The sequence below is a fragment of the Candidatus Amarolinea dominans genome (genome assembly GCF_016704685.1).
GTDB classification, from domain to species: Bacteria; Chloroflexota; Anaerolineae; order SSC4; family Amarolineaceae; genus Amarolinea; species Amarolinea dominans.
On sequence record NZ_JADIZS010000034.1, the window covers coordinates 1 to 48,244 of the forward strand.

A 48,244-nucleotide genomic window follows, 5' to 3' on the forward strand; every position below is an offset into this window, starting at 1 on the left:
TCCAACCCCAACTGCCGCCGTTCCGCGTCCGTCAGCAGATGCGCCGGGCGCTGGATGCGCGCCTCGGCCAGCGCTAACAACTCCTCGATCGTCGAAACCCAAATGCGCACGCTCTGATCGGCACTGGCCGAGACGATGCGTTTGCCATCCGGGCTGTACGCCGCGGACAAGACCCTGTCCGTGTGGCCCTCCAGCGTGCGCAGCAGCGCACCCGTCTCGCCATCCCAAATGCGCACGCTCTGGTCGTCGCTGGCCGAGACGATGCGTGTGCCATCCGGGCTGTACGCCGCAGACCTGACAATATCCGTGTGGCCCTCAAGCGTACGCAGCAGCGCACCCGTCTCGCCATCCCAAATGCGCACGCTCCCATCGTCACCGGCCGAGACGATGCGTTTGCCATCCGGGCTGTACGCCGCGGACCTGACCCCGTCCGTGTGGCCCTCCAGCGTGCGCAGCAGCGCACCCGTCTCGCCATCCCAAATGCGCACGCTGCCGTCGGCGTCGGCACTGGCCGAGACGATGCGGCTGCCATCCGGGCTGTACGCCGCGGACCAGACCCCGGACGTGGGGCCCGCCAGCGTAGCCAGCAGCGCACCCGTCTCGCCATCCCAAATGCGCACGGTACCATCGTAACTGGCCGAGACGATGCGACCGCCATCCGGGCTGTACGCCGCGGAACTGACCCAGCCCGTGTGGCCCGCCAGCGTGCGCAGCAGGTCACCCGTCTCGCCATCCCAAATGCGCACGCTGCCGGTCGTCACTGGCCGAGACGATGCGGCTGCCATCCGGGCTGTACGCCGCGGAACTGACCCCGGCCGTGTGGCCCTCCAGCGTAGCCAGCGGCGCACCCGTCTCGCCATCCCAAATGCGCACGCTGCCGTCGTCACTGGCCGAGACGATGCGTTTGCCATCCGGGCTGTACGCCGCGGACAAGACCCCGGCCGTGTGGCCCTCCAGCGTGCGCAGCAGCGCACCCGTCTCGCCATCCCAAATGCGCACGCTCTGATCGTCACTGGCCGAGACGATGCGACCGCCATCCGGGCTGTACGCCGCGGACAAGACCCCGGCCGTGTGGCCCTCCAGCGTAGCCAGCAGCGCACCCGTCTCGCCATCCCAAATGCGCACGCTCTGATCGTCACTGGCCGAGACGATGCGTTTGCCATCCGGGCTGTACGCCGCGGACCTGACCCAGGCCGTGTGGCCCTCCAGCGTAGCCAGCAGCGCACCCGTCTCGCCATCCCAAATGCGCACGCTGCCGTCGTCACTGGCCGAGACGATGCGACCGCCATCCGGGCTGTACGCCGCGGAGCCCTGGCCGTGTGGCCCTCCAGCGTGCGCAGCCGCGCACCCGTCTCGCCATCCCAAATGCGCACGGTGCCGTCGTCACTGGCCGAGACGATGCGTTTGCCATCCGGGCTGTACGCCGCGGACCAGACCCTGTCCGTGTGGCCCTCCAGCGTAGCCAGCAGCGCACCCGTCTCGCCATCCCAAATGCGCACGCTGCCGTCGTCACTGGCCGAGACGATGCGACCGCCATCCGGGCTGTACGCCGCGGACCAGACCCAGTCCGTGTGGCCCGCCAGCGTGCGCAGCCGCGCACCCGTCTTGCCATCCCAAATGCGCACGCTCCGATCCCAACTGGCCGAGACGATGCGTTTGCCATCCGGGCTGTACGCCGCGGACCAGACCCTGGCCATGTGGCCCTCCGGCGTAGCCAGCAACGCACCCGTCTCGCCATCCCAAATGCGCACGCTCCGATCGGCACTGGCCGAGACGATGCGTTTGCCATCCGGGCTGTACGCCGCGGACCTGACCCTGGCCGTGTGGCCCGCCAGCGTAGCCAGCAGCGCACCCGTCTCGCCATCCCAAATGCGCACGCTCTGGTCGTAACTGGCCGAGACGATGCGTTGCCATCCGGGCTGTACGCCGCGGACCTGACCCCGGCCGTGTGGCCCGCCAGCGTAGCCAGCAGCGCACCCGTCTCGCCATCCCAAATGCGCACGCTCCCATCGTCACTGGCCGAGACGATGCGTTGGCCATCCGGGCTGTACGCCGCGGAACTGACCATGTCCGTGTGGCCCGCCAGCGTAGCCAGCAGCGCACCCGTCTCGCCATCCCAAATGCGCACGCTGCCGTCGTTACTGGCCGAGACGATGCGTTTGCCATCCGGGCTGTACGCCGCGGACAAGACCCCGGCCGTGTGGCCCGCCAGCGTAGCCAGCAGCGCACCCGTCTCGCCATCCCAAATGCGCACGCTCTGATCGGCACTGGCCGAGACGATGCGTTTGCCATCCGGGCTGTACGCCGCGGACCAGACCCCGGCCGTGTGGCCCGCCAGCGTGCGCAGCAGCGCACCCGTCTCGCCATCCCAAATGCGCACGCTCTGATCGTCACTGGCCGAGACGATGCGTTTGCCATCCGGGCTGTACGCCGCGGACCAGACCCCGTCCGTGTGGCCGACAAGCATTTTCAATGGCGCCAGGTCGCTGGCGCGCCAGACGCGCACGGTGCCATCGTCGCCGGCCGAGACAATCGTCTGACCATCCGGGCTGAAGTGGGCGCTGTTGACCGCACCCTGATGGCGCTGCTGCGCCGACGGCAGCGTCATACGCCAGGTGGCATTGTCCACCGCCGTGCGCAGGGCGGCGTCAATCAGCGGCGGCACAGTGACGGTCATCTGCAAGGTGGTCCGCACGGCATCGCGTGCCAGCAAGAGGGCCTGGTCGCCGGCGTGGTGGTCTTGGGCAATCAAGAGCTGCGCACGCGCGGCCATCTCACCAGCGCGGGAACGCAGTCGCTGTCGTTCGGCGTTGGCTTTTTCTTGCTTTCTTCTCGCGGGCTGCTGTTTTGGCGCTTTGGCGGGCTGCGCCTGGGCGTCGTTGCGGGCATCGAGGGCAAGCATGGTCAGGCCAATCGCCGCGACCAGCAGCAGGCCGATCGCGCCCACCAGCCAGCGCAGGCGGTTGGCGCTGCGCTGTTCGACCCGGCGCGCGCGTTCTTCCAGTTGGGCGCGTGCCGCGGCCTCGTTGGCGCGTTGCTCCGCTTCGGCGCGGGCCGCCTGCTCCTCGGCCAGCCGTGCGGCCTCCTCCTGCACCCGGCGATAGCGCGCCTGCCAGTCCAACATCGCCTGGCCCAGCACATCGTGGAAGATCTCGTATTGGGTCACGCCGCCGGGCGACTGCACCCCGCGCAGCAGGCGGCGGCCCTGCAGCCGGTTGAGCAAGTCTTCCACCGTCCCCCGGTCGCGGCCGGTATATTGGGCGATTTCGTCCAGCGAGAGTGCGATCTTGGTGCCTGACGGCGTCACCAGGCGGTCGAAGAAACTGGCCGCCAGCGCCTGGTCGGCCGGGTCGAGCGCGGCCAGCGTGTCGTCCAGATAGTTGCGCACAATCGTCTCGGCCCCACCCAGGCTGTCGAGCGTGGCCGAGCGCAAGGCGGCCGACCGGTTGGCCTGTTCCAGCTCCCACAGCCGGGTCAACACCAACTGCAGATAGGGCGCTTCGATCTGTTCGCGACCATCCTGGGGCTGGGCACTGTCGCGCACGCCGGCGCCTTGTTTGCTCAAGGTCACGCGCCCGCTGCCCACCTGGTCGAGCACCGCCTCCACCAGCGCCGGTTCAAGCGTGATCGCGGCGCCCTGGTCTCGGTTGTACTGCGCCAGCGGCTTGCGGATCGCCTCCTCGCCCGCGGCGCGCCCCAAATGGCCGATGCTCAGGCGGTTGTCGAGCAAGAAGGGAATCTGCCCTTTGAAGCGGTCCAGACGCGCCAGCGCATCCTCGCGCAGCGCCAGCAGCACATTGACGCGCAGATCGGGCGTGGTCAAAATGGCCACCAGCTCATGCGCAAAGCTCCCCGGCCCCGCCTCGTCCGCGTGGTAAAGGAAATACTCCTCGAACTGATCCAGCACGAGGAGGAGGTCGCTGGCGGTGCGTTGGCTTTGGTCGCGCAGGTAAGTGGTGAAAGAAAGATCGGAGATTGGAGATTGGAGATTGGAGATCGGGGATCGCGTGTCCAGCGTCTCCCGGTTCGTCTGGTCCCCCGGGTCTCCGGTCTCCGGTCTCCCGGTCTCCGGTCTCCCGGTCTCCGGTCTCTGGTCTCTGGTCTCCGCTCTCCTCAATCCCCTCCGCCACGGCTTGCACGAGGCCGGCCATCGGGTCGGATTGCCAGCGGTTGAAGTAGATGGGGATGATCTCGGCGGCGCCGCCGGTCAGAACGTTTTGGCGCGCGCGCTCGCGCAACTGGTGGATCACGCCGGCGCGCAGCACGGAGCTTTTGCCCACGCCGCTGGGGCCATAGAAGATCGTCAACCGTGAGACTTCCAGGTTGGCGGCCACCGTGGCGCTCTCGGCCGTGCGGCCAAAGAAGTAGGCGGCGTCGGCCTCGGTGTAGGGGGTCAAGCCCCGGTAGGGAGAGGTCATCGCGTCGGTGGTCATAGGGTATCCAACCACTCGTTCAGCGTCGCCGCCACGGCTTCAGGCGCGGCGGTCATGGGTTCGATCCCCAGGCTTTGCCAGAATTTTTGCTCGATCGCGGACGGGTTGGCAAGGACGGCCCAACTCTTGCCATGCAGGCTGGTTTTCTGCGTCTTCATGCGCTGCCAGATCAGGCGGAAGTGCCATTCGTAGAGGCTGAAACCAAAGAAGACAAAGCTGCGTTTGCGCACCTGCTGCAGCAGCGTCGGCGGCAGCAGGCTGCCGATCTCCTGTGCGGGCAGGTAGTCCAGGAACTGATCTTCGGTCACCACGACGCTGTCCACGTCCGCGGTCACGCGCTGGCCGCACAGCTTGACGATGATCGGCCGGCGGTCGGGTTGGCCGTCGGGGCCGCTGTCATGCGCGTTGTAGGTGTTGGGGGTGAGCAGCTCCCGCGGCTCACTGCCCGGGTCGGCGCCCGGTGGGATGTGCACGAAGCGGCCCTCCTGCACGCGACCGCTGCTGTCGGCAAAACGGTGGCGGTAGGCGAAGAGGTGGTAGGGCTGCCCGGCCTGCGCGAAGGCCTGTTCGAGCAGGGTGTCGAAGGCGGTGGAAAAATAGACATAGCGGTGGTCGGGCTTGTTGTGCGGGTAGCCTTTGGCGGCCAAGCGGCGGGGCAGCTCGGCCAGCAGCCGGTGCAGGATCGTGGGCGGGTAGTCCGCGGCGTAGATCTCGTGCAGCCGCTCGTAGAGCGCCTCCGGCCCGTCGGTCAGGCTGGTGACCTGGGAAATCTGCAGCAGCGATTGGCCGCTGGCCGGCGCGCCGCCCAGCTTCTGGGTCAGAAAGCTGGCGATCTCATCCGCGCCGGGCAGATAGCGGCCTTTGACCCAGCCATCCTGCGGCGGGCGGCCCACGTGGCCCAACTCCCAGCCGAGGAAGGGCACCAGCCGTCCTTCGAGCAGGGCGTTGAGGATCGGCTGGTAGCGTTGGGCCGCGTCGCGGCCCGCGGCTGCGGTGGGGGCTGCGCCCAATTTGCCCAGCAGTTCGGCCAGCCGGGAGCGCGTGTCGCGATAGTTGGGCGCCAGGTCCTCGACCTGTTCCAGCGTGCGGTACGCGTCGCGCCATGCACCCAGGGCGACCAACGGCAACGCCGTGTCGTAAAGCCGCGCAGCCTCGGCGCTGTTTTGGATCTGCTGCCGCGGCTTGGGCGCCCGCGTGCTTGGTATCCAGCGCCAGGATGCGCTCGAGCAGCGCGCGCCGTCGCGCCGGCTCGCTGACCTGCGGCGCCTTCTCCCACAGCCGCGCCGCCTTCTGCGCGTCGCTCAAGACCGGGATGGCGAAGGGTTCGCTGCCTTGAAAATAGAGGGTTGGGATGCCCCAACTGGCGGCGACTTCGTTGACCCGTTTGCGCCCTTCGCCCACGGCCGCTTCGATGCCGTAGCCATCGGCCAGGCCGCGGTAGAACTCCTGCGCAAAGCGGATGGCGTGGTCATCCACGATCGGCGCTTGCATGGCGATCACCGCGGGCGTGCCTTGCTGGATCAGCTTCTGCGCCACGCCGGCAAAGGCCGAGGCCGCGGTGGGCGCGGCGCCCTGGCAGGCATTGAGCAGGGCCAGGCGCAGGCTTTTGCAGTCGCTGAGCAGCGTGGCCAGGTCGCTGGCGTAGACGGGCTGGGAGCAGCCGGCGTGGTCGCAAAAAACCAGCAGCCCGGCCTGGCTCGCCTCATCCAGCGCGCCGTGGCCGACAAAGTGAAAGACGTGGGGCGCCTGGCGCAGGGCCGCCTGCAAGGCCTCGTAGGTGGGAGCGCAGGGGATCAGCTCGATGGCCGCGCTGTCGGCCACGGCCTGCAGGTTGTTCCACTCGCGTGTGCTGTCCAGCGCCGGCAGATCCGTGGGTGCGGAGATCAGCACCAGCACGCGCAGCGCGCCCTCGACCGGAAGCGCCGGCCGCGCGGCGACGGGCAAGCTGCGCACGAGCGAAAGCCGCCCGTCCAACGCCAGCCAGCGTGCGAGGTCACGGTCGTAGAGATATTCCCAGGGCACGGCGACCAGCGCGGGGATGTCGGTGTTGAGCAGCAGGCGCAGGATGTGTCCGCGTTCCTGGGCCAACGCGCTGGCTGTGGTGTAGGTGCGAAAGAGAGGCCCGGCAAACAGCGCAGCGAAGAGCGCGGCCCCGGCGCCGCACAGATCGTCGCGGACGGGGTCGCTCCGTTGCAGAGCCAGCTTCAACGCGTCCACCTGCGCCGCGACCGCGGCCAGGCTGAAGGCGCCCGTCGTGGTAGCGTTCGCGTACGACACCGTGACGTTGGCGCCCTGCGCGGGTGGTTCTGTGGCTGTGATGGTGATCGTCAGGTCGTCGAACACAGGGAGCATGGGCGGAACCTCATCTCGTTAGCAAAGCCGGGGCGGCGAACAAACAGTATTATACCTGAAACCAGACCGGCGGCCAATCTGCCAGGGTCAAGGGGCGTATACGCCCTGTTTGCCGGCGCCGGGTTAAGGTGGGGAAGACCCTTCGTCGTGACGACTTCGGTCGCTTCCCGGGGCTCGAAAGACTGAAATCGTTATTACACGTCGAAAACCGCCTCTTCCGGCGGTTCGAAGGCGCGAAAACTGCGATAGAGGAGCAAGTCGTAGGCGATCTTCAGGCCGCCGGCGAGGAGAAAGGGCGCAGCAAAATAGCCGCGGGCCAGTAGCAGTCCGCTGAGCCAGGGCGAGATGGACGCGCCCAGCGAGCGAGCGATGGCGGTCACGCCGGAGGCGGCCGAGCGTTCATCGGGGCTGACCACGGCCATGGTGTAGCTTTGGCGCGCCGGCACGTCCATCTGCGAGATGCTGAAGCGCAGGAGCAGCACCGCGATCGCCAGCGGCAGCGTCGGCATCAACGGCACCAGGCAGAGCAGCACGTTCGAGGGCAGATGCGTCATCACCATGGTGTTGATCAGTCCGAAGCGGGCCGCCAGCCGCGCGGCCAGCAGCGCGGAAGCGCCGGCGAGGAGATTGGCGGCAAAGAAGATCGCGCCCAGCGCAGCGGGACTCAAGCCGAACCGGGTGTAGAACCAATAGGCGACGATGCTCTGAATCACAAAGCCGCCGGCAAAGGCATCCAGGGCAAAGAGGCCGCTCAGTCGCAGGACGATCGGGCCTGAGCGATGCAGGCCGAAGCGGCGGCGCACGGATGCAATCCCGGCCGAGGGGGAAGGCTCGACGGCCGGCGACAGGTAGAAGAACCAGGCGATCAGCAGCAGGCCGCACAGGGCATAGCCCAGCAGGACCGCCTGGTAAGCGTTCACGGAGGAAAATCCGTCGCTTTGCAGCGCCTGCACCAGCAGCCCGCCGCAAAGGGCGCCGGCGGCCGTGGCCAGCGAGCCGACCAGGTTGTACCAGGCAAAGACCTGGGTGCGCCGCGCATCCGGCAGAATCTGCGCCAGCCCGGCCTGTTCGATCGCCAGAAAGGGGCCGATCTCGTTGCCGCTGGGGCTGATGACCCCGATGATGGCAGCGAGCAGCAGCAGGGTGGGCTGTCGGGTCAGCAGGAAGGCCGCGCCGGCCAGCGCCATCAGCGCGGCGCCCAGCATCAGGCTGCGCCGGCGGCCCAAGCGGTCGGCCGTGGTGGTGATGGTCAGGGTGACCGCGGCGTCGCCCGCCAGCGTCAGCGAGAACAGCAGGCCGATCCGTCCCTCGTCCAGGCCGATCGCGGCCAGATAGAGCGCCAGGACGACCGACAGCGCGCCATAGGCGAACAGCCGCGTGATGCGCGTGGCAAAGAGCAGCCTGACGTCAATCCTTGAACGCGCCATGGGGCCGGCCTTGTTTCACCATTTCCTGGCAGTAGGCGTACAGCGCATCGTAGACGATCCACTCCGCGGCATTGATGGCGTGATCGTCCGCGTAGCCCAGGTGGCGGAAGCCCTCGGCAATCGCCTGCAGGCCCGGCCCCTCGGGTTGGTTCCACTGTGTGTTGTCGGTATCCGCGCCGTTGACGATCTTGCCCAGCAACAGCAGGGCCGGGTTGCCGGTCAGGTCGTACTTGTCCAGAATCGCCTCGAACGAACAGGCCTGACCGTGATGGCCCAGCTCAACGCCCTTGACGTCGTAGGGAATCGCACCCAGGCGCGCGGCCTCGGCCATGACCTGGTCAGCGGGGACGAAGAAAAATGTGGCGTCCGGGTCAACGAACTTCTTGATCAACCAGGGACAGGCCACGCGGTCCACTTTGACGCGTGCTCGTGTAATCCAATTCATCGGTATAACCTCCTCATGCACTGGCCAGCCATACGCCGCGCAGGAAGAAGGGGATGGCGCCGCGGGTGTGGATGGTTGTGCCTTGCACGCATCACATGCCCCACACGGTGATCGGCCGGCCCTGGATGGCTTCCTCTCGCCGGAAGATCTTCTCCTCCCAGGGTTTGTCCGGCGTGCGGTCGAAGATGACCAGGTGTGCCTCTGCGGCGCCGCAGCGGTCGGCGTACTCCCAGGTCTGCACCACGCCCTCGGCCAGGGTTGCCTCCAGCGATTTGTGCAGCACTTTCAACTCGATGACGCCGCGCTGGACGTGCTCTTTGCCCTCGACGCCTGGCTCAGCAACCGGCCAGAGTACCAACAGGTCGGTGCGCTTGCGCCCCAGACCATACTCCCGCTCGACGCGGCCACCGCCGTTGACGATGCGCTGCAGAAACGCCTGTAGGAGCAGTTGCGGCCCTGCCTCCTTGTAGTCGAAACGCTCGACCCAGCTCTCGGAGTGCTCGCGGAAGAACTGCTGAAAGGCAGCCAACAGCTTCGGCAGGTCGAGCTGGCCATCGGACCGGATGTACCAGGCCAGTTCCTGGACGATAAAATCCTGCGTGACGCTGGTCAAGGCGCGGAGAAAACACCCGGGGGGGGGGGGGGGGGCACCCACCACGTGGGGTGCGCGCCGGCGCAGGCGGCGGCCACCCGCCGGCGGGGGGGGCCGGGCGGGGGGGGGGGGGGCGGGCCCCCCCCCCCGCCCCCCGGGCGGGGGGCGGCCCGGGGCGCGGCCGCGCGGGGGGGCGGGGCGGGCGGGGGGGGGGGCCGGGGGGGGGGGGGGGGGCGCCCCCCCGGGCCCCCCCCCCCCGGGGGGGGGGGGGGGGGGGGGGGGGGGGGGGGGGGGGGGGGGGGGGGGGGGGGGGGGCGGGGGGGGGGGGCGCGCCCCGGGGGGGGGGGCGGCGCCGCCCCCGCGGCCGGGGGGGGGGGGGGGGGGCCCCGCCGGGCCCGGGGGGGGGGCGGCCGGAGGCCGCCCCCCCCCCCGCCCCGGCCGGGGGGGGGGGGGGCGGGCGGGGGGCCGGCGGGGGGCCGGGGGGCGCCCCCCCCCCCCGGGGGGGGGCGGGCGGGGGGGGGGGGGGGGGGGGGGGGGGGGGGCGCCCGCCCCCCACCCCGGGGGGGGGGGGGGGGGGGGGGGGGGGGGCGGGGGGGGGGGGGGGGGGGGGGGGGGGGGGGACCAGGGGGGGGGGGTGTCCCCCAAGGCGTCCACCTCATCCAGCAACAACACCAGGGGCTGCATACTGCGTTCAGCCCAACGGGTCAAGATCTCTCCCAATGCGCTGTGTGGCCCGCTTTCTTGCAGGACTTCCTGGGCAATCGTCTTAAGAAATGGCTCATCCAGGAAGTCGCGCGCGCGAGAGGCGATTTCGTTGACGATGGCGCGCATCGCAGCCGCGATATCCTCACGCGCCGACTGCCCTACTTCCAGGTTGGCATACAACGCCCGGTAGGGGCCGCGGCGGTTGAGATGTTCCATGAGCGCCAACAGCGCAGATGTCTTGCCGGTCTGTCGCGGGGCATGGAGCACGAAGTACTTCTTCTGCTCGATCAAGCTCAGGATGTCGGCCAGGTCGAACCGCTCCAGCGGCGGCAGGCAGTAATGATCCTCGCAGTTGACCGGCCCGGCCGTGTTGAAGAAACGCATAGACCTCTCCCTGTGCTCCAATCCGCCAAGAGACCACCCAGACAGCCGCGCTCGACGCGCAGCGATGTCGGCACCAGCGTGGGTTTCAGTCAGCACTCCGTTGCTCTGTTGGCGGTAACGAGTATAGCACAAAATTGTAATGGGTACCAGCAGCCTCCGTTCTTGGGGCAACCTGGCAATCTACATTGGAAACGGCACGTTTCGTCGCGGAGATGATGGGGGCCTGGAGCATTCAGGATCCAACGTTCTGCCGCTGGTTGGCAGAGGAAGCCAGCTTGTATGACACGCCGTTCTCAGCGTCCTCGGCCCGGCTCCAGGGCGGATCGCCATCGTAATACAGCACGTCAGGGTCAATATCGGCCCCGTTCGGCCAGGTCAGCGTTTCTGTTTCAGGGTCAACGACCACCTGCGCAAAAAGCTGAGGGTCCAGGCGGATTGGGTCGAACAATGGTCCGTGCAGATACGGCTCCAGATCAATGTCCCTGGTCGAGCCGTCGCTGAACGTGACATAGACAACCGAGCTGTCGCGGACGCACACCGAACGAACCGACACCAGATCTGGGTATTCCTCGTTGGCAACGATCTCTTCTATCATGATAGACCCTCGACTGCATTTGTTTCAGCGCGACTGGCGCACTGCTGCAACCATCTTACTTGTGGAGTGCGCTATTGGCGTCTTGCGCGCCGGTAGTTCGAGGTTGTCTTGTTCCGTAGGGTAAGATCGGATCAGAACCGAGCCAGGAATTCCCGTGACCTGTTCAAGACGGCGAATCATTGGCAACGTCAGGGGCCGTTTGCGGCCCAGAATTTCTGAAACACGTCCTCGGCTGCCGAGGTACGGTTCCAACTGCTTGCGTGTCCAGCCGCGGCTCTCCATGAAATACTCCAGCGCGGCGATAGGATCGGGCGACGGCAAGTCGTAACGATCCCTTTCGTAGGCTTCGACCAGCGTTACCAAAATATCGAGCGTATCGCTTTCCGGCGTGCCCGGCTCAGCGTCCCAAAGCTGCTCGATCTCCTGCAGCGCGGCATGGTTGTCTTCGTCATTCCGAATGGGTTTTAGCGCCATAGTTCATCTTATACTTCATGAGTGAGAATTCGACAAACCCTGTGGCTGCCTCGTTCGATCCAATAAACGCCTGGCAGCCAATTATCTACGCTTGCAGGCCGACTCCTGCCCGCGCCAGGTTGAGCGCCAGCAGCCGCGCCAGGATGTCCTCGTCTGTGAGGCCGGTCGGCCAGCCGTACGCTGCCAGCACGGCCGCGTCCAACTTGCGATGCGCGTGGTCCAGCCAGGTGGGCCGCGCGTTGTACAGGTTGGTCAGCGTGCGCTTCTTCGACTCCGCCTCGCTTGCGCCCGGCGGATTGAGCCACGCGTCGCGCAGGCGCACCAGCTCCTGCGCCGCCGCCGCAATCGCCTGCACGCGGCCATCGTCCACCGGCTCCTGCCCCGGCGGCCACGGTAAGGGAAAGGTCTCGAAGCAGGTAGTGGGGGTGTAGCGGGAACCGCTTTCGGCCTCACGCAGTTGGGTGCCCATCGCAGCGCCCACAGTTCGTGCAGTCGGAATGCAAAACGCAAAAAAGTAGTCATCATCGCAAGCAAGACAATCGAGCAGGCATTGGCGGCAGGACAGTCTGATGGAGCCAGGCAAAGAAGCAATGCTTTGGACACGTGAAAGTGCCGATACCGCGTCTTGGCTGCAAAGCGCGCATGCCGCATCGGCGCGTCTAGCATGTAGCCACCATTGTTCACGATAGGCCTGACGGTTATTCTTCTCGGTCCGGGTTGCACATGCCGCACATACTCAAACGGGCTTCATACAGGGCTGCCTCTGTCGAGGTTCATCAGACCAAAATCAATAATCCACATGCCGCGGTCGTCGAACGAGATCAATACCATTGACATAAGGTCGCAGCACATCGGTTTGGGCGCCCGTTTGGGGTTCAATGGCAGTCAGATCCATTGTTGAGCCTGGGACTTCTGCATATCAAAACCGACCCTTTTTGGCGGCCCCGAACGAAACCAAGGTTTTCTGGGAGCCGCTTGCAGCGGTCAGATCAGACGTTGCCGTCAGATCGGGGTTGATATCCTGACACCGCTTGCCATCAAGAACTCGGAGGTCTTCGCCATCATCAAAACCAATCATCGAAACGTGAACGGCTGCGCCTTCAAGAACCCAGTCCCGGTCAGACTGCGCCCAGAAAATATCGCCCGAGCTTTGATCCGCTCCAGCACTTTGCGATTGGCGCCGCCTCGAATCGCCTTGGTCGCCAAAAGACCCGCCCGCTTTGCCCTCCTTCTTCGATCTGTGCCCTTGCCTTCTCAAACCAGTAGCAGACCAAATCGGCTTCACGCGGAACTCGACCGCCATACAGGTCGAATAGTTTGTTCACGTAGACGTCACCCAACTCGCTGCGCAGCCGTTTGCCGCCCAAAAACGGCGGGTTGCCGATGATGACATCGGCCGGCGGCCACGCCGGCTCCACGGGCCGGCCGGCCGCATCATAAGCCAGGATGGCGTCCATGCGACGCACGGTTTGGATGGGCTTGAGGATCGGTTCGGGCGGCGCGCCGAAGCCGTTGGCGCGCAGCCACTGGATGTAGCCGATCCAGATCGTGGCCTGCGCCAGTTCGTGCGCATACTCGTTGACCTCGATGCCGTAGAGCTGCCCCGGCGACGGCGCAATGCCCTCCAGCGGCGACACCGCCGTCAGCCCCAACGCCAGCATCCGGTCATAGACCTCTTTCCACAGGTCGAGCAGCGAGAGCAGCGCCAGGTAGAGAAAGTTGCCGCTGCCGGCCGCGGGGTCGAGCACGCTGACGCGCGCCAGCTCCGAGGCAAAGTCCACCAGCAGGTCTTGCAGCTTCTTGTGCAGGCCGCTGCGCTTGGGTCCTTTGGCCTGATCGCGCTGGCCGGCCAGCCCCTGGGCCTGTTCCTGCACCGTGGCCCAGCGCCGGCGCAGGGGCGCCATCAGCACCGGCTCCACGATCAGCAGGATGTCCTCGCGGCTGGTGTAGTGCGCGCCCAACTGGCTGCGCTTGGCCGGGTCCAGCCCGCGTTCGAACAACGTGCCGAAGATCGTGGCATCAATGACCGACCAGTCCGCGCCCACGACGCGGGCGAGCACGTCCAGCCCGGCCGCGCTCAGCGGCAGGACCGCGGCGTTGTCGAAGAGGCCGCCGTCGAAGTGGGGAATTTGCTCTGTGCCGAACCAGCCACCGCTCGCCATCGCGGCGAAGAGCTGGCTCAACTGCCCGGCAAACGCGGCCGGCTGCGACTGTGTGCGCATCACCAGGCGGGCAAAGAGTCCCTCCGGCAGCAGCCCCACATCCTCGGCGAAGAGGCAGAAGAGCAGGCGGATCAGAAAATGGGCAATCGCCAGCGGCTCATGGCCGTCCGCGGCCAGCACATCGGCCAGGCGGGCGAATTCCGCGGCCACGCGCTGCGTGACCATCTCCGGCGTCTCGGCCGTCTCGAACAAGGCGGGGTGATAGAAGATGGCGCGCAGCCGCTCCAGGCCGGCCGGCGTCAGCAGATCATCCAGGGTGAGGGTGGTGGGCGTGTTGGCGCGGTTGACGAAGTTGGGGTGAATGACGATCGTTTCGATGTCGCTGACCACCAGCAGCGGCGGATTGTGCAGCGCGGCGCGGTATTGCAGCAACTGCAGGTAGGCCTTGTCCAGGTTGGCGTGCTTGCCTTTGTACTCCCAGCCGAAGAAGCCGCGCTTGAAGACATCGGCAAAGCCCTGGCCGCCGCCCAACTTGGCCGCGCCGTACTCGAAGGTGAAGTGCGTGCCCTCAGCATCGGCCGCGGCCGGCGTGGGATGTCCCACCAGGCCGCACAGGTCGAGAAAATGCTCCTTCGTGGCCGCGCTCTCCTTGAGCGTGACCTTTCGCCATTTCGCGACGAAGGCTTGTGGGGTGAGGGTGAATGGCATGATTATTATCACCTGGCATGGATCGGACGCCTGACAAGATCGGCCTGGCCCGGCCGACATCTGGGGTTATTGTACCATACGCCGTACTCACTGCAAGATCGTTGGTAAGACCGCAAGACCTGGTCTCGCGTGGTCTGGAGTTGTTATTATACGAATCACGATTATAATAATCGCGATTCGTATTGTTCCCCGCGGCTCGCCAAGAAGGAAAACGATGTTCATCAACCGCCATGCCGAACTGATTAACCTGGAAACGCATTACCGTTCCGGACGCGCCGAGTTGTTCGTTCTCTACGGCCGGCGACGGGTGGGCAAGACCGAGCTTGTGCGCCATTTCTGCGCAGACAAGCCCCATATTTTCTTCATTGCCACCCTCAGCGCCGATAACGATCAGCTCGCTTCCTTCTCCCAGGAGATTTGGCGTTTCACGCACGCCAATATCTCCGATGGCTTTACCTTTCCATCGTGGGAGGCGGCTTTCCGCGCCCTGGCGGACCTGCCCGGTCGCCCTGTGGTCGTGCTGGACGAGTTCACTTATCTGATTAGCGGCAACAAGACCATTCCCTCGATTTTGCAGAAGGTGTGGGATGAGCTGTTGCGCAACACCCAGGTTTTTTTGATCCTGTGCGGCTCTTACGTGGGCATGATGGAACGGGAGATTCTGGGCTACCAGGCGCCGCTGTACGGTCGTCGAACTGGCAGTTATCTTCTGCCAGCACTGGAATTACCGGCCGCGGCCGTTTTTCTCCCCGCCTACACCCCCATCCAGCAGATCGAGGCTTGGGCGGTCTTGGGCGGCATGCCCTATTACCTGGCCACCTTCTCGGATCAGGCAGACATCTTCGCCAATATCCGCGCTCGCATCCTCGATAGCCAGGGGATGCTGCGTCGCGAACCGCAGATGCTGCTCATGGAGGAACTGCGGGAGCCCCGCAATTACTTTTCGATCCTGCGCGCGCTGGCACAAGGATCCACGCGACTGAACGAGATCAGCCAGGGGGCGCGCGTGGGCGACGCAACCACGACAGCGCGTTACCTGAATATCCTGCAAGATCTGCGTGTGGTAAACCGCAATGTGCCTGCCACCGAGAGTCGGCCCGACAAGAACAAACGCGGCCTTTACCAGATCACCGATGCCTTCCTACGCTTTTGGTTTCGCTACGTGCATCCCAACCAGGGATCGCTTGACCTGGGCCTGGCGGACGCGGTGCTGGCGCAGCGCGTGCGGCCGACATTCGATCAGTTCGTCAGTTATGCCTTCGAAGAAGCGGCGCGGGCTTACGTCGCGCGCCTGGCGCGCGCAGGGCAGCTCGCCTTCTTGCCTGAACGGGTCGGCTCCTGGTGGGACAGCACGGGCGAGGTGGACGTTGTCGCGGTCAGCGAGGCAGATGGCGCGCTGCTGCTGGGCGAGTGCAAGTGGTCGGTCAACCCCGTGGGGACGGACATCCTGGACGATCTCCAACGCAAGGCGCGCCTGGTTGATCCCCAGGGCCGCTGGCCGGCCGTTTCCTATGCGCTGTTTGCCAAGTCCGGTTTCACGCCCGCCCTGCTCGCCCGCGCCGCGGACGAGAATGTGCGCCTGGTTGCGGCGGAGGCGCTGGTAACGGATGATCCTGGAAGCTGAATCTGTGGCCTGACAGTGTGATCTTTGCCTGGCTGAGCAGTTACAATGCACCTGTGGTTCCTTAGCCCAATCCCAGGTCTGCTGCAATGCCTTGCAGCGCGCTGAGCACGGTCTGGATGTGTTCATCCAGCGGCTCGCCCAGCTCGGCGGTGTAGTGCTCGATCTCCTGGCGGCTGATGGCCGCGGTAAAGGCTTTGTCCTTCCACTTCTTCCTGACCGACCGCACCTCGACATCGGCCAGGCTCTTGCTGGGGCGCACGTAGCCCACCGCCATGATGAGGCCGGTCAGCTCGTCTACGGCCAGCAAGGCTTTGTCCAGGCGGCTGACGGACGGGACGCCCAGGTAGGTGGCATGCGCTTCCACGGCATGGATCAGCTCCGGCGGCCAGTCCAGGGCGCGAAACAGGCGCAGTTCGGTGCGCGGATGCCCAGCGGTCTGGTCATCCATGTTGGGGAAGCGCTCGAAGTCCAGGTCATGCACCAGGCCGGTGATGCCCCACAAGTCCTCGTCTTCGCCGTATTTGGCCGCGTACGCACGCAGCGCCGCTTCCACCGCCAGCATGTGCTTGCGCAGGCTGTCGGCCTTCACCCATTCGCACACCAGCGCCCAGGCTTCGGATCGGGTCGGTAATGACATCGTTGATTTCTCTCCTTCTACGAATGACAATTTTCTTCATTTGAACAGGCGTCCATCGGAGACGCGCGTGGTGAGCACCGGAATGGCCCAGTCGAACTGACCGGCGCCACTTGCAGCCACCCCGCGGCGGCCATCCACAACGCAGTCGTCGAGCGTCAGCCCCTGCGCGACCCCGCTGTAGAAATGCCTGGCGAACAGGACCGCGTAATCGTCGCGCACGGCCGTTTGCATGGCCACCACGGCCGGCACGCCCACCTTGACCAGCACGTCGGCCACGCCGTAAGCGTCGGTGCTGCTGGCGGTCTGGCTGGTCTCACAGGCGTTGAGGAACACCAGGCGGACGGTGCTGCCCGCCAGCAGTTGACCGAAGCGTCTGGCGTCGAGCGGATCGCTCAGGTGACCTTCGGTCTCGAAGATGAGATGGCCGGTGTTGGTGAACGTATCGAAGAGGCCATGACCGATGAAATGCAGGATGTGGAAGGTCTCGCGCAGGCGGGGCAGCAGATCGCTGACCTGCACGTGATCCATCTCGACCAGTTCGATGCGGTTGCCCAACGGCGCCAGCGCGCTGCGCACGCGCGCAATCTCGTCGGCCGTCTTGAGCGTGCGCTGGTCGGTCGGCCCGGCCACGGCCAGTAGAATGCGCAGCGGTGTGGGCGCAGCCACCGGCGTAACGGGCTTGCTGGCAGGGATGAAGCGCACGAGTGAGCGTTTGAGGTCGAGCCCCCAAAACTCAGGAACGGTGCCAGGGCCGGGCGCGGTGTCGGTGAGTAGTTCCCAGGGCAGCACCGCCAGCTCGGGCGGGTCGAGGCGCAGGCGGATGCGCAGGCTGTCATTGTCGCCCAATGTGCCGTATGCAGTCGCCAGGCGATGGTAGACGGCCGGCGGGAAGGCCAACTGCTGCAAACGGTAGCCGAGCAGCGCCAGGTCCCTCTCGGCCGGCGGCTGGCTGGGGCGCACCGGGCCGGGCGTGCGGCCGGTTGGCGTCTCTGCGGCTGCGTCGTCAGCGAAGCCGCGCAGCACGCCGAAGCGGTTGAGCAGGCGCTTGAAATCGGTCTCGCCGGGATCGAAGGTGGCTTCGGCCTCGGCCTGGCCGCCCAGTACGCTGGTGGTTTCAACGCTGTACTGGCCGGCGGCAACGCCGCGGCGGATGCGCAGGTCGAAGTCGTGATAGGTGATGCGGCGGACGGACGCGGGGTGGGAGGAGGCGGGGGGGTCGGGCCGGGTGACGCATTGCCGCCTTGCCCGGAGGATGACGTCGAGCCGGTGGAACGCCCTGGCGGCGGGACGCCCATGATTTCAAGATAGCCGGTCGAGTTCAGGTCATAGATCAGTTCGAGGAGGCGAGGCACTTTCACGCGCTTTTCGGCGAATTCGATCAATTTGAGGCGCAGGCTATGCAAGTTCGGCCCTGCGCTGTCGCGCACACCCTGGAAGTCCTGTTCCAACAGGATGATGTCAATATCCTGCGCCGTCAGTTTTTGCAGCAGTCTGTTCAAGGTGATTGAATTGGGCAGCGTAGGCATGGGTGTTGGCTCCTTTGCGGGTGTGGGGGATGGGCCGGGGATTGGAGACCGGAGATCAGAGACCGGAGATTGGGGATCGGGGATTGGAGACCGGAGATCGGAGACCGGAGACCGGGGATTGGGGGTTGGGGGTTGGAGATTGGAGATCGGAGGCCGGAGGGAGGGGCAGGTCGAGGAGGCTGCTGAGGACGGCGAGGGGGTCGGCGTCAATCAGTTCAACGTTGCGCTGCTGCCAGGTCAGGCGCTGGTAGGGGTCCAGGCCGGGCTGCACGGCAAAGGCGCGGCGCATCAACGGCCCGGCGGTCGTCAGCACGTGGGTGTAGAGCAGTTCGAAATCCACGTCTGACAGGTCGTAGCCGATGAAGAGCAGGGTATTGACGCGCATGATCGTGCGCACGTAGTTGAGCAGGCCGGCGTTGGCCGGATCGTTCACCAGGCGCAGATGGGCGTCACGCGTCAGCACCAGGCTCTGCTGTTCGCGCACGCGACCGTACAGCCAGATCAGCGTGGGCAGATTGCCGTTGAGCAGGTCCAGATTGCCCACGCTGACGCCGGCAATGATCGGGTAGTTGTACGGGCGCCGCTGGTCACGCAGGGCGTCCTCGAGCAGGCCGTCGTACGCGGTAACAATGTAGTGGCTGGCCGGCAACTGCGCGGCGAGCCGGTGAACAAGCTGCGGTTGGTGGCGCTGCTCGTCCAGTTCACGGATGATGATCCGGTTCAGTTCATTGGTAAAACCGTGCTGGCCGGCCGCGAAGGCCTGCGCGACCGCTTCCAGGGAGTTGTCACGGCCCTGGTAGTTGATACGGGCCGCCAGGCGCTGCGCCAGGTCCTGCCGGCTGGGCAGGCCGGTCAAGGCCTGCGGCAGATCGCCGCCCCAAAAAATAACCAGGTTGCGGTGCGCCAGCGCATCGCTCAAATCAGGTGACAGTTGCAGGTTTGCCATCTCGAACCTCGTCAGGGTTGGATCAGATCATCGAACAAGGGCAGGCGTCGCTGCTGCAAGGCCTCGTAGGCATATAGATACATGCCGGCCGACCAGGCCTGGAGCGGATAGCCCATGGGGTTGCCGGTTTCGCCGTGCAGCCATTCGTTGAATTCCCACGGCTCATAGGCGCCGCGCTGATTGGCCGCGGCCAGATCGCGCAACAGATGCTCCGCATCATCCATCCAGCCCTGGCGCACCAGCGCGGCCACGTGAAATCCGCCGATGAAGGGCCAGATACCGCCGTTGTGATACTGGTGCGGCAGGTTCAGGTTGCGGCTGCGGTAGTATTCGCGCCACTCCGTCTGGCCCGGATAGATGACGGGGTGAATGGCCTTGCTCGGATAGGGCCTGCCCGCGCCCACCTGGTAGAGGTGGCGCAAGATCAGCTCGCGGCGCCCGCTGTCGGCCACGCCGGTCAGGATGGCCAGGGTGTTACCCAGCACGTCGCAGTAATCGCCAAACTCGCGGAAGGCGACCCAGGGCAGGTAGAACGGACGGCTGGAGATGGTGCCCACGTTGTGATAGAGCATGTACCATTCCAGGCGCATGGCCTTGAGACGGGCCAACTGTTCGGCCCAAAGCTCTGGCTCCCAGCAGCGATTGACCCAGAGCAGCAGGTTAAGCCGTTCCTGCACCCCATCCGCCCCCGCCCGCGCCCCGCCCGCCTCAGCGCCGCAGGCTGCGGCCATCTGCGCAAAGGCATGCAAGCTGGCGAAGTAGAGGACGTTGTCATAGAGGACATTATAACGGACCGAGAGCAAATCCATCCAATCGCCGGCCTCGGGCACTTCGAGCAGGCCGCATTCATTCATGTCCTGATAACGCAGCCAGACCAACGCGCGCTGCAGACGGGCAAAGTTGTCGCGCAAATAGGCATCATCGTGCGACAGCAGCCAGTAATAGTAGTGCCCCAGAATGAACCACAGGTTGGCGTCTACCGCGCCGGCATTTTCGGTGGAAACGGTGCGGCTGGCCACGTCCACGTTGAGGGGGATCAAGCCCAGCGGTGATTGAAAGGCGCCCAGGGTATCGAGCGAAGCGCGGAAGGGCGGCAGGAAAAGCGTCGGCTCAGCCCAGGCCGCGCCCAGCGCGGTGATGATGCTATCGCGCGCCCAAACATGCGGATAGCCACGCGTCAAGCCAGACGCTTTGAAGCCAATCGGGGAACTACAGCGCTGCAGCACCTCAACAGCCCGTTCGCGGGCCTCGATCAACAGGTCCATCGCTTCTCCCTTCGACCATGAGCCGCCGAATGAATTCGGGGCGAAAGAGCGTTCCGCCGGGCGTCCACCTGCGTGGACGCAACCCTGGTCGGCGCAGGCCGACCTTGCGGCGGAACGCCCATTAGGTGCGATTTCAATCGCTTCACTCCGATTTCGGATCGAACGCGTCGCGCAGCCCATCACCAGCAAAGGAGAAGGTGAGCACCATGACCATCAAGGCCAGGCTGGGGAAAAGGGCTTGCAGCCAGTTCGTCTCCAGGTACGGGATGGACTGCACGATCATGCCGCCGATGCTGGGCGCGGGCGGCTGTACGCCCAGGCCCAGCAGGCTCAACACCGCTTCGTTGACCACCACGCCGGCCACGTCCAGGGTGGCGCTGACGATGACCATGCCCATCACGTTGGGGAGCAGATGGCGCCAGAGGATGGTCCGATCGCGGGCGCCGACGGCGCGCGCGGCTTCGATGAACTCCCGCTCGCGCAGCGCCAGGGTGATACTGCGCACGGTGCGCGCCATCAGCGGCCAGCTCACCAGGCTCAGCGCGCCGGCCACGAGGAGCAGACGGCCAATCCCGCCAAAGGTTTGCGTGATGGCAGGGCCGAACACGCCGGCCACCAGGATCGCCAGCAGCAGGCCGGGAAAGGCAAAGAGCATATCCGCCAGGCGGCTGAGCAGTTGATCGAGCCAGCCGCCGAAATAGCCGGCCAACAGGCCCAGGGTGGCGCCGAGCACGATGTTGAGCGTTTCGACGTACACGGCAACCAACAGGGAGACGCGCAGGCCGCGCAGCAGGCGGGCCAGGGTGTCGCGCCCCAGGTTGTCGGCGCCCAGCGGGTGCGCCGGCGTCGGCCAGGCGTTGATGGCGTCATAGTCCTGATCGGTGGCGCTGAGCGGCCACAGATCAGGGCCGACCGCGGCCAGCAGCAGCAGCAGGACGATCACCGCCAGGCTGAACAGCGCCAGGCGATTGGCGGCAAAGCGTGCGCTCAGCGTGCGTGAGCGGTCGCCCGCGGTCAGAGTTTCAGTGATGGCGTTGCTCACGTCATCCGAATCCGTGGGTCGAGAAACAGGTAGGTCAGGTCGGTGGCCAGGTTCATCACCACGACGGCCGCGGCCAGGATGATCGTCGTTCCCTGCAACACCGGATAGTCACGCTGACCGATCGCCTGGATCGCCAGGAAGCCGATGCCGGGCACGGCGAAGAGGTTTTCGACCACGAACGCGCCGGTGACCAGGAAGGCGAGCGAGGGGCCAAGCACGGTGACAATCGGCAGCAGCGCGTTGCGAAAAGCATGGCGCCAGGTGATCTGACGCGGGAAGAGGCCCTTGGCCGCGGCCGTGCGCATGAAGTCCTGGCGCAGCACTTCCAACATGGATGCGCGCGTCAGACGCGCCAGGTAGCCTGTGGTGCCCGCGGCCAGCACGATCACCGGCAGCACCCAGTGGGCCGGGGTTCCCCAGCCGGCCACCGGCAGAAAAGGCAGCCCGCTGCGGTAGAGCCAGGTATCGGCCACGCGCAGGATGGGAATCAGCACGAAGCTCGGAATGGCGTAGAGGGCCAGCATGAACGCCAGCAGGCCACGGTCGAGCCAGGAATTCTGCCGCAGCGCGGCCAGCACCCCAGCCGGGATGCCGATGACCAGGCTGAGCAGAAGCGCGACGCCGCCCAGCGCCATCGAAATCGGCAGGCCGTGACGCAACAGATCAAGCACCGGGCGTCCCTGGTATTTGTAGGACAAGCCCAGGTCGCCCTGCAGCAGCCCGCCGACATAGCGCAGATACTGCTGCCACCAGGGCAGATCAAGTCCATACTGGTGCAGCAGCCGTTGATAGATCACAGGGTCACGACGCGAGCCCATCATCACCAGGATGGGGTCTCCTGGCGCCAGGTAGCCGATGATGAATGTCAGCAGGGTAATGCTGAACACCACAAAAATCAGACTGAGGATACGACGCAGAACGATGGATACCATAAGATGAATGCTATAGGAATGGGCGGTTCGTTTCGTGCCGCCGAACAGGTCCGGTGGGTGGCGGCGCAAGTTGTCGGGCAGTTCGTAGTTCGTAGTGACGGCTTTAGCCGTTTCTGCTATCACGGAGCGACTGAAGTCGCCACTACGAACCATCTGAACTCGTTCGGCGCTCACAGTCCGGCGTTCGGGGTCACAGGGAACGCCGAACGGAGAGTCGGGGAACTCCCCGTTCGGCGCCCCCGCGGGGCCGGTCTACTGCGTCTTACCGCGGACAGCCGACCAGTCGGGCACCGTGATGCCCTGGCCGGTAAAGACAAAGCCAGAGACATAGGGTCGCATCAGAACATTGAGCGTCGGATTGAAGAGCGGCAGCCAGCCCACTTCATCCACGGCCAACTGCTCAGCCTGGTTGTAGAGCGTCATCCGTTTGCTATCATTCCCGACGATGACATCGGCCTCATCCACCAGTTTATCAAAGGCTGCGTTCGACCAATGGCCGTTGTTGTTGCCCACATCGGTACGCAGTTGCTGCGAGATGAAATTTTGCGGGTCGGGGTAGTCGGCGCCCCAGATGCTAAAGTACATCTGAATGCCCTGCTCCGGGTGTTGGTAGGTGGTGTTCAGGCGCTCGCTGAAGGTCGCCAGTTCGAGCGGTTCCAGGGTGATCTGAACGCCCAGGTTTTGCTTCCACTGCTCCTGCAAGAAAGTCACCACCCGCTCATTGTCGCCTTCGACGCCGTAGCTGAAGGCAATGGGCGGCAGTCCCTTGCCGTTGGCAAACCCCGCGTCCGCCAGCAGTTGCTTGGCTGCGGCCGCGTCGAAGGTCAACCCCTTGATGGGCAGTTCGGAGCCGGGCAAGCCGCCGGGCAGGATGCGGTCGGAGGGGCGCACACTGCCGCCCAGCACCTTGGTGGCCAGCGCCTGCTTGTCAATGGCGCGGGCGAAGGCCTGGCGCACCTTCACATTATCGAAGGGTGGCAGCATATTGTTGAAACCGATATAGCGGACGGCAAAGGAGGAAGCCGCACGGAAGTCCGGCAGGTCGCTCACCTCGGCCAGGCGCGCCGCCGGCACGCCGTTCTGCTGGCTGCCCATGATGTCCAGGCCGCCGGTGCGGTACAGTTGGAACGCGGTCTCGCTGTCCTGGAAGAAGGGCATCTGCAGTTCCGTCACCTGGATGGGGCCATTCCAGTAGTAGGGGTTCGGCTCCAGGATCAGGGCCTGGTTGTGCTTCCATTCCTTCAGCTTGAAAGGCCCGGTGCCGATCGGGCTATCGGTCCAGTTGGCCGGGTTGGCCGTCACCTTCGCCTCGGGCACAATGAAACCGCCGGCAAAGGTCAACTGCTTGAGGAAAAAGGCAGACGGCTGCTTGATCTTGATTTCGACGGTAGAGGCATCCACCGCCTTGACCCCAGTCAGGGTGGAACTGGCGCCGCTCGTCACATCGTCAGAGCCGACGATGTTACTCAGATAGAAGGGGCCAGTCCAGCCGCCGGTCGCCGGATTGAGCGCCCGCGTCAGCGAGAAGACCACGTCGTCGGCCGTCGCCGGTGTGCCGTCGCTGAAGGCCAGGCCGGAGCGCAGCTTGAAGGTGTAGGTCAGGCCATCCGGCGAGACCGTCCAACTGGTCGCGCCGTCCGGGGTCACGCGCAGTTCCCCGTCCAGGCGCACAAGGCCGGCGAAGAGCATGTTCACCGCCAGGATACCCTGGGAGTCACTGGCCTTGGGCGGGTCAATCGAAACCAGTTCGTTGATGCCCTCGATGGACCAGCGCAAGACCTGGGGTCTCATCGTCACCGGCGTGGGCGTGACGACAACCTCTTTGGTCACCTCTTTGGTCACTTCTTTGACCACTTCGACGGTCTCTTTGACCACGACCGTCTCTTTTTCGATAACCGTCACCGGCGTGGGTGTGGCTACACACGCCGCCAACATCAACGCCAGCGCCGCTGCGCACAGGGTGATCATGACAAATCGCCGCAACATAGAATGTTCTCCTCCGTTTCTCATCTTTTTTTCATCTTTTCATCAGGGGCATGGACATCAGCCCGCCATAATCAAAGACACGGAGACCGCAGCACCGATGGCGGTCTCCGTGTCTGGATTGCGTCTACCAGGGGAGGGGTAACTAGCCCTTCAAGAATTCGTCCAGCGCCGCCCGGCCGACGCGATACTGAGCGCCGATCTTGCGCGCCTTGAGATCGCCCTCTGCGATCAGAGCCAGGACATCGGCTTCGGACACCTTGAGATACGCCGCGGCCTCGGCCGTGGTCATCACATCGGGCGCCGCGGCGGCCGCGGCCGGGGCCGCGCCCGGCTGCTGCTGCCCGCGGCCATGGCCTGGGTCATCGCTTGCGCCATGACGCCGCCCAGACCCATGCCCGCGCCCAAGCCCAGCCCGGCGCCGGTCAGGCTGCCCGCGCCGCCGTCGCCTGCCTGCGCGGCATCGCCCAAGGCCCGCGCCGCCTTGTACTGCATGTAGGCCTGCATGTTGCCGATGGCGCCCATCGAGGCGCGCTCGTCAATGGCCTTCTGCGTTTCTTCGGTCGGGCTGACCGACTGGATGAACATCTGCTTGAGCGCGATGCCCAGGGCGGCAAAATCGTCGGCCAACCTGGCCTTGATTCCCGCGCTCAGTTCATCGAACAGGGCCGGCATGTCCAGGAAACTGGCGCCGGAAGAGGCCAGCACATCGGTCATGCGGCTGATGATGACCCCGCGCAGATACGCGTCAATCTGCGCCGTCTGATACAGCCCCTGCGTTCCCACGATCTTGGTGACGAACAACTGCGGGTCGCTCACCTGCATCGAGTAGTTGCCAAAAGCCCGCAAGCGCACCATGCCGAGGTCCTTGTCGCGCAGGGTGATCGGTTCCGGCGTGCCCCATTTCTGCTCCAGAAACTCGCGCCGGTTGACGAAATAGACCTCAGCCGTAAAAATGTTCTTGCCGCTGGAGAAAATGCGCTCCAGCAGGTTGGTGATGAGTGGGATATTGGCCGTGGTAATCGTATGGCGGCCCGCGCCGAACGAGTCCAGGGCCTTACCGTCACGGAAAAAGACAGCCGTCTGGCTTTCGCGCACAATGACCTGCGAGCCGATCTGGAAATCGCCAGAACCGGACTGCGGTATGCGCACCACCATGTCGGCCGGCCCCTGGTCGGGGGCTTCAATCACATCAATAATTCGTGCCATTTTCTCCTCCTGCGTAGAGTTGGCAACTCTGCTTGTCAGGAACGAGAATTAAATAAGTGTCCGAACATAGCCACCCCGTGGGCCGCTAAACCAGACAATTAAAAAATTCTCGTTCCTTAGCTATTCAGAATTGCATCCTGGCGATGGCCCCACACGGTGTTGAGCATCGCCACATGATCGGCCAACGCATTGGCAGCGTCGCCAATGCCCTCGCGCGCGCTGACGGCCGCGGCCAACTTGTCCACTTCGGCTTGCAGGGCGCCCACGCGCTCCACCATCTGCTCGTCGAACTGCGCCAGGGCATCGAGCTGCGCCTCCTTGACCTTGACATCATCGAAGAGCGGCGCATAGCCATAGCTGGCGGTCTTGATCCGATCCCCCAGGGTCTGCAGCTTCGTGACCGCGCGCTCCACATCATCTACCCACTGCAAGCCGCCCGCGCCGAGCAGGTCAACCTGCAGGCCCTGCAGGCGTTGGCGCTGCTCGTCCAAGTCGCGCGCCAAAAGATCGCGCACCGTCTTGTCCGCCTCGCGGCGCAGCTCTTTTTCCTTGTAGCCCTTGACACCGGGTAATCCGGCGAAGGTACGCTCCAGTGCGCCCCGGGCAGCTTTTGCCTTCTCGATCAAATCCATAGTTTGTTCCTTTCTCTGCCAGAATACATCATTCGCCCCTCTGCACTGATCCTGCGCCGGCCGGTCGCCTGACCGGCGGCGACGGAGCTACTGCGCAAGGAAAATCTCGCTGCCACAGAACGGGCAACTGATCACGCCCTTGCCAGTGAGTTCCAGTTGGCCGCCACAGTTGGGGCATTTACCGCCCTCTCGCATCTGTGACGCCTGCCGGGAATAAAGAATACCATCCTTCCAATTGACATAGCCGCTAAACAGGCCTTTGCCCACCAGGTCATAGATCCACGCCTTGACCTGCTCGGCGTCAGTGCCCATCTCCAGGACGATATCAGAGATACTCGCCTTACCCCGTGTCATGATGATATTGAGGATTTTCTTCTGCTTAGTCACTTCGGCCATCTGTGCGGCTTCAGCACGCCCGCGCGTGAACAGATAGCCGCCGACGCCAACGAAGAGCAGAGCAGGCAGCGCGCTGAAGGCGATGCCCAGCACCATGCCGCCCGTATTGCCCTGCTCACCCGCGGCCTGCACCGACGTGATCGCAAGCGCGCTGCCGATCAGGCAGGTCAGGATTCCGATCACGATGAGAATCAAGCCCACCACGCGGCCAGAACCGATCATGTATGCCTCCTTGTGTGTATCAAAACCAGGGGAAGTTAGCGATTGCGCCAGATCAACCGAACCCACCGCCGCCGCCGCCGCCGCCACCACCACCGCCACCACCACCGCCACTCCAACCACCGCCGCCGCCCGACCAGCCCGAACTGCTGGATCCGGAGGAAGGCTGCGGCGCCGGCCGACTGGTCAGCGCGGATGCGGAGGATGACAGCATGGTGCCCAGGCCGGCGCTCATACCGCTCAACCCACTGCCCATGTCGCGTGACATATCGCTCAACGTCGGCGCCGAACGTTCCGCGCTACTGATCTTCCCTGCGCCCGGCAGGCCGACATCACCGCCGCCCACCGTCGCGGGGTAATGTCCGCGCGAATGACCGTAACCTGAGTACGGCGTCCACCAGGTGGGCACCGGTGCGTCCACCTGGGCGAACTTATTGATCCAGGTGCGGTCAAGACCAAACGCCACCGCATAAGGCAGGTAGGTCTCGAAGATCGCCTTGCTCTCTTCCAGGTTCGTGTACTTCTCGATCTCCTGCAAATAGCGCTTGAAGGCCCGCCAGCGCGCTGCGGCATCGGCGCCCTTGTCAGTCTTGCGCGGCATGAAGCGCGCAATGGACATGAATATCAGCGCCGTAAGTCCCATGCCCACGACAGGCAACCACGCGGTGTCGGTGTACACCATCGCGAAGGGAAGGACAAAGCAGCCCAGGATGCCGGTCATAGCCAATACGGCGACACCGCTGGCGCCATAGGCGTTGCGCGTGCGTTCGGGGCTGCGCATGAAGAATCCTTCAGCCACCACCTCGTCGTACAGTTGGCTCTTGATCTTGGGAATCGTCGTGTAGAACTTATTCTTCAACTCCGACAATTGGCGCTCCGTCGTGTCGCCCTTGAACATGCGATCCACCAATGTCTGTTCGAAGGATCGCAGGCCCGCGGTCTTACCCACCAGCCTGTAGGTAAAATCCTTGCCTTTCTCCTCGCGAATGGTAATCACCTTGCGCCGGGCCAGATCAATCAGGGTCGCCATGATGTCCTGCAGATCAGCCGTTTCATCCACCAGCGTGCCGGCGATGCCCGGTGGCAACGCGGGGTCGGGCGGCTCGGCCAGATAGTCGGTTGGCAACATCACCGGCAGGTCGCGTCCCTTCTGATACCAGAGCAGGTAGACCAGCAGCGGCCCGCCGATGAGCAGCAGCAGCCCCAAGGCGAACACCCCGGTATTGATGAGCGGTCGCGTCTGGCGATCATACGCGGCGCGCTGCTCAGTGGCCGCCGCGTCTGCATCGGCCTCTGCCTGCCAGCTTGAGGGGCTGCCGGCCACCACACCGTGAGTGAACTGCACGCGCACCTCGATCTGCTCGCCCGGGTTGATGGCCTCGCTGGAGGTAAATTCCATCGTCTGGGCATCGAGCTGAGTGGCGGTGGCGCGCACGCCGTAGTTATCGAAGTTGGACACCGTCGCCGGCGCGGGTACGCGCACCGTCACCGTGGACGAGCGCACCGGGAAGCTGCGCTCAGGCCCCACCACGCTCCACCAAAACTGATCGCCGCCATCATAGTAGCGCAGCGCGCCATCCACCGTGTAGCTGAGCACATAGACGTGACGGCTGTCAGAGACTGACCTGGGAAAAAACCACTTGACAATAAAATCTCCGCTGCCATCGGACGTGACAACGAAGGTGCCCGCCGTTTCACCGCTCGACGCGCGGCGCAGCGCCTGGCCGTCGGCCGTCACCTGCACCCCGGTGATATCACGCAGACGATCTGTCTTGATATTACGGGTGCCAAAGCGGAAGGAGCCGGACGTGAACACAATCTCCTGGGTTTCGATCACCTTGAACGAACCATCCGCATCAATGGTGATTTCGGCATCCCATCGCTGCCAGTAGAGTTGTTTACTCTCTTGGGCCAACGAGGGTGCGGCCGTTACCCACAGGATGAGAAACCACAACCCAACTGCCGCTCGCATCGTTCTGGAACGCATGGATCCTCCAACACAGATAATGGTTGACAACGGGGCGACGTCGTGACATGCTGCAAATTATCCCGATTATAGCGCAAATGCCCGAATTTTCCCAACGCGCACAAATCGCTGACCGGCGCCGCGCGGGGTGTGGCTATCAACGGCCGCTAACGCACTACCAGCGTCGTAATCGGGCTTTTCTGCACCAAGCGATCGCACAGGTCATCGAGCAAGAGACGATTGACACCGGACGCCGCATTGGCTCCGAGCACCAGGAGGTCAATGCTCTCTGTCTCCAGCGCAGCCAGCACACGTTCCTCGAGCAAGCCCTCGCGCAACAGTAGACGATCGAAGGCATCGGCCTGCTGTAGAATGCTCACCGCTTCCTGCAGAACTTCGCGGGACTCCGGTTCGATGGCCAACAGCTCATCAGTGGTGTGATGCCCTTCCCCGGCCGTCAGCCCCTGGAAAAACAGCGGCAATTGCGAGACCACGTGCAGGATCGTGGCCCTGGCGCCTAGCGCCTGCGCCCAATGCGCGGCCACCTCGACCATCTCCAGGCTCTGGCGCGTGCCGCCCACGCTGACCATCATGCGACGAATGTCGGTCAACGGTGCGCGCGCCACCAACACCGAAGTATTGCTCTGACGCACCACCTGGGCCACACGCGAGCCGTGCAGCAGACGACTCAGGCCGCGGCGTCCGGCCGGCGCCAGTAGGATCAGGTCGTACGTTTGGGCAGCTGATTCAGCCAGAATGGCCTCTTCGGCCGACCCGGGCTGCGTTACATCGCGCAAGGTGCCCACCGTGGCCGTCAACAGTTGTTCACGCGCACGCGTCAGCCACTCGTGATCGGCGCCCTTGCCGCCCTCGGCCACCAGGAGTGTCAACTCCGTCTCGAAGTGCCTGCTGACCACCAGCGCCACCTGCAGCGCCCATTGACTATTGTGTGAACCATCCACATACAACAAAATTCGCATCATAGACTGCTTGACTCCATCATGAGGAGGGCTTGCTCAGAGACTCTCAGATCAACAATAGAAACACGGGGACAATAAAAATAATGGCCAAAAAAACCATCAGGCGCCGATTATCACGCATAATCCACTCCAGGCACCACTCAATGCTACGCCGATAACCGTTGTAGTTGATGAACAGGGCCAGCAGCGACAACAGGGCCACACTCGTCATTTCAGTGAACACAATCGTAAAGGCGCGTGGTGTGTTGAGAAGGAGCGCAGCCAACAGGGTGTCAATGAAGGTGGTGATGTTGGCGCCCATCATGTAGGGTATCAGATTTTCACGGCGCACATAACCCCGCGCCGACAGGGGCACCAGGATCGTCAAAGAGACAGAGACGGAGAGCGTGACCGCTGTCACCGCCATGCCAATGATGAACATGACCCAGGGCCGATAGACCAGGTCCGACACACGCTGGAAACCACTGCTCTCCGGTGATATTTCGGGCAGCGCACGGTCGAAGATATTGAAGGCGAGCAGCAGGATGCCCAAACCCGCAAAGAAGAGAAGCCAGCCAGGGAGCAGCGACACCAGCAGATGCACGATGGGGTCATACACCACGTCAATGGCCGAAGCCAACGCCGTGGGCGCTCCAAAGCGTACATCGTCGAACCAGCCGTTGACCAAGATCAGGTAGCCCAGGGCCATCGCGGGCAAGTAGATGGTGGCTGTGGTGAGCAGGGCCAAAACCCCGATCGAGATACTGGCCACGCGTTGGCGTCCGCGTAGGTACGACACAAAACCGACCAGTAAGACGATGAACGAGGCGCCCAGTCGCGAGCCGGTGATCATGGCAAAGGCCTGGATATCCGAAATCAAATTACTGCTGAACAGGGTGAGGGAGACCGCAGCCACGGGCGATCCGCTGAGGACCATGTAGGCCATGAGCCATCCCATGCCCAGGGTGTTGGTCATGGAGTCAACGGACAGCGTCTTGAACAGCGGCTGCAGTTCACGCGCCCCGGTCTTGAGGAGTTCCAACGCGAGGATGAAAACGGCTACGCCGGCCACCGCCAGCAGGACTTTCTTGATTCGATTCAGCAAAGGCATCCTTCCTCATTCCCTTATTCTTGTGGAGCATGGCCGTAGAACACAAGCAGGGTGCTGCCGTACGTGCGTTCATCGAAACGGCGCAGGGAGGTCAATGACAGGGAGCGATCTTCCTTCGGGTGAATCTGGACAACAACCTGCCCAGCAGCGGTCAGCAACTGCGGGCATGCATCTACCAGCAGCAGCGCCTTTTCCCACAACTGGCGGTATTGCGGCGGGGCGATGTAGATCAGATCGAACGCCGCGGCATCCGCACGTTGCAGAAAGGCGAAGGCATCACCGGCCACCACGCGTGCCTGGGCGGCCAGCCCGGTGTGCAGCAAGTTTCTCTGTATCGTGGCGAGCGCCCGGCGATCCTTCTCGCAAAAGACAGCCTCGGCCGCGCCGCGACTGAGGGCTTCGATACCGACGGCGCCGGTGCCGCCGAACAGGTCCAGGAAACGGGCATCCTCCACCGCGCCCTGGGATTCAAGGATCGAAAAAAGCGCCTCTTTCACGCGATCGGTCACGGGCCGCGTCGAATCGCCGGGGACAGGGAACAGGGTTCGGCCTTTGGCCGATCCGGTAATGACGCGCATGGCTGCTTACTCACCCTGATAGCAAGGATTCGGAAACGCGGGCTGAATGTATCACAGCCCGGCAGCTTTGGCAACTACGGACTTGCAGGCACAGTTTTGCTATTTGTTCGATCTTTGTGTACACTTCACTCCAGGTTCCGGACGCACCTCAACACAGGTTCGTGTCTTGCTTCTTGGAGGTTCAATGTACTTGTTGCGTTTATGCCGTTCTCCCCATGGTATTCGAAGCCTGATGGCGCTGTGCCTGGCCATTGCTGCCCTGTTCATGATGACGTCTCACTCTCAAGCCGCCATTCCCGATGACGAACTGCTGGTCAATGGCGATTTCGAGCTTTATCACGTTGGTTGGACCGAAACCGGCACCGTCATCATCCGCCCCACGGGTTCTCTGCCACGCCCCCCATACAGCGGTGTTTACGCAGCCTGGCTCGGCGGCTACAACGACGCCGATGACGAGATGTTTCAGAACGTTGATGTGCCCGCGAACATCAACTTCGCCAAACTCCATTTGTGGTATTGGTCGTTCACCCCCGAGACAGCCTACACCGTGGACTACTTCACGCTGCAACTGGTGAACCCCGTCAACGGCTCCCATTACGTGGATGCAATCACGCTTGATGCCGTGCCCCCCACCAATCAGTATCAGCCCCACACCTACATCCTCAACTCAGCCGATCTGGACGCCATTCGCGGCAAGACGGTGCGCGTCCTCTTTCGCGTCTACACCGACGCACGGCTCACGTCGAGCTTCGTTGTGGATGATGTGAGCTTCGATTTCGGCAGCGACCTCTCACGCCATCTGTACCTGCCGACCACGCCCAGAACCGCACACTAGCGCAGCCCTGCGCCGAAACAGAAGGAGCCAGACGGAAAATCTGCATGACCCACGTAACGGCCCGGCACTTTCCGGCTGGCTTCCTCTGGGGAACGGCTACCGCCGCCCACCAGGTGGAGGGCAACAATCGCAACAACCAGTGGTGGGCCTGGGAGCAAATCCCCGGCCACATCCACCAAAATCAGCGCTCCGGTCTGGCCTGCAACTGGTGGACGCCAGGCGGCGCCGAGGCTGATCTCGATCGCGCCCAGGCCCTGGGCCAGAACGCCCATCGCCTATCGGTTGAATGGAGTCGTCTGGAGCCAAGCGCCGGCGTCTTCGATCCGGCCGCCTTTGCCCGCTATCGCGAGATATTGACTGCGCTGCGCGCCCGCGGCCTCAGCGCCATGGTCACCCTGCACCATTTCACCAACCCGCTCTGGTTCGAGGCGCAGGGCGCCTGGCTCAACCCGCGCAGCGTGGCGCTCTTCCAGCGCTTCGTGGAGCGCGTGGCCGGTGAACTGGGTGACCTGGTTGACCTCTGGTGTACCATCAACGAACCCAATGTGGTCGCGACCCTGGGCTACCTGGTGGGCGAATTTCCACCAGGCCAACGCAGCCCGCTGGCGCCCTTTCGGGTAACGCGCAACCTGTTGCTGGCGCACGCGGCCGCCTATCACGCCATCCATCGTCAAGACAGCCAGGCGCAGGTGGGCCTGGCGCTGCAACTGCGCCCCTTTGTCCCGGCCAGACCCACGGCCCGCCTCGACCGTTGGGTCGCCAGGATGCAGGACTATCTGTTCAACCAAAGCCTGTTGACTGCCATCCGCGACGGCGTCCTGCGCCCGCCTCTGGGCCTGGGCGAAACCGTCCCCGCGCTGGTTGACTCCAGCGACTTCCTGGGCATCAACTTCTACACGCGTGAGCTGGTGCATTTCGACCTGCGCGTGCCGGGCGATCTGTTTGGCCGGCGCTCCTTCTCTCCAACCGGCGAGATGAGCGACCTCACCAGCAGCGGCGCGCCCTACAGCGAGTGCGTACCCGACAGCCTGGAGCAACTACTGCGGCAACTAACACCCTGCGGCAAGCCGATCTACATCACCGAATGCGGCCTGCCTGATGCCGATGATAACCAACGCCCTCGCTTCCTCATCACCCACCTGGCCGCGGTACAGCGCGCCATCCAAGCCGGCGCGCCCGTCGAAGGCTTCTTTCACTGGACCCTGGTAGACAACTTCGAATGGGCCGAGGGCTGGCATCTGCGCTTCGGCCTGATCGAACTGGACACCGCCACGCAGGCACGCCAGCCGCGAGCCAGCGCGCAGACGTATGCCGACATCTGCCGCACCAACGCCATCACCCCCGCGGTGGTGCAGCGCGACGCGCCGGAAGTCTTCCGGCAGACGTTCGGCGAAGCGTAGAGCCGATCCATGCGCCCACCTTCCTTCCAGGCCCAAATGCGCCTCTTCCTGGCGCCCTTCCTCATCGGCATGGCGGTGCTCGTTGTCCTGCCGGCCCTGGCTACGCTCGTTCTGGCCTTCACGCGCTACAACGCCCTGCAGCCGCCGGTCTGGATCGGCCTGCAAAACTTCAGCAAACTGCTGGCGTCGCCGCTCGTCGGCCTGTCGTTGCGCAACACACTGCTCTTCATCGGCCTGGCGGTGCCCCTACGTTTGATGGCCGCGTTGGGGCTGGCGCTGCTCCTGCGGCCGTCCGGCCGCCGCTTTGCCATCCACCGCGCCGTGGCCTACCTGCCAACCCTGATCCCCGAAGCAGCCTACGCCTTGATCTGGCTGTGGATCTTCAACCCGCTGTATGGGCCGCTCAACCATCTGCTGGCCCTGGTGGGGTTGCCCTTACCCACCTGGTTGACCGACCCCACCTCGGCGCGCCTGGCCATCATCATCATGCTCGTTTTTCAGATGGGTGAAGGCTTCCTGGTCCTGCTGGCCGGGTTACACAACACGCCGCAGGTCTATTATGAAGCGGCGCGCATGGACGGCGCCTCAGCCTGGCAAATCCTGTGGCGCATCACCCTCCCCCTGTTGCTGCCCTGGATTCTGCTGCTGACCTGCCGCGACATCCTGGCCAGCCTGCAAGCCACCTTTACCCCCACCTACATCCTGACCTACGGCGGCCCTTACTACGCCACCATGTTCTTTCCCCTGCTGATCTACGAATTGTCCTTTGATTTCGTTGACTACGGCCTGGCCTCTGCCCTCCTGGTGATGATGTACGCGCTCATGGCGCTTCTCATCGTGGCTATCCTGCGCCTGGCGCGCGCCGGAGGGGTTGATGTCTGAGCGCCTGGCCCGCTTTTTGCGCCACGCGCTGGCCGTACTGCTGAGCGCGCTCTTCCTGCTCCCGCTCTGGTGGGTCATCGTGGCATCGCTGCGCGAACCGGGTCTGCCCCCGCCCAACACGGTGCAATGGTGGCCCGCGGCCCCCTTCTGGGACAACTACCCCGCCATCTTCCGCGTGGTGTCCTTTGCCCGCTATGCGCTGAATTCCGCCATCGTGGTCGCGGTGGCGGTGCCGCTCACCCTCATCACCGCCTCCCTGGCCGGCCTGGGCCTGGCGCAGTTGGAGGGCGCCTGGCGCCGGCGCGTGCTGATGATCACCATCGGCCTGCTGATCGTGCCCTCCGCGTCCGGCTGGATGTTCCGCTTCCAGTTACTGCGCTGGCTGCATCTGCTCGATTCGTTGTGGGCCTTGATCGTGCCGGCCCTGGGCGCCAGCAGCCCGTTGTTCGTCCTACTCTTCACCTGGGCCTTTCGTCACACCCCCGCCGAGGTATACGAAGCTGCCCGCCTGGACGGAGCAGATGGCCCGACCCTCTGGTGGCATATCGCACTCCCGCTGGCGCGCCCCACCGTGGCCGCGGTCACCGTGCTCAGTTTCGCCCTGTACTGGAGCGATTTCGTCAGCCCGGTCCTTTACATTTTCGACCCCGAATGGTACACCCTGCCTGTGGCGCTGCAGCTCCTGCGTCAGGTGGATGCTACCAATTGGCCCTGGTTCCTGGCCGGCGCCGTCCTGCAGATCGCGCCGGTTGTCATCATCTTTGCCCTGCTGCAACGCTCCTTCCTGCGCAGCGCCCTGCTCGATGTCGAGCGTTGACCACCGCACCCCCACTTTTCAGCGAGGTGCCTGTATGCAAAGAGTGTTCGCGCTACTTCTCAGCCTGTTCGTTCTGCTCAACCTGCCCGGCTGCGCCAGCACGCCAGCTCCCGGCGGCGCCGTGTCGTTCATGGTGTTCGGTGATCCGATCGAGCTTGCCGCCTACCGAAAGCTCGTAGATGCTTTCCACGCACGCTACGCCTCCATTCGGGTCGAGCTGCGCCATGTACCGAATGAGAGTGACTATCGCCGCCAGTTGACGGCCGGCTTTGCCGCGGGTGCGCCGCCGGATATCATGCTGCTCAATTTCCGTCGCTTTGCCGCCTTTACCGCGCCGGGTGGCTTGCAGCCGCTCGGCCCCTACCTGGCACGCAGCAGCGTCGTTCACGAAGCCGATTTCTATCCCCAGGCGTTGGAGGGCTTCCGGCTTGACAATCAACTGTGGTGCATCCCGCAGAACATCTCCAGCCTGGTCGTCTACTACAACCGTGATCTGTTCGACGCGGCCGGCCTTTCCTACCCGGCCTCCGATTGGACCTGGGACGACTTTCTGGCCGCGGCCAAGATCTTGACCCGCGACAACACCGGCGACGGTCGGCCTGAGCAGTACGGCGCGGGCATGGCGCCCAGCCTGATCCGCCTGGCGCCGTTCATCTGGGCCAACGGCGGCGACATCGTGGATGACGTCAACCATCCCACCCGCATCACGCTGGACACGCCGGAGGCGCAGGCCGCGTTCCAGTGGTTCGTCAATTTGCAGGTAAAAGAGGGAGTCGTGCCCGACGCCGTGGCCGAACAGGGCGAAAGCAGCGAAAATCGGTTCCTCAATGGACGCCTGGCCATGTTCTTCAACAGCCGCCGCGGCGTGCCTACCTATCGCACCATCAAGACCTTCACGTGGGATGTGGCGCCGATGCCGCAGGGGCAGCAGGCGGCCACCATCCTCCACGCCGACGCCTATTGCCTGGCAGCCGCAGCACCCGACAAGGACGCCGCCTGGCAGTTCATCGAATTTGCCAACTCCGTGGACGGCCAGAAGATCATTGCCGAAACCGGTCGCACCGTGCCCTCGCTGCGCCAGGTGGCTGAATCGGCCGCTTTCCTCGATCCCGCGCAAGCACCGGCCAGCAGCCGCGTCTTTCTCAGTGTCATCCCCACCATCCGCCGCCTGCCGCTGCTGCCCAATTGGGTGGGCATCGAAGAGACGGTCAATCGCGAAATCGAACGGGCCTTCTATGGCCAGGCCACGGTTGAGGAGGCAACCAACGCAGCAGTTTCACAAACATTGTCCTATTTCCAACTTGCCGTACCCGAAAAACCGAAGTAAAATCAGAGTCACAACGAACTTCGTCGCGCCGAACTCGTTCGGCGCATTTCCAAGTCACTTTCCCATGCGCCCAGCGCGCAACCGTGAATGAAAATGTCTTTCGCCTCTGCGCCTTTGCGTAAAGACAGTTCAGTTCAGGCAATTCGAAGGAGGATTAGCCTATCATGCATCGCTATCTCAAGTTGCTCGGTACGTTCAGTGTCTTGCTGCTCGCCGTGGTACTGCTGTTTTCTACCCGGCTGGCTCGCGTCGCCACATCCACCACGCTCCGTCCGCAAGAAGGCGGGGTCACTCTCTACGTCAGCGAAGAGGTCAAACCGGGTCTCAGCCGCCCTGTCAGCGAGCTGCCAACCGTGGAGCCAGCGCCGTTGAAGCTCGATCGTGAGATCAACCCACGCCAGAACAAGTCCACCTTCCTGCAAGGGCCGGTTGATCTGCCCAACGGCGGGCCAGACCCCTTGCTCGATCGCTCCAACAACAACGGCGCAAACACCCCCGGCCTAATCCTCAGCTTCGACGGCATCAGCTATGCCACGGGTGGCTCCGGCTCCCCGCCGGACACCAACGGCGATGTCGGCCCCAACCACTACGTGCAGATGGTCAACAGCACGTTTTCCATCTTCAACAAGAGCGGCGCCCTGCTGGCCGGCCCAACCGCCATCAACCAACTGTGGGGCGGCGCGGGCACCCGCTGCGGCACCCGCAATGACGGCGACCCGGTTGTGGTTTACGATCAGATGGCCGACCGCTGGCTGCTGAGCCAGTTCGTCTCGGCCAGCCCCTACTACATCTGCGTCGCCATCTCGCAAACGGCCAATCCCCAGGGCGCCTACTACACCTACGACTTCTCGGTGACCGAGCTACCTGACTACTTCAAGTTCGGCGCCTGGCCTGACGCCTACTACATGTCATCGAACGAGTCCACCTACGGCGCGTATGCGTTCAACCGCACGCGCATGTTGCAAGGTCTGTCCGCCACTTATGTCAAGTTTACTGGCCAGACCAATTTCCTGATGCCAGCCGATGTGGATGGCCCCACGGCGCCGCCCGCGAACGCGGCTGGCACCTTCTACACCTTCAAGGATAACAGTTACAGCGGGCATGGTGGCGGCGTGGACCGGCTGGAAGTGTTCCAGTTGGTGCCCGATTTCACCACGCCGGCCAATTCCACCTTCACCCTGGTGTCCACCATCCCCGTCTCCAGCTACACCTATACCGTCTGCGGCTTCTTCGTCATGAACTGCATCCCGCAGCAGGGCACCACCGCCAAGCTCGACCCGCTGTCCGAATGGCCCATGTTCCGCCTGGCCTACCGCAACTTCGGCAGCTATGAAGCGTTGGCAGGCAACTTCACCGTGGATGTCGGTTCGGATCGCGCCGGCATCCGCTGGTTCGAACTGCGCCGCTCTGGCGGCGCCTGGTCACTGTACCAGGAAGGCACGCAGGCGCCCGGCGCCGAACATCGCTGGGTCGGCAGCATCGCCATGGATCGCAACGGCAACATCGCCCTGGGCTACAGCGTTTCCAGCAGCACCATGTACCCGGCCATCCGCTACGCCACGCGCCTGGGCACCGACACGTTGGGCACCCTGCAAACGGAAGCCACCCTGCTGGCCGGCACCGGTTCGCAGACCGCCACGCACAACCGCTGGGGCGACTACGCTGATATGACGGTTGACCCCACCGACGACTGCACCTTCTGGTTCACCACCGAATACTTCTCGACCTCCGGCTCATCATGGAAGACCCGCATCGGCAGCTTCAAGATGGCCGAGTGTACATCCGGGCCGACGCCCACCCCCGGGCCAACCTCGACAGCCACGCCGACCGCGACGGTGACGCCGACCCCGCTGCCCACCACCTGCACCACGTTTGCCAGCAGCGACGTGCCCAAGACGATCTCCGCCAGCGGCACGCCCACGGTCAGCTCAGTGCTGGCCGTCAGCGGCAGCGGCGCCATCAGTGACATCAACGTGCTGGGCCTCAACGGCACGCACACCTGGATCAACGACCTGGACTTCAACCTGCAAAGCCCACTCGGCACCCTGGTGCAGATCATGGCGCGCTCGTGCAGTTCTGAGGACAACTTCAACCTCAACCTGGATGACGAAGCCGCCGCCGGCAGTTGGCCCTGTCCGCCGATCGGTGGTGGCACCTATCGTCCGAGCAACGCCCTCTCCGCGTTCGACGGACAAAACGCCAACGGCGCCTGGACCCTCATCATTCACGATAACGCCAACCTGGACGGCGGCAGTCTGAGCGGCTGGAGCCTGCAAATCTGCGTGCCGATGAGCCAGACGCCCACTGCCACGCCCACATCGGCGCCGCCCACGGCCACGCCAACGACAGCGCCGCCGACTGCCACGCCAACGACAGCACCGGCCACGGCCACGCCAACGACAGCACCGCCGACCGCCACCTGGACGCCAACGACAGCACCGCCGACCGCCACCCCCACCACGCCTCCGGGCAGCACCGGCTTCCTCAGCCCGGCCTCCAACGCGGCTGAGACCGGCGGTGACAACAACGGCTTCGAGGTCAGTCCCACCAACGCGTATGCCGATGACGGTCTCTTTGCCGTAGATAACAACAGCGGCACCGGCACGGCCACCTCCTGCGGCAACGGCAAGAAGGATCGCCAGCGCTTCTACACCTACGGCGTCAGTCTCCCCGGCGGCGCGACGGTCAAGGGCATCGAAGTACGGCTGGATGCCAAGGTGGACAGCACCTCCGGCTCGCCAAAGTTCTGCGTACAACTGTCATGGGACGGCGGCGTCAGTTGGACGGCGGCCAAATCAACCACCACGCTGACCACGGCTGAGGCCAGCTACGTGCTCGGCGGCGCCACCGACACCTGGGGGCACACCTGGACCACGACGCAACTGAACGACACCAACCTGCGCGTGCGCATCATCTCGGTCGCCGCCTCCACCGTGCGCGACTTCTCGCTCGATTGGGCTGCGCTGCGCGTCTCGTACTGACATCCAAGACAGGTCTGTAACCGAGCACCCGGCGGTTACAGACTCGAACCGCCTGAAAACAGAGGGGCCGGTCATCCCATGATGACCGGCCCCTCGCCGTGTCTACCCCCGTAGGTCACGCCTCCGGCGTGACAACGCCCTCTGCCCCAGATCACGCCCCCCTGCACCCAGCGCCGCCCGGCCCGTAGGTCACGCCTCCGGCGTGACAACGCTCTCTTCCCCCCTTCTCCTCTCCGCCGCGCGGAGAGGAGAAGGGGTCGGGGGTTGAGGTGAGGCCACCCGCATTTACATCCGCGATTGCGCCCCCAGGCAAGGAGACTCACGCCGGAAGGGCATCATAGCCGAGCTGTTTGGCCGCGGCGATGATCCTGGCCTCCGTCAGCCGGCGTTCGTCGTACTCCACTTCCATCGTCTGCTTGTGGTAGCTGGCATTGACGGCCTTCACGCCGTCCAGCTCATCCTCAAGCCCCTCCAGCGCCATAGCACAGCCGCTGCAGCGCATATTCGGCACCCGAAAAACCTTCTTCACCATCTCGTCAATCCCCTCGCCGGTCACAAAGCGGTCTATTCGAAGCGGATTTGCCCGCCGTACATGCCCATCGAACAGGTGAAACGCAGGACGCTGCCGGCCTTCTGCGGCGGCAGATCAATACTGGTCACACCTGAAGGGGGCAACAGGCGTTCGATGCGCAGGGCGGGAATCACAAACGCCTGCGCGCAGCTATAGGTCTTGTCGGTCACCAGATCGAGCCGCACCGGCTGCCCCGCCTTAGCCCGCGTCGAAGCCGGGAAATAACCATCGTTGAGCGCACGCACGGTGATGGTATTCTCGGTGTCGGCCTGTCCCGACTCAGTGCTGGCTCCCCCATTCGCCGCGCACGAGGTCAGCTTCGGATCGCATTCGATGGCGCTCAGATCGGTGACGGAGCCGGTGGTTGCGGGTGCGGCCGCAGCGGGGAGCAGGGCGCGGGCGACATTGTTCAACGAGAGCGGCGAACCGAGCAGATTGAGGCCGGTGTTGACCGAAATCAACCCAAGCACCAGGACGGCGATGGCCGCGACCTTGAGAACACGCGCCTCCAGCGCGCCGCCCAGGCGCGTTGCCAGGTAGGCCAACGTGAAGAAGGTTGGGCTGGTGCCCAGGGTGAACGCGGCCATGATCGCCGCGCCGGCCAACGGATTGCCGCTGCCAACCGCCAGCGCCATCATCGCCTGGGTCACACCGCAGGGAATCAGCACCGTGAGCAGCCCCAGAAAGAGCGGGGTGATCACCTCGCTGCTGCTGTTCTTGGCGGTGCGGCGGATGAAACGGGTCAGGCTGCGCGGCGGCTCGAAGACGAAGTAGCGGAAAATCGGATGCACCTCAAACATGCGCAGGGCGTTGCCCACCATGTAGACGCCGATCGCGATCTGCAGAATGCCGCGCACGGTGGGCGTCAATTGCAGAACCGATCCCAGCCAGCCCAGGAGCGCACCGAGCAGCGTGTAAGCCACCAGTTTGGCGCCCAGGAAGAGGGCAATCGGTCGCGCCACGTGCTTGGGCCGCGCCGGCGCGATTGGCGTCGCTTGAGCCAGCGCCTGGCGCCGTTTCTTGCCTTTGGGCAGCGCCGCTGGTTTGGCGACCAGCGTAGCCTGCACATCCTCCTCCACCTGGCGCGCAATCGAACTGGCGAGCAAGCCGCCCTGCACCGCCAGACAGCTCAGGCCGCCGGTGGTCAACCCGGTCACGAAAACAACCACAAGATCAGTCATCATGCCACCCCGATCGTCATGCTGGACGCTATTGTAGCACAGGCAGGGGCTGGGCGCGCAATAAAGCCGCCAATACGCTAATACCGCCTACTGTTCCGCGGAAATGGAGAGATAAACATCGCTGATGGAAGCGGGATCGGCCGTGTAGAGCCGCCCACCGGTCACGCTGGCCATGCGACCCAGCACCTCCTTGTCCGCATCGCTCCCAAACGCGATAGAAAACAGCTTGATGCCGTCCGTCTCCGCGTTGGCCGGCAGGCAGGTTGCAAACATCTGATTCTCCGTCACTTTGCCGGCGGTGTCCCTGCCATCGGACAGCAGGATCACGCCGTACAAGCGCGCATCGCCCGCGGCGCGATCCGCGCGGCGCTGATCCTCCAACGCCCTGCTGGCCTGGCAGACCGCTTCGTACAACGCCGTGCTGCCGCCGCTGGTCAGGCTCAGCACGCGCTGCGACAGGCCTTCGCCCACATCGCCCGTGCGCTGCGGGTCCTGCAGTTCAGTCACGCGGTCGCCAAAGATCAAGGCGCCCACCCGATCCTCTGGATCAAGCCGGCGCAGGAATTCGGCCGTTGCCGTGCGAGCAGACTGGATCTTGGCGCCGGACATGCTGCCGGAAACATCAATCGCCACATAAATCGTGGCCTTGCGCTTGGTGATCTTGAACAGGTCAATCACGGCCGCGCTGATGTCGGCGTTGGGGCTGGGCAGCGCGGGAACTGTGGCCGAACTGACGCGCGGGTCCGTGCCGTGCGCCAGATCGAGCGGCGCGTGGAGAGGAATGGAGCGATCCAGCGGCCGCAGGTAACTGTCAATCGCCATCTCCTGCTGCTCGCGCGCAAGTAAATAGCTGCGGAAGATGCCCGCCGCTTCGGCCTGCTCAGGCGTGACCCAGGGCGCGTTGTCCAGAACACAGTAGGGATGGTCGGCCCAGATGGTGCCCGCGGCCGGGAAGATGAAAGCCAGTGGAAAGCTCAACTCGGCGCCGCGCTCCACATTGAAGCGCACCGCCTCCGCCTCCGGCACGGCCGCCGCGTGCAGGTAGCTGGTGCCCTGGCGTGCCATCAGGTCGAGGATAGCCGGCGCCTCACGGCCGTACTTGGCCGTGTTCTGTTCCAGCAACTGCATGGCCTCCTTGACCTGCGGCGCATAGACATCGGCCACGGTCAGGGTGTCCTGCTTGCCGGCAATACCGTACACGAAGGTGGTCATGGAGAGCAGACCAGAATTGGCATAGGCGGGGTGAGTATGACCAAAGGTAAAGCGGCCCCACTCAGGACGGCCGCGGCTGGCCCAGCCGTCAGGGTCGGCGGCCAGCGCGACCATCGTATCCCAGCCGATCGGCTTGTCCGGCCAACCGAGCGCTTCGGCCATCGGCCGCCACATGGCAAAGCCAAGCGGCGCAAAGATGGTGGCCGGGCAGGTCTGACTGGCGAGGGGGCGATTGCCATGCTCGCGCGCCCACGCCGTGTTGGCCTGCTCCACCCAGGATGGGTCGCCGGGACTCCAGGCCACCGGCTGCAGCGTGCCACCCAGGATCGCGTTCAGCGAGGCGCCCGAGGTCACGTGGCTGACCTCCACCACGATCGCATTGCCGGCGGCCGTCTTCTGCCGCGCGGCGTTGAACCCCTTGACCACCTGATCCAGCCAGACCTTCTTGGTGTTGGACGACGCCAGCGTGACCCTGACCGTGCCTTTGGGCAACGGCGCGGCCGTAGCCGTCGCCTCCCCCGGCCCGGCGCCCCCGTTGTTGCGCGTGATCGCCGCCGCAATCACGATCAGGAGAGCGATGCCCACAATGGCGAGAAAGAGTACGCGTGTTCGGTTCATGGTTTTCATTCGTCCTGATTGTCATGTCGGCGCCTACACGGTGGGGATCGTGATTATGCCGCTGGCTGCTTTTCGGCGCACACATACCAATTGTGCGGCATGTCGGGCATCAGCGTGGGGATGATGTTGAGCCCATCGTTCACCTCGGCGGGTTGGATCAATCACTCATTCGTCTATCGAAGGACCATCAGGAGTAAGCCGGGAGATCCGACAACAGGTTCGCGAACCCGGCCTGACCGAAGTGCCGGTCGGTCGTCAACACTTGCATCATGTTTCGCTCCTGCATCACGACGAAGGATAGGCAGTCGGTCAAACCCCATTCCTTGTCCATGCGATCGCCGTACAACGTAAGGGCACGTTCGAATAGGGCGGCATCCACAGGCACGACTTCAATGTGGGGATCGGCGCGCAAATCCTGGATCGTCGCGTAACCTAAGGCGCGCCAGCGAGCGCGGCTCAGGGCATTGCCGATCTCCGTCAGCACAGCCTCAGTGGTGAGGAATGGCGGCTTGATCTGGCGCGCAGCCGCAGCTGCGCGGCCGTGGTGCTCATCGGCGGTGTTGATCAATGCCAGGATGTAACCGGTGTCAATGAAGATCGGAGGCTTCATTGCTTCTCGGTGCCGTAGAGATAGTGGTCGTGTTGTTCAGCAAGATCGCTCACGCCCAGGTCGGTGGCCCGGTCAAGAATGCGCTGGAACGCGGTGGTGGATGGCTCAGCCTGCGTCCGCGGCGCCGTCGCCAAAGCAGCCAGGCGGCTCAGGAGCACCACCACGTCAGTGCGCTCTTGCTTCGCCAGGGTGTCCAGCCTGGTATAAAGGTCTTTGGGCAGCTTGACGGTCACAGTCCCAACAGTCATAGCCTTGTCTCCTTGATATTCCTTGATGTTCCTTGATGTTCGTTGATGGCTCGATTATAGCATAGGAAAGAGGATTTTCATAGCATTCCCAATTTCCTTGAAGAACAAATCCCGTCACGCATCCAACTTTGCGCCAAGCTGGAAGCCATGATTCGCCGCGCCCTCCGCACCGACCAGCGTCTCCGCACCGGGGTCGTCGAACAGCCGGTCGTCACGCGCACTCTCCAGCACGCGCACGCTCGCCGTCCAGCGCGCGGTCGCGCCGAGCAACTGATCAGGTGTGGGTGTCGTTGACATATTTGTCCTCAACCCGACTTGATTCCTGGGCGTATCGTGGACCAGGCAAGCAGGCGTCAACGAAAGCGGTGTGAACTCACATGATTGGGCCAGGGGTGAAGCGGGTTTCAACCGATCAGTGGCGGTTGCGAGCGGCTTCTTCCAGGAGAGGCCTGATGACGGCCATCCAGCGTTCATAACCCCGCGCATTGGGATGCAGGCCGTCAATCCGGTAGAGGTATGGCAGGCTCCCACGCGTTAGGGTCGCCGGCCTGCGAGCGCAGGACACCGGCGATAAGGTTGAACGTATCGCTGATCTGTTCCCAGAGTTTCATCTTGTCACCGTTGATGACCGAACAGGCGCACAAACAATCGGCGTATGGCGCCCATTCGCCGATCGTTGCCTAACGGATAAGCCTCCAGGCCAGCTTTCATGGCCCCGACGACTGTTCCGTCCGCATGTTCAGAGCCTGGGAAGAACCAATCACGAGAGTCATATTGCTCGTTACTATATTTGTAGATCGCAAAAGTCCAATCATTCATGCCGCCTTGATACGTCAGGCGAGCGATCGGCCCCACAGCGCCATAGTTGCGGCGATCAAAATAGAGGAAACTCCCTCGATACCGGGGAACGTAAAAGCACTCAGGATTCTTGATCACTTCCCGGTTGAAGTCAGTCACAATCCGGGCGACTTGCTCCCGAACAGATTCTGGAATAGGCAGGCGCTTGGAGCCACTCATATTCTAACTCACCGTTTCTTTCACTTGCAGACTGGATATCGAGGGTGACGTAATGGACGGTTAGCGCCCCATTCTCGGGGCCGTGCGGCAAGTCAACCGTCAATTCAGCGCGGCCTATGATACTCCTTTTAGCGGTAAAGGGGAAATGAGCGCTCGACCAACGCACTCAAGTGGATCGTTCGGCTACGGAAGTGCACATCAGTGGTCAACTCGTCTGCGAATTACCGGCAGAAACCAACTCATGGCAGTCGGACTCCAGACCGCAACGTAGGTGGACGGTTTGCCGCCAGCCGTACCGAATGAACCCGCCGCCCAAAGCTCGCCCGCGGTGTTTATCGCCAGCTCGCTCACGTAACTTGGGTATGGAGATTCTCCCAGCCCAGTGCCCAAAGCATGCCATGCGCCGCCATCCCAACGCGCTACCAGGTGCGCCAATACGCCTCCGGCGTAGAGAAAATTGCCGGCAGCATAGACGGACCCATCAATGCCTGCTGCCAGGGCATTCACAAAGCCATACACGCCAGTACCCAGAGGGTACCACGACGTGCCATCCCAGGAGGCAATACGATTGACCACCATTCCGCCTGCGATGGTGAAATAACCTCCGGCATAGAGCAGGCCGTCTTGACCCATGGACAGAGCCAAGACACTGCCATCTGTACCGGCACCCAAGGGGATGCCACGAGATACCATCCCAGCGAGCCACATGCCCGACCGCTATTCCGCCGGCATTACCGAAGCTTCCACCTACATAGAGTGAGGCATCCGGGCCAAAAACCATGGAAGCCACCCAACCATTCATCCCACTACCGAGGGGATGCCAAGAAGCACCATCCCAGCGAGCAACGTGGTTGACTTCTACGCCACCGGCGTTGGAGAAGTTCCCCCCGGCATAGAGATGGCCGTTCGGGCCAAACACTAGGGCGCTAACCGGGCCATCCATTCCACTGCCAAGGGAGTGCCATGAGGCACCATCCCAGCGGGCAATACGGTTGGCTGCTGTTCCGCCTGCCGTGATGAACTCGCCCCCAGCGTAAAGGAAGCCATCTGGACCTACGACCAAAGAGTAGACACCACTGTAATCTGAACCACTCATTCCGGTGCTCAAGGGATGCCATCGGCGACCATCCCACTGAGCAACATGATTAGCTACCACGTCGCCAGCAGTCGTAAACGATCCTCCGGCATAAAGCGAACCTTCCGGACCAAGAACTAGCGACCTGACGCCAGTGCTCATTCCACTGCCATTCCCTTGGAGTGCCACGAAGCGCTATCCCAGCAAGCTATGTGGGTGGCCACCACTCCATCTGCGGTAACGAATCTTCCCCCGGCATAAAGAGAACCGTCTGTGGCAACCACCAGCGCGCCAACCAAATTGTCTAACCCGTTGTTCAAAGAGCTCCACGAGGAGCCATCCCAACGAGCAATGTTGTTTGCGACCATACTACCTGCGGTGGCGAAAAAGCCTCCGGCGTAAAGCGAGCCGTCTGGTCCGAACGCCAGGGCAAGGACGTCACCATTCATGCCGTTGCCCAGAGCATGCCACGTTGTCCCATCCCAGCGTGCGCCGTGGTTAGCCTCCAATCCGCCAGCTGAACTAAACCTTCCTCCGGCATAGAGTGAGCCATCGGGGCCAATCGCGAGGGCCTGGGTGATGTCATTCAATCCGCTGCCTAGAGACTGCCACTGAGTGCCATTCCAACGAGCGATGCGACTGGCAGCCGCATCACCTGCAGTGCTGAACCATCCTCCGGCATAAAGTGAGCCGTCCGATCCCACCACTAAGGCCTCAACGGGAGCATCCATCCCACTTCCCAGGCTATGCCAGGAAGAACCATCCCAACGAGCGATGTAATTGGCTGTCACTCCGCCAGCGCTGATAAAGAGCCCTCCAGCGAAAAGGGAGCCATCCCGTCCCACGGCCAGAGATCGAACTTCACCTGTCATGCCAATACCTAAGGGATTCCACGAGGACCCGTCCCAGCGAGCAATATGATTAGCGGCTACTTCGCCCGCGGTCGTAAACCATCCACAAGCATAAAGGTAACCGTCCGGCCCCAAAGCGAGATCGTAGACACGGGGCCAGGCGACACCCCCCATTCCGGTGCCAAGATGATCCCAAGCATTGCCGTCCCAACGAGCGATATGGGCTGCCACCGCCTCACCAGCGGTGGTGAACTCGCCACCCGCATATACGAATCCATCAGGCGACACAGCCAGAGCCGAGACAGTTGCGTTCATTCCCTGGCGTTGAAACCACGCAACCAGTGTTCACCACCCGGGACGTGAGGCGACTCTGGACTTACGATCTTCGTGATTGGTTGCTCCGGCAAGCCCGCGACAAGTGCGGCAGGTCCAAGCAACGTCACGAGTAGGACCACTATTGTCCCCAGTCTAGCCACTCGGTACACCGGCAGGTCTCGGTGTTTAGGGACAAGTCTTGATCTCATGTTTCCTCCTGTGGCAGCTTTTATAGCTCAGGCGTGTAAATCTGAATCTTTTCCCGGGATGAATTGCCCTCGGCTGGCGACAGATTTTCCGGTTGGCCATCCGGTCCCATCGCACCCGGCCATGCTGCGTTGTAAACCTCGAACTCGTAAAAGGAGTAGTTGTTCATTTGCGACGCGCGCGCGCATTAAGATCCCCACGCATTGCGCATTATGGGAGCCTATCTGATAACCGTAGTTACCTGGTGCGCTAATGGAATACCAGTAACCCGAGAAGTTGCTACAGTCGCTGGACCACCCAACAAAGTGTTGAGTAGCGTAGGCGGCTTCCCAACGAATGATAACGCGGTCATAGGTGCTACCACCAATGTTTACCCACCACCATTCATCGCCGAGCGTGCTGCTGTGACGCGAAGACCAACGCGTTCCGGTATTGCCATCGTTCCCAGCACTTGCAGGATAAGAACTGCTTTCCTGTGACGTTGCCCAAGATGGTCTGTTTCGGGCCAGGTTATTGTTGTTACCGGCACTGACAGACTCGATGCTGTCAACGCAAAAGCCCCAGGCGGTCACTGAACCGTCCGAAGTCAGTTGCACCTTGACCGTGCGCCCCGGCACCGTCGCCGACCACGTGTCAGAGCGATTGCCGTCGAAGCGATTGATCTGGTTGCCGTTAGCATCACGCACGTAGACGTAATCATATCCTGATTCGGTCTCGATGCGACTGAAGTGAATGCGCGTCGCCGTGGCGCTGCTGTTGGGATTCGTCAGCGTCCAGGTGTTGTTGTAGTTGTTC

At 63.7% G+C, this 48,244-nt stretch carries 43 protein-coding genes and 2 pseudogenes; 7 read left to right on the forward strand and 38 right to left on the reverse strand.

The genetic code is table 11. From position 1 onward, the window contains the following. The 13 genes and pseudogenes from IPF85_RS19235 to IPF85_RS19295 all read right to left on the reverse strand — a co-directional run. The coding region (locus IPF85_RS19235; protein WP_343409680.1) for a WD40 repeat domain-containing protein at positions 1-746 on the reverse strand (746 nt) is incomplete at its 3' end. Beyond that, complete coding sequence (locus IPF85_RS19240) at positions 718-1,251, reverse strand: WD40 repeat domain-containing protein (protein ID WP_343409681.1); 534 nt, start codon at positions 1,249-1,251, stop codon at positions 718-720. The genes IPF85_RS19240 and IPF85_RS19235, both read right to left, overlap by 29 nt. Before the next feature lie 10 nt (positions 1,252-1,261). Continuing rightward, positions 1,262-3,907: a WD40 repeat domain-containing protein gene (locus IPF85_RS19245; protein ID WP_343409682.1), complete on the reverse strand. Its 2,646-nt coding sequence runs from the start codon at positions 3,905-3,907 to the stop codon at positions 1,262-1,264. Then, positions 3,837-4,433, reverse strand: coding sequence for an ATP-binding protein (locus IPF85_RS19250; protein WP_343409683.1), 597 nt, complete (start codon positions 4,431-4,433; stop codon positions 3,837-3,839). Before IPF85_RS19250 ends, IPF85_RS19245 begins: the two co-directional genes overlap by 71 nt. Further along, positions 4,430-5,326: an SIR2 family protein gene (locus IPF85_RS19255; RefSeq protein WP_343409684.1), complete on the reverse strand. Its 897-nt coding sequence runs from the start codon at positions 5,324-5,326 to the stop codon at positions 4,430-4,432. Before IPF85_RS19255 ends, IPF85_RS19250 begins: the two co-directional genes overlap by 4 nt. Continuing rightward, positions 5,268-6,785: a CHAT domain-containing protein gene (locus IPF85_RS19260; RefSeq protein ID WP_343409685.1), complete on the reverse strand. Its 1,518-nt coding sequence runs from the start codon at positions 6,783-6,785 to the stop codon at positions 5,268-5,270. The genes IPF85_RS19255 and IPF85_RS19260 overlap by 59 nt, the downstream gene beginning before the upstream one ends. Positions 6,786-6,979: 194 nt before the next feature. Continuing rightward, positions 6,980-8,212, reverse strand: coding sequence for an MFS transporter (locus IPF85_RS19265; RefSeq protein WP_343409686.1), 1,233 nt, complete (start codon positions 8,210-8,212; stop codon positions 6,980-6,982). Then, the gene (locus IPF85_RS19270; RefSeq protein ID WP_343409687.1) at positions 8,193-8,657 is read right to left on the reverse strand and encodes a chromate resistance protein ChrB domain-containing protein; all 465 of its coding nucleotides are present in this window, start codon (positions 8,655-8,657) and stop codon (positions 8,193-8,195) included. The genes IPF85_RS19265 and IPF85_RS19270 overlap by 20 nt, the downstream gene beginning before the upstream one ends. 91 nt (positions 8,658-8,748) lie before the next feature. Further along, positions 8,749-9,231, reverse strand: a pseudogene (locus IPF85_RS19275) (ATP-binding protein); the annotation flags it as partial. 1,339 nt (positions 9,232-10,570) lie between these two features. Continuing rightward, a complete protein-coding gene (locus IPF85_RS19280; RefSeq protein ID WP_343409688.1) occupies positions 10,571-10,933 on the reverse strand; it encodes a DUF2442 domain-containing protein in 363 nt (120 codons plus the stop codon). A 24-nt stretch (positions 10,934-10,957) separates the two neighbouring features. Continuing rightward, on the reverse strand, positions 10,958-11,407 hold the full coding sequence (locus tag IPF85_RS19285; RefSeq protein WP_343409689.1) for a transcriptional regulator: 450 nt from the start codon (positions 11,405-11,407) through the stop codon (positions 10,958-10,960). An 85-nt stretch (positions 11,408-11,492) separates the two neighbouring features. Then, on the reverse strand, positions 11,493-11,876 hold the full coding sequence (locus IPF85_RS19290; protein ID WP_343409690.1) for a type IIL restriction-modification enzyme MmeI: 384 nt from the start codon (positions 11,874-11,876) through the stop codon (positions 11,493-11,495). A 649-nt stretch (positions 11,877-12,525) separates the two neighbouring features. Beyond that, positions 12,526-14,277 carry a DNA methyltransferase gene (locus IPF85_RS19295; RefSeq protein WP_343409691.1) on the reverse strand — a complete coding sequence of 584 codons (1,752 nt, stop codon included), beginning with the start codon at positions 14,275-14,277 and terminating at the stop codon, positions 12,526-12,528. 214 nt (positions 14,278-14,491) lie between these two features. On the opposite strand from IPF85_RS19295, the gene IPF85_RS19300 reads away from it, so the two are divergent. Beyond that, on the forward strand, positions 14,492-15,901 hold the full coding sequence (locus IPF85_RS19300) for an ATP-binding protein (protein WP_343409692.1): 1,410 nt from the start codon (positions 14,492-14,494) through the stop codon (positions 15,899-15,901). Positions 15,902-15,962: 61 nt separating this feature from the next. Here the strand turns inward: IPF85_RS19300 and IPF85_RS19305 are convergent, their stop codons facing one another. The 15 genes from IPF85_RS19305 to rsmD form a co-directional block, all read right to left on the reverse strand. After that, the gene (locus tag IPF85_RS19305; RefSeq protein WP_343409693.1) at positions 15,963-16,538 is read right to left on the reverse strand and encodes an HD domain-containing protein; all 576 of its coding nucleotides are present in this window, start codon (positions 16,536-16,538) and stop codon (positions 15,963-15,965) included. 36 nt (positions 16,539-16,574) lie between these two features. Next, positions 16,575-17,561 (reverse strand): CHAT domain-containing protein, encoded by a 987-nt coding sequence (locus IPF85_RS19310; protein ID WP_343409694.1) that lies wholly within the window; start codon positions 17,559-17,561, stop codon positions 16,575-16,577. Between the two features lie 558 nt (positions 17,562-18,119). Further along, positions 18,120-19,010, reverse strand: coding sequence for an SIR2 family protein (locus IPF85_RS19315; protein WP_343409695.1), 891 nt, complete (start codon positions 19,008-19,010; stop codon positions 18,120-18,122). Positions 19,011-19,021: 11 nt separating this feature from the next. Continuing rightward, positions 19,022-20,275 (reverse strand): glycoside hydrolase 100 family protein, encoded by a 1,254-nt coding sequence (locus tag IPF85_RS19320; protein WP_343409696.1) that lies wholly within the window; start codon positions 20,273-20,275, stop codon positions 19,022-19,024. Positions 20,276-20,417: 142 nt separating this feature from the next. Then, positions 20,418-21,317: an ABC transporter permease gene (locus tag IPF85_RS19325; protein ID WP_343409697.1), complete on the reverse strand. Its 900-nt coding sequence runs from the start codon at positions 21,315-21,317 to the stop codon at positions 20,418-20,420. Continuing rightward, positions 21,314-22,402 (reverse strand): ABC transporter permease, encoded by a 1,089-nt coding sequence (locus tag IPF85_RS19330; protein WP_343409698.1) that lies wholly within the window; start codon positions 22,400-22,402, stop codon positions 21,314-21,316. The genes IPF85_RS19325 and IPF85_RS19330 overlap by 4 nt, the downstream gene beginning before the upstream one ends. Positions 22,403-22,501: 99 nt before the next feature. Continuing rightward, positions 22,502-24,235 (reverse strand): peptide ABC transporter substrate-binding protein, encoded by a 1,734-nt coding sequence (locus tag IPF85_RS19335; RefSeq protein WP_343409699.1) that lies wholly within the window; start codon positions 24,233-24,235, stop codon positions 22,502-22,504. A gap of 142 nt (positions 24,236-24,377) precedes the next feature. Further along, positions 24,378-24,524, reverse strand: a complete 147-nt coding sequence (locus IPF85_RS19340; protein WP_343409700.1) for a helix-turn-helix domain-containing protein — start codon at positions 24,522-24,524, stop codon at positions 24,378-24,380. Further along, a complete protein-coding gene (locus tag IPF85_RS19345; RefSeq protein WP_343409701.1) occupies positions 24,524-25,441 on the reverse strand; it encodes an SPFH domain-containing protein in 918 nt (305 codons plus the stop codon). The genes IPF85_RS19340 and IPF85_RS19345 overlap by 1 nt, the downstream gene beginning before the upstream one ends. Positions 25,442-25,557: 116 nt before the next feature. Further along, a complete protein-coding gene (locus IPF85_RS19350; protein WP_343409702.1) occupies positions 25,558-26,073 on the reverse strand; it encodes a hypothetical protein in 516 nt (171 codons plus the stop codon). A gap of 87 nt (positions 26,074-26,160) precedes the next feature. Further along, entirely contained in the window at positions 26,161-26,802 is a 642-nt protein-coding gene (locus IPF85_RS19355; protein WP_343409703.1) for a hypothetical protein, read from the reverse strand. Then, positions 26,744-28,675 carry a DUF2207 domain-containing protein gene (locus IPF85_RS19360; protein ID WP_343409704.1) on the reverse strand — a complete coding sequence of 644 codons (1,932 nt, stop codon included), beginning with the start codon at positions 28,673-28,675 and terminating at the stop codon, positions 26,744-26,746. Before IPF85_RS19360 ends, IPF85_RS19355 begins: the two co-directional genes overlap by 59 nt. 146 nt (positions 28,676-28,821) lie before the next feature. Then, positions 28,822-29,637, reverse strand: coding sequence for a universal stress protein (locus tag IPF85_RS19365; protein WP_343409705.1), 816 nt, complete (start codon positions 29,635-29,637; stop codon positions 28,822-28,824). 43 nt (positions 29,638-29,680) lie between these two features. Further along, complete coding sequence (locus IPF85_RS19370) at positions 29,681-30,718, reverse strand: hypothetical protein (RefSeq protein ID WP_343409706.1); 1,038 nt, start codon at positions 30,716-30,718, stop codon at positions 29,681-29,683. 20 nt (positions 30,719-30,738) lie between these two features. Next, positions 30,739-31,302 carry a 16S rRNA (guanine(966)-N(2))-methyltransferase RsmD gene (rsmD, locus tag IPF85_RS19375; protein ID WP_343409707.1) on the reverse strand — a complete coding sequence of 188 codons (564 nt, stop codon included), beginning with the start codon at positions 31,300-31,302 and terminating at the stop codon, positions 30,739-30,741. Between the two features lie 265 nt (positions 31,303-31,567). Between rsmD and IPF85_RS19380 the strand changes: the two genes are divergently transcribed. From IPF85_RS19380 to IPF85_RS19405, 6 genes are all read left to right on the forward strand, one after another. Further along, positions 31,568-32,137 (forward strand): hypothetical protein, encoded by a 570-nt coding sequence (locus IPF85_RS19380; protein WP_343409708.1) that lies wholly within the window; start codon positions 31,568-31,570, stop codon positions 32,135-32,137. A gap of 44 nt (positions 32,138-32,181) precedes the next feature. Continuing rightward, on the forward strand, positions 32,182-33,537 hold the full coding sequence (locus tag IPF85_RS19385; protein WP_343409709.1) for a family 1 glycosylhydrolase: 1,356 nt from the start codon (positions 32,182-32,184) through the stop codon (positions 33,535-33,537). 9 nt (positions 33,538-33,546) lie between these two features. Further along, entirely contained in the window at positions 33,547-34,419 is an 873-nt protein-coding gene (locus tag IPF85_RS19390; protein WP_343409710.1) for a sugar ABC transporter permease, read from the forward strand. Next, positions 34,412-35,236 carry a carbohydrate ABC transporter permease gene (locus tag IPF85_RS19395; RefSeq protein WP_343409711.1) on the forward strand — a complete coding sequence of 275 codons (825 nt, stop codon included), beginning with the start codon at positions 34,412-34,414 and terminating at the stop codon, positions 35,234-35,236. Before IPF85_RS19390 ends, IPF85_RS19395 begins: the two co-directional genes overlap by 8 nt. 34 nt (positions 35,237-35,270) lie before the next feature. After that, on the forward strand, positions 35,271-36,563 hold the full coding sequence (locus IPF85_RS19400) for a sugar ABC transporter substrate-binding protein (protein WP_343409712.1): 1,293 nt from the start codon (positions 35,271-35,273) through the stop codon (positions 36,561-36,563). A gap of 164 nt (positions 36,564-36,727) precedes the next feature. Next, entirely contained in the window at positions 36,728-39,544 is a 2,817-nt protein-coding gene (locus IPF85_RS19405) for a proprotein convertase P-domain-containing protein (protein ID WP_343409713.1), read from the forward strand. Between the two features lie 319 nt (positions 39,545-39,863). Here IPF85_RS19405 and IPF85_RS19410 read toward each other — a convergent pair whose 3' ends face one another. The 10 genes and pseudogenes from IPF85_RS19410 to IPF85_RS19455 form a co-directional block, all read right to left on the reverse strand. Beyond that, positions 39,864-40,076: a heavy-metal-associated domain-containing protein gene (locus IPF85_RS19410; RefSeq protein ID WP_343409714.1), complete on the reverse strand. Its 213-nt coding sequence runs from the start codon at positions 40,074-40,076 to the stop codon at positions 39,864-39,866. Positions 40,077-40,108: 32 nt separating this feature from the next. Further along, on the reverse strand, positions 40,109-41,299 hold the full coding sequence (locus IPF85_RS19415; protein WP_343409715.1) for a sulfite exporter TauE/SafE family protein: 1,191 nt from the start codon (positions 41,297-41,299) through the stop codon (positions 40,109-40,111). 84 nt (positions 41,300-41,383) lie between these two features. Then, positions 41,384-43,126 carry a VWA domain-containing protein gene (locus tag IPF85_RS19420; protein WP_343409716.1) on the reverse strand — a complete coding sequence of 581 codons (1,743 nt, stop codon included), beginning with the start codon at positions 43,124-43,126 and terminating at the stop codon, positions 41,384-41,386. A gap of 187 nt (positions 43,127-43,313) precedes the next feature. Further along, entirely contained in the window at positions 43,314-43,736 is a 423-nt protein-coding gene (locus IPF85_RS19425; RefSeq protein WP_343409717.1) for a PIN domain-containing protein, read from the reverse strand. Next, positions 43,733-43,984 (reverse strand): hypothetical protein, encoded by a 252-nt coding sequence (locus tag IPF85_RS19430; protein ID WP_343409718.1) that lies wholly within the window; start codon positions 43,982-43,984, stop codon positions 43,733-43,735. Before IPF85_RS19430 ends, IPF85_RS19425 begins: the two co-directional genes overlap by 4 nt. 114 nt (positions 43,985-44,098) lie before the next feature. Next, complete coding sequence (locus IPF85_RS19435) at positions 44,099-44,281, reverse strand: hypothetical protein (protein ID WP_343409719.1); 183 nt, start codon at positions 44,279-44,281, stop codon at positions 44,099-44,101. A 318-nt stretch (positions 44,282-44,599) separates the two neighbouring features. After that, the gene (locus tag IPF85_RS19440) at positions 44,600-45,001 is read right to left on the reverse strand and encodes a hypothetical protein (protein ID WP_343409720.1); all 402 of its coding nucleotides are present in this window, start codon (positions 44,999-45,001) and stop codon (positions 44,600-44,602) included. A 198-nt stretch (positions 45,002-45,199) separates the two neighbouring features. After that, the gene (locus tag IPF85_RS19445; RefSeq protein WP_343409721.1) at positions 45,200-45,634 is read right to left on the reverse strand and encodes a hypothetical protein; all 435 of its coding nucleotides are present in this window, start codon (positions 45,632-45,634) and stop codon (positions 45,200-45,202) included. A gap of 600 nt (positions 45,635-46,234) precedes the next feature. Continuing rightward, positions 46,235-47,242, reverse strand: coding sequence for a WD40 repeat domain-containing protein (locus tag IPF85_RS19450; protein WP_343409722.1), 1,008 nt, complete (start codon positions 47,240-47,242; stop codon positions 46,235-46,237). Positions 47,243-47,478: 236 nt separating this feature from the next. After that, positions 47,479-48,244, reverse strand: a pseudogene (locus tag IPF85_RS19455) (hypothetical protein); the annotation flags it as partial.

Coding starts and splice junctions, on each gene's coding strand:
- IPF85_RS19250 (WP_343409683.1), bottom strand. CDS start 4,433: ATGACCACCGACGCGATGACCTCTCCCTACCGGGGCTTGACCCCCTAC.
- IPF85_RS19260 (WP_343409685.1), bottom strand. CDS start 6,785: ATGCTCCCTGTGTTCGACGACCTGACGATCACCATCACAGCCACAGAA.
- IPF85_RS19265 (WP_343409686.1), bottom strand. CDS start 8,212: ATGGCGCGTTCAAGGATTGACGTCAGGCTGCTCTTTGCCACGCGCATC.
- IPF85_RS19270 (WP_343409687.1), bottom strand. CDS start 8,657: ATGAATTGGATTACACGAGCACGCGTCAAAGTGGACCGCGTGGCCTGT.
- IPF85_RS19280 (WP_343409688.1), bottom strand. CDS start 10,933: ATGATAGAAGAGATCGTTGCCAACGAGGAATACCCAGATCTGGTGTCG.
- IPF85_RS19285 (WP_343409689.1), bottom strand. CDS start 11,407: ATGGCGCTAAAACCCATTCGGAATGACGAAGACAACCATGCCGCGCTG.
- IPF85_RS19290 (WP_343409690.1), bottom strand. CDS start 11,876: ATGGGCACCCAACTGCGTGAGGCCGAAAGCGGTTCCCGCTACACCCCC.
- IPF85_RS19295 (WP_343409691.1), bottom strand. CDS start 14,277: ATGCCATTCACCCTCACCCCACAAGCCTTCGTCGCGAAATGGCGAAAG.
- IPF85_RS19300 (WP_343409692.1), top strand. CDS start 14,492: ATGTTCATCAACCGCCATGCCGAACTGATTAACCTGGAAACGCATTAC.
- IPF85_RS19305 (WP_343409693.1), bottom strand. CDS start 16,538: ATGTCATTACCGACCCGATCCGAAGCCTGGGCGCTGGTGTGCGAATGG.
- IPF85_RS19315 (WP_343409695.1), bottom strand. CDS start 19,010: ATGGCAAACCTGCAACTGTCACCTGATTTGAGCGATGCGCTGGCGCAC.
- IPF85_RS19320 (WP_343409696.1), bottom strand. CDS start 20,275: ATGGACCTGTTGATCGAGGCCCGCGAACGGGCTGTTGAGGTGCTGCAG.
- IPF85_RS19330 (WP_343409698.1), bottom strand. CDS start 22,402: ATGGTTCGTAGTGGCGACTTCAGTCGCTCCGTGATAGCAGAAACGGCT.
- IPF85_RS19335 (WP_343409699.1), bottom strand. CDS start 24,235: ATGTTGCGGCGATTTGTCATGATCACCCTGTGCGCAGCGGCGCTGGCG.
- IPF85_RS19340 (WP_343409700.1), bottom strand. CDS start 24,524: ATGACCACGGCCGAGGCCGCGGCGTATCTCAAGGTGTCCGAAGCCGAT.
- IPF85_RS19345 (WP_343409701.1), bottom strand. CDS start 25,441: ATGGCACGAATTATTGATGTGATTGAAGCCCCCGACCAGGGGCCGGCC.
- IPF85_RS19350 (WP_343409702.1), bottom strand. CDS start 26,073: ATGGATTTGATCGAGAAGGCAAAAGCTGCCCGGGGCGCACTGGAGCGT.
- IPF85_RS19360 (WP_343409704.1), bottom strand. CDS start 28,675: ATGCGTTCCAGAACGATGCGAGCGGCAGTTGGGTTGTGGTTTCTCATC.
- IPF85_RS19365 (WP_343409705.1), bottom strand. CDS start 29,637: ATGATGCGAATTTTGTTGTATGTGGATGGTTCACACAATAGTCAATGG.
- rsmD (WP_343409707.1), bottom strand. CDS start 31,302: ATGCGCGTCATTACCGGATCGGCCAAAGGCCGAACCCTGTTCCCTGTC.
- IPF85_RS19380 (WP_343409708.1), top strand. CDS start 31,568: ATGATGACGTCTCACTCTCAAGCCGCCATTCCCGATGACGAACTGCTG.
- IPF85_RS19385 (WP_343409709.1), top strand. CDS start 32,182: ATGACCCACGTAACGGCCCGGCACTTTCCGGCTGGCTTCCTCTGGGGA.
- IPF85_RS19390 (WP_343409710.1), top strand. CDS start 33,547: ATGCGCCCACCTTCCTTCCAGGCCCAAATGCGCCTCTTCCTGGCGCCC.
- IPF85_RS19395 (WP_343409711.1), top strand. CDS start 34,412: ATGTCTGAGCGCCTGGCCCGCTTTTTGCGCCACGCGCTGGCCGTACTG.
- IPF85_RS19400 (WP_343409712.1), top strand. CDS start 35,271: ATGCAAAGAGTGTTCGCGCTACTTCTCAGCCTGTTCGTTCTGCTCAAC.
- IPF85_RS19405 (WP_343409713.1), top strand. CDS start 36,728: ATGCATCGCTATCTCAAGTTGCTCGGTACGTTCAGTGTCTTGCTGCTC.
- IPF85_RS19410 (WP_343409714.1), bottom strand. CDS start 40,076: ATGGTGAAGAAGGTTTTTCGGGTGCCGAATATGCGCTGCAGCGGCTGT.
- IPF85_RS19415 (WP_343409715.1), bottom strand. CDS start 41,299: ATGATGACTGATCTTGTGGTTGTTTTCGTGACCGGGTTGACCACCGGC.
- IPF85_RS19420 (WP_343409716.1), bottom strand. CDS start 43,126: ATGAACCGAACACGCGTACTCTTTCTCGCCATTGTGGGCATCGCTCTC.
- IPF85_RS19425 (WP_343409717.1), bottom strand. CDS start 43,736: ATGAAGCCTCCGATCTTCATTGACACCGGTTACATCCTGGCATTGATC.
- IPF85_RS19430 (WP_343409718.1), bottom strand. CDS start 43,984: ATGACTGTTGGGACTGTGACCGTCAAGCTGCCCAAAGACCTTTATACC.
- IPF85_RS19435 (WP_343409719.1), bottom strand. CDS start 44,281: ATGTCAACGACACCCACACCTGATCAGTTGCTCGGCGCGACCGCGCGC.
- IPF85_RS19440 (WP_343409720.1), bottom strand. CDS start 45,001: ATGAGTGGCTCCAAGCGCCTGCCTATTCCAGAATCTGTTCGGGAGCAA.
- IPF85_RS19445 (WP_343409721.1), bottom strand. CDS start 45,634: ATGGGTCAAGACGGCCTGCTCTATGCCGGAGGTTATTTCACCATCGCA.
- IPF85_RS19450 (WP_343409722.1), bottom strand. CDS start 47,242: ATGAACGCAACTGTCTCGGCTCTGGCTGTGTCGCCTGATGGATTCGTA.